This is a genomic window from Nonomuraea sp. NPDC050556, from assembly GCF_044457355.1.
GTDB lineage: Bacteria > Actinomycetota > Actinomycetes > Streptosporangiales > Streptosporangiaceae > Nonomuraea.
In genome coordinates, this window is record NZ_JBITGU010000002.1 from 1,477,348 (window position 1) to 1,533,153 (window position 55,806).

Below are 55,806 nucleotides of genomic sequence, written 5' to 3' on the forward strand. Positions count from 1 at the left end.
CCTGCGCGGGATCAGCATGGTCAGCTCCCTTCAGCACCCGGCTGCGCAGCCGGGCCGGTCTCGGGGGCAGCCTGCGCGGCCGCCTCAGTACGGGGTGCGCGGTCGCCACGGCCGCCGCCACCGGCTCCACCGCCGCGACGAGCGCCGCCACCGGCACCGCCACCACGGCGAGGACGGTCGCCACCGCCGCCGCCACCGCGACGGTCGTCACGCTCGCGACGCTGGCCGGCACGAGCACCGGCGGCAGCCGCCTCGCGCTCGGCGCGGCTCGTCGGAGCCTCACCCTTGTAGATCCAGACCTTCACGCCGATGCGGCCGAAGGTCGTGCGGGCCTCGTAGAGGCCGTAGTCGATGTCCGCACGAAGGGTGTGCAGCGGCACACGGCCCTCGCGGTAGAACTCCGACCGGGACATCTCAGCGCCGCCGAGACGACCGGAGCACTGGACACGGATGCCCTTGGCGCCGGACTTCATGGCGGACTGCATCGCCTTGCGCATGGCGCGTCGGAACGACACGCGGCTCGACAGCTGCTCGGCCACACCCTGAGCGACGAGCTGAGCGTCGATCTCCGGGTTCTTGACCTCGAGGATGTTGAGCTGGACCTGCTTCTTGGTCAGCTTCTCCAGGTCGCCGCGGATGCGGTCGGCCTCGGCGCCGCGGCGGCCGATGACGATGCCGGGACGCGCGGTGTGGATGTCGACCTGGACGCGATCGGTGGTGCGCTCGATCTCGACCTTGGAGATGCCGGCCCGCTCCATGCCCTTCTTGAGCATGCGGCGGATGGCGACATCCTCGGCGACATACGACTTGTACAGCTTGTCGGCGTACCACCGGCTCTTGAAGTCGGTCGTGATGCCGAGGCGGAACCCGTGCGGGTTAACCTTCTGGCCCACTATCGGGTCCTTCCCTTCGGCTCGCGGGACTCCACGATCACGGTGATGTGGCTCGTCCGCTTGTTGATCCGATAGGCGCGACCCTGTGCACGCGGACGGAACCGCTTCAGCGTCGGGCCCTCGTCGACCCACGCGCGGCTCACGACGAGCGTCTCGGGGTCGAGCTTGAAGTTGTGCTCAGCGTTCGCAACCGCGCTCGAGAGCACCTTGTAGATCGGCTCGCTCGCTGCCTGGGCGGCGAACTGCAGAACGGCCTGCGCCTCCGAAGCGGGCAGCCCGCGAATAAGGTCCACCACGCGGCGGGCCTTCTGGGGCGTGACGCGGACGAACCGCGCCTGAGCCCTGGCTTCCATCGCTTACTCCTCTTACTTCTGAAGGCGCACTATCGCCGGCTGCGCCGGTCGTCCTTGACGTGGCTACGGAACGTCCGCGTCGGGGCGAACTCTCCGAGCTTGTGACCGATCATCGAGTCGGTGATGAACACCGGGACGTGCTTGCGGCCGTCGTGCACGGCGATCGTGTGACCGATCATGTCCGGCACGATCATGGAGCGCCGCGACCACGTCTTGATGACGTTCTTGGTGCCCTTTTCATTCTGGACTTCCACCTTCTTGGCGAGGTGTCCGTCCACGAAGGGGCCCTTCTTAAGGCTACGTGGCATTTCGGCTGCTCCTACCGCTTCTTCCTCTTGCTGCGACGTCGGATGATCAGACGGTCGCTGGCCTTGTTCGGCTGGCGGGTGCGGCCCTCAGGCTTGCCCTTGGGGTTGACCGGGTGGCGACCACCGGAGGTCTTGCCCTCACCACCACCGTGCGGGTGGTCGACCGGGTTCATGGCGACACCACGGACGGTCGGGCGCTTGCCCTTCCACCGCATACGGCCGGCCTTGCCCCAGTTGATGTTGGCCTGCTCGGCGTTGCCGACCTGGCCCACACTGGCGCGGCAGCGGACGTCGACCATGCGCATTTCGCCGGAAGGCATACGCAGCGTGGCGTACTGGCCCTCCTTGGCGAGCAGCTGGATCTGCGCACCCGCAGACCGGCCGAGCTTGGCGCCACCACCGGGACGGAGCTCCACCGCGTGGATGAAGGTACCGGTCGGGATGTTGCGCAGCGGCAGGCAGTTGCCGGGCTTGATGTCGGCCCCGGGACCGTTCTCGATGCGGTCACCCTGCTTGATGCCGGTCGGCGCGAGGATGTAGCGCTTCTCGCCGTCGGCGTAGTGCAGCAGAGCGATGTTGGCGGTGCGGTTCGGGTCGTACTCGATGTGAGCGACCTTCGCCGGAACGCCGTCCTTGTCATGCCTACGGAAGTCAATGATCCGGTAGGCGCGCTTGTGACCGCCGCCCTGGTGGCGTGCGGTAACCCGGCCGTGTACGTTGCGGCCGCCCTTGCTGTGAAGGGGCGCAAGCAGCGACTTTTCGGGCGTGCTGCGCGTGATCTCGGCAAAGTCCGAGACACTCGAGCCGCGACGACCCGGGGTCGTTGGCTTGTACTTACGGATGCCCATCTTTTTCGTTCATCCTTTGTCGGTTACATGGGTGAACCCGCCGCACTTTCGTGCGGCGGTTCCGCCCTTTCGAGCTATGTACGGCGAGCGTCAGCCGATCTGACCGAAAATGTCGATCCTGTCGCCCTCGACCAAGCTCACGATCGCGCGCTTGGTGTCAGGACGCTTGCCGAAGCCGGCCCGGGTGCGCTTGCGCTTGCCCTGCCGGTTGATGGTGTTCACGCTGGTGACCTTGACCCCGAAGATCTGCTCAACAGCGATCTTGACCTGGGTCTTGTTGGCGGTCTTCTTCACCAGGAACGTGTACTTGTTGTTCTCGTCGATCAGGCCGTAGCTCTTCTCGGAGACGACCGGCTTGACGATGATGTCGCGCGGGTCGGCGATCTTCTCCATCAGGCGTCTTCCTTCCCGCTCTTGCTCAGCCGCGCCACGACCTGGTCGTAGGCGCCCTGAGTGAAGACGACATCGTCGTGGACGAGGACGTCATAGGTGTTCAGCTGACCGGCGTCCAGCAGGTGGACCTCGGGAGCGTTACGCAGGCTCAGCCAGGTGACCATGTCGTTCTCGTCGACGACGAGGAGGACACGGGGAGCCTGGGTGATCTTACGCAGCGCCTCGAGCGCGGTCTTGGTCTTCGGCGTCTCGCCGTCGATCAGGCCGCTGACCACGTGCACGCGGCCGCCGGAAGCCCGGTCGGACAGGGCCCCGCGCAGGGCGGCGACCTTCATCTTCTTGGGCGTCTTCTGGGCGTAGTCACGCGGCTGCGGGCCGTGGACGACGCCACCGCCGGTGAACTGCGGGGCGCGGGTCGAACCCTGACGGGCGCGGCCGGTGCCCTTCTGGCGGTAAGGCTTCTTGCCACCACCGCGGACTTCGCCGCGGGTCTTGGTCTTGTGGGTGCCCTGCCGGCGAGCGGCGAGCTGGGCCACGACGACCTGGTGGATCAGCGGGATGTTGACCTTGGAACCGAAGATGTCCTCCGGCAGGTCTACGGAGCCGGTCTTGGCGCCGCTGGCGTCGAGGACGTCAATGGTGCTCACTTGGCAGCCCCCTTCTTGGCAGCGGTGCGAACGAGAACCAGGCTGCCGTTGGCGCCGGGGATAGCACCCTTGATCAGGATGAGACCCTTCTCGGCGTCCACGGCGTGAACCTTGAGGCTCTGGACGGTGGTGCGGACGTTACCCATCCGGCCAGCCATGCGCAGACCCTTGAAAACGCGGCCCGGGGTGGCGCAGCCACCGATGGAACCCGGCGAGCGGTGCTTGCGCTGCGTACCGTGCGAGGCACCTAGACCCTTGAAGCCGTGACGCTTCATGACACCAGCGAAACCCTTGCCCTTGGACTTGCCAGTCACGTCTACGTACTGGCCGGCCTCGAAGGTGTCAGCCAGGAGCTCCTGGCCGAGGGTGTAGTCGCTCGCGTCGTCGGTGCGGATCTCCGCGAAGTAGCGGCGCGGGGTGATGTCGTGCTTACGCAGGTAGTCGCCGAGCGGCTTGTTGACCTTCCTGGGGTCGACCTGCCCGAAGCCGAGCTGGATAGCGGCGTAGCCGTCCTTGTCAGCGGTGCGGACGCGGGTCACCACGCACGGACCGGCCTCGACCACGGTGACCGGGACCATCCGGTTGTCCGCGTCGAAGACCTGGGTCATGCCGAGCTTCTTGCCCAGGACGCCCTTTGTCGTCTTAGCCATGTCAGTGCGTTCCCTCAGAGCTTGATCGAGATGTCGACGCCGGCAGGGAGGTCGAGTCGCATGAGCGAGTCGACGGTCTTCGGCGTCGGGTCGATGATGTCAATCAGCCGCTTGTGCGTGCGCATCTCAAAGTGCTCGCGGCTGTCCTTGTACTTGTGCGGCGAGCGGATGACGCAGTACACGTTCTTCTCGGTCGGCAGCGGCACCGGGCCCGCGACCTTCGCGCCAGTCCGCGTCACCGTCTCGACGATCTTCTTGGCCGAGCTGTCGATGACCTCGTGGTCATAGGCCTTGAGCCGGATGCGGATCTTCTGTCCCGCCATAATGGCCTCGGTGTCCTTCGCTGTCGTCTGAAAAAGTAGCGTGCGGCAGGTTGCCGCTGGTAGAAACCCCACGTAGCAGACGCTGATGATCTGCGGTTTCATTCCGTGATCCGGCAGTTACTTCGGTCACGCAGCTCCTTCGTCGCTGCGCGACCAAGGACCTGTGCTTGTTGGTGACTTCGACAAGCTCAGTCACTGCCTACCGAACCAACTGCTAGATCACGGTTTTCGTGGAGCCGGGTGGAGCAGGTGCGGCGGCCGGATCGCTCCGGCCGCCGCGGGGTACTACTTGAGGATCTTGACGACCCGGCCGGCGCCGACGGTGCGGCCACCCTCACGGATCGCGAACTTCAGACCGTCTTCCATGGCGATGGGCTGGATGAGCTCGACGCGCATCTCAGTGTTGTCGCCGGGCATGACCATCTCGGTGCCCTCGGGGAGGTTCACCACGCCGGTCACGTCAGTCGTACGGAAGTAGAACTGAGGACGGTAGTTGTTGAAGAACGGCGTGTGACGGCCGCCCTCGTCCTTGCTCAGGATGTAGACCTGGGCCTCGAACTCGGTGTGCGGGGTGGTCGTGCCCGGCTTGATGATGCACTGGCCGCGCTCGACGTCCTCGCGCTTGATGCCACGGAGGAGCAGACCGACGTTGTCGCCCGCCTGGCCCTCGTCGAGCAGCTTGCGGAACATCTCGACACCGGTGACCGTGGTCGTGGTCTTGGTGTCCTTGATGCCGATGATGTCGACGGTCTCGTTGACCTTGACGATGCCACGCTCGATACGGCCGGTGACGACCGTGCCGCGACCGGTGATCGAGAAGACGTCCTCGATGGGCATGAGGAACGGCTTGTCGGTCTCGCGCTCGGGCTGCGGGACGTTCTCGTCGACAGCGGTCATCAGCTCGATGATGCTGTCGCCCCACTTCTCGTCGCCCTCGAGGGCCTTGAGAGCGGAGACGCGCACGACGGGCAGGTCGTCGCCGGGGAACTCCTGAGCCGAGAGCAGCTCACGGACCTCGAGCTCGACGAGCTCCAGGATCTCCTCGTCGTCGACCATGTCGGCCTTGTTGAGGGCCACGACGATGTAGGGGACGCCGACCTGGCGGGCCAGGAGGACGTGCTCCTTCGTCTGCGGCATCGGGCCGTCGGTGGCGGCGACCACGAGGATCGCACCGTCCATCTGAGCGGCACCGGTGATCATGTTCTTCACGTAGTCCGCGTGACCCGGGCAGTCGACGTGGGCGTAGTGACGCTTCTCCGTCTGGTACTCAACGTGCGCGATGGAGATCGTGATGCCACGAGCCTTCTCCTCGGGCGCCTTGTCGATCTTGTCGAACGGCGTCGCGTCGTTCAGCTCGGGGAAACGGTCGTGAAGCACCTTGGTGATCGCCGCGGTCAGAGTGGTCTTGCCGTGGTCGATGTGCCCAATGGTGCCGATGTTAACGTGCGGCTTGTTCCGCTCGAACTTGGCCTTAGCCACTGGTTCTCTCCTTAGAGAATCTGACTGACTTACTTCACACTCGGGCCCGGGGAAATACCCGGCCCCTGGGCGGCAGAGCCCCGATCACTCGGGACCCTGCCAGAGGGACTCCGGGGCTGCTATTCGCCCCGGGCCCCTTGGCTGCGGGGCGACGATCTCCGCCACCCTCAGCCCAAGGGACCTGGGCTATTCGCCCCGGGCCTTCGCGACGATCTCCTTGGCGATGCCCGGGGGCACCTCCGCGTAGGAGTCGAACTGCATGCTGTAGCTCGCGCGCCCCTGCGTCTTGCTACGAAGGTCGCCCACGTAGCCGAACATCTCAGACAGCGGCACCAGAGCCGTGATGACGCGGGCGCCTGCGCGCTCGTCCATCGCCTGGATCTGTCCGCGGCGACCGTTGAGGTCGCCGATGACGTCACCCATGTAGTCCTCGGGCGTGGTGACCTCAACGGCCATCATGGGCTCGAGAATTACGGCGTCCGCCTTGCGCGCGGCCTCCTTGAAGGCCATCGAGCCGGCGATCTTGAAGGCCATTTCCGAGGAGTCGACGTCGTGCGCGGCACCGTCGGTCAGCGTCACCTTCACGCCGACCATCGGGTAGCCGGCGAGCACGCCGAACTCTGCGGCCTCCTGGGCACCGGCGTCGACCGAGGGGATGTACTCCCTGGGGACGCGGCCACCGGAGACCTTGTTCTCGAACTCGTAGCCGTCGTTGCCCTCGCCCAGCGGCTCCAGGTTGATGATGACCCGCGCGAACTGACCTGAACCACCGGTCTGCTTCTTGTGGGTGTAGTCAACCTTCTCCACCTTGCGGCGGATGGTCTCGCGGTAGGCGACCTGCGGACGGCCGACGTTGGCCTCGACCTTGAACTCGCGACGCATGCGGTCGACGAGGATCTCGAGGTGGAGCTCGCCCATGCCGTGGATGACGGTCTGGCCGGTCTCCTCGTCACGGCGGACCTGGAAGGACGGGTCCTCCTCGGCCAGCCGCTGGATCGCGGTCGACAGCTTCTCCTGGTCACCCTTGGTCTTGGGCTCGATCGCGACGCTGATGACCGGCGCCGGGAACGTCATCGACTCGAGGATGACCTGGTGGGCCGGGTCGCTCAGCGTGTCACCCGTCGTGGTGTCCTTCAGACCCATGACGGCGACGATCTGACCAGCGTGCGCGGACGGGCGCTCCTCGCGCTTGTTCGCGTGCATCTGGTAGATCTTGCCGATCCGCTCCTTCTTGCCCTTCACCGAGTTCACGACTGCGGTGCCGGTCTCGAGCGTGCCCGAGTAGATGCGGATGTAGGTGAGACGGCCCAGGTGCTGGTCGCTCATGATCTTGAAGGCCAGCGCGGAGAACGGCTCAGCGGTGTCCGCGTGGCGCTCGATGATCTCCTCGGACTTGCTGCCGACGCCGTGGGCCTGGTAGGCCGCGATGTCGACGGGAGCCGGGAGGTAAGCAACGATCGCGTCGAGCAGGGGCTGAACGCCCTTGTTCTTGAACGCGGTGCCGGTGAGGACCGGGTTGATGGCGCTGCTCAGCGTCGCGCGGCGAATGGCCGCGACCAGCTGCTCCTCGGTGGGCTCGACGCCCTCGAGGAAGAGCTCCATCAGCTCGTCGTCGTTCTCCGAGACCGTCTCGACCAGCTTGTCGCGCCACTCGCGAGCAGCCTCGGTGTACTCGGCCGGGATGTCGACGGTGTCGTACATCTCGCCCTTGGCAGCCTCTTCGCTCCAGATGAGGCCCTTCATCTTCACCAGGTCGATGACGCCCTTGAAACCGGCCTCAACGCCCCAGGGAAGCTGGATGACAGCCGGGGTGGCACCCAGGCGGCTGATCATCATGTCGACGCAGCGGTGGAACTCGGCGCCGACGCGGTCCATCTTGTTCACGAAGCAGATGCGCGGCACGCCGTAGCGGTCAGCCTGACGCCAGACCGTCTCCGACTGGGGCTCAACGCCGGCGACACCGTCGAACACGGCGACGGCACCGTCGAGGACGCGGAGCGAACGCTCCACCTCGATGGTGAAGTCGACGTGACCCGGGGTGTCGATGATGTTGATGGTGTGGCCGAGCCACTCACAGGTCGTCGCGGCAGACGTGATCGTGATGCCGCGCTCCTGCTCCTGCTCCATCCAGTCCATCGTGGCAGCGCCCTCGTGGACTTCACCGATCTTGTAGTTGATGCCGGTGTAGAACAGGATGCGCTCGGTCGTGGTGGTCTTGCCCGCGTCGATGTGGGCCATGATCCCGATGTTGCGGATCTTGGCCAGGTCAAGAGCGGTCGTGGTGGCCACTTCTCTCGCGTCCTCGTCGTCTCGTCGAACCCGCTGTTACCAGCGGTAGTGGGCGAAGGCCTTGTTGGACTCGGCCATCTTGTGGGTGTCCTCGCGCTTCTTGACGCTCGCCCCGAGGCCGTTGCTGGCGTCGAGGAGCTCGTTCATGAGGCGCTCGGTCATGGTCTTCTCGCGGCGGGCGCGGGAGTACTGCACCAGCCAGCGCAGGGCCAGGGTGGTGCTGCGCGCGGCGCGCACCTCGACCGGGACCTGGTAGGTCGCGCCACCGACGCGACGGCTGCGAACCTCGAGGGTCGGCTTGACGTTGTCAAGCGCGCGCTTCAGGGTGACAACCGGGTCGTTGCCCGTCTTGTCCTTGCAGCCCTCGAGGGCGCCGTAGACGATCGACTGCGCGATGGAGCGCTTGCCGTCCAGGAGCACCTTGTTGATCAGGGCGGTGACCAGCGGCGAGTTGTGAACCGGGTCAGCCATGAGCTGACGACGGCCAGGAGAACCCTTACGAGGCATTGTTAGCTCTTCTCCCTCTTCGCGCCGTAACGGCTGCGGGCCTGCTTGCGGTTGCGGACACCCTGGGTGTCCAGCGAGCCGCGGATGATCTTGTAGCGAACACCCGGCAGGTCCTTCACACGACCGCCACGCACGAGCACGATGGAGTGCTCCTGCAGGTTGTGGCCCACACCGGGGATGTAAGCCGTGACCTCGATGCCGTTGGTGAGCCGAACACGGGCCACCTTGCGCAGTGCCGAGTTGGGCTTCTTGGGGGTCGTGGTGTAGACGCGCTGGCAAACGCCGCGACGCTGCGGACTCCCCTTCAGGGCAGGAGTCTTGGTCTTGGAGACCTTGTCCTGCCGGCCCTTGCGGACCAACTGCTGAATAGTGGGCACTGCCACTCCGTTTCGTGCTTTGGCCGGTAATACGTCATGTCCGAAACGAGCCCGGCCTGAATGACCTTTGCGTCTCGGTAGTGCTTTTCGCAGGTGCTGCCGGTGTCATGACCTGCTGTTTTCTCTCCCGCTCCGACCCACGCGGTCGGGCGTGTCGCGCTCTGTTCGAGCTACACGCCCTGCGCAGACGTACGCTGGGGGAGTTCACGCCGCGCTTCTACCAAACTCTTGTATGAGCGCACGCATGAGAGCCCATGAACCCACGGGCACGAAGGGCAAGACTACCTAGCCCAGCGCAGCACGTCAAAACGGCTACGTATCCCCGGCCGCTGTTGTTGCGACCGTAACGTTCGTGTCGTGGTCACGCGGCCGGTTCTCCCCCGACCGCTATCAGACCCTCGCCTAGTTTACCCGCATCCCCGAGTTCTCTGGCCGATCTCTGCGAATTGCTTGTACCACGCTCTTTCCTCGGTACGGCGAAGCCACGGCATAGACCACCCACCGCCCCGCCCTGAGCCCCCTCCAAGGCCCCCGAGAGAGCTCCAGGTGCCGGTCACACCGATGTGGCGGCGGGATCCACGTCCGACTGCGTGCCATGACGCACGGACGCCCACCCACGTCGGCGGGTGGCCATCCCCCGGCCTGCCGTACATCCCCCAAGGACAGCAACCAGCGCGGCGGGAAAGCGAAAACGCCCGGCCCCACAGGGGGCCGGGCGTTCTGCTTCAGATCATCTACCGGTTGTACTGACCGAAGTCGTACTCCTCCAGCGGGACAGCCTCGCCCGAGCCGGTGCCGAAGGTGTAGTCGGCGGCAGAGCCGTCGTATCCACCCACGGTGTACATGGCGGCCTTGGCCTCCTCGGTCGGCTCCACCCGGATGTTGCGGTACTGCGGCATACCAGTACCAGCCGGGATGAGCTTACCGATGATGACGTTCTCCTTCAGACCCAGCAGCGAGTCGGACTTGGCGTGGATCGCCGCGTCCGTCAGCACCCTGGTCGTCTCCTGGAAGGACGCGGCCGACAGCCACGACTCGGTCGCGAGCGACGCCTTCGTGATGCCCATGAGGACCGGACGGCCGGCGGCGGGCGAGCCACCCTCGGCCACGGTCTCGCGGTTCATCTGCTCGAAGCGCGGACGCTCCACGAGCTCACCGGGCAGCAGGTCCGTCTCACCGGACTCGAGCACGTTGACGCGCTTGAGCATCTGCCGAACGATGATCTCGATGTGCTTGTCGTGGATCGACACACCCTGCGAGCGGTACACCTGCTGGACCTCGGCGACCAGGTGCAGCTGGACCGCACGCGGGCCGAGGATGCGGAGCACCTCGTTGGGGTTGACCGCACCGGCGATCAGCTGCTGGCCGACCGTGACGCGCTGGCCGTCCGAGACGAGCAGGCGCGAACGCATCGACACCGGGTAGGCGATCTCTTCCGAGCCGTCGTCCGGAGTGATGACGATCTTCCTGGTCTTGTCGGTCTCGTCGATGCGAGCCCGGCCCTCGGCCTCGGAGATCGGGGCGACACCCTTGGGGATGCGCGCCTCGAAGAGCTCCTGGACACGGGGCAGACCGTGGGTGATGTCCGCACCGGCCACACCACCGGTGTGGAAGGTACGCATCGTCAGCTGGGTGCCGGGCTCACCGATCGACTGGGCGGCGATGATGCCGACCGCCTCGCCGACGTCCACGAGCTTGCCGGTGGCCAGCGAGCGGCCGTAGCAGGTCGCGCAGACCCCGATCTTGGCCTCGCACACCAGCGCGGAGCGGGTGCGCACCGTCTCGATCCCGGCGTTGACCAGGTCGGTGACGTGGATGTCGTTGATGTCGACGCCGGCGGTCGCGATGACCTTGCCGTCGACCTCGACGTCCTCGGCCAGGATGCGGCCGTGCACGTTGGACTCGGCGTTCTCCGCCTTGACCAGGTTGCCGTTGCCGTCACGCTCGCCGACGTGCAGCGGGACCGCCCGGTCCGTGCCACAGTCGATCTCGCGGACGATGACGTCCTGGGCGACGTCCACCAGACGACGGGTCAGGTAACCCGAGTCGGCGGTACGCAGGGCGGTGTCGGCCAGACCCTTTCGCTGACCGTGGGTGGAGATGAAGTACTCCAGCACCGACAGGCCCTCGCGGAACGAGGCCTTGATCGGACGCGGGATCGTCTCACCCTTGGTGTTGGACACCAGACCACGGATACCGGCGATCTGCCGCACCTGCATCTTGTTACCACGGGCACCGGAGTTGACCATCATCCACACGGGGTTGGTGGCCGGGAACGCGTTGACCATGTCGGTCTCGACGTCCGCGGTGGCGTGGGTCCAGATCTCGATGAGCTCCTGACGGCGCTCCTCGTCGGTGATCAGACCGCGCTCGTACTCGCGCTGGACCTTGTCGGCCCTGCGCTCGTAGTTCTCCATGATCTCGGCCTTGTTCGGCGGAGCCACGACGTCCTCGATGGAGATCGTGACACCCGACCGGGTGGCCCAGCGGAAACCGGCGTCCTTGAGCGCGTCGAGCGCGTTGGCCACTTCGACCTTGGGATAGGTCTCGGCCAGCTCGTTCACGATCGCGGACAGCTGCTTCTTGCCGATCTGGAAGTTCGCGAACGGGTAGCTCGCCGGCAGCGTCTGGTTGAACAGGCACCGCCCGAAGGTCGTCTCCAGACGGATCGGGTCACCCTGCTCCCAGCCCTCCGGCGCGGTCCAGTCGCGCGGGGGAAGGACGTCGGTGAGCCTGATCTGGATCTTGGCCTGGATCTCCAGCTCGCGCCGGTCGAAGGCCATCTGCGCCTCGGAGACCGAGCCGAAGACCCGGCCCTCGCCGACGGCGCCTTCCTTGTGCGTGGTCAGCCAGTAGAGGCCGATGACCATGTCCTGGGTGGGCATCGTCACGGGCTTGCCGTCGGCCGGCTTGAGGATGTTGTTGGTCGAGAGCATCAGGATGCGAGCCTCGGCCTGGGCCTCAGCCGACAGCGGCAGGTGCACGGCCATCTGGTCGCCGTCGAAGTCGGCGTTGAACGCCGTGCAGACGAGCGGGTGGATCTGGATGGCCTTGCCCTCGACCAGCTGCGGCTCGAACGCCTGGATGCCCAGACGGTGCAGCGTGGGCGCGCGGTTGAGCAGCACGGGGTGCTCGGTGATGACCTCTTCGAGGACATCCCAGACCACCGGGCGGGCACGCTCGACCATGCGCTTGGCCGACTTGATGTTCTGCGCGTGGTTGAGGTCGACCAGGCGCTTCATCACGAACGGCTTGAAGAGCTCCAGGGCCATCTGCTTGGGCAGACCGCACTGGTGCAGCTTCAGCTGCGGGCCGACGACGATGACCGAACGGCCGGAGTAGTCGACTCGCTTGCCCAGCAGGTTCTGACGGAAACGACCCTGCTTGCCCTTCAGCATGTCGCTGAGGGACTTCAGCGGCCTGTTGCCAGGACCGGTGACCGGGCGACCGCGGCGGCCGTTGTCGAACAGCGCGTCGACGGCCTCCTGGAGCATCCGCTTCTCGTTGTTCACGATGATCTCGGGCGCGCCGAGGTCAAGGAGACGCTTGAGACGGTTGTTCCGGTTGATCACGCGGCGGTAGAGGTCGTTCAGGTCCGAGGTCGCGAACCGGCCACCGTCGAGCTGCACCATCGGGCGCAGGTCCGGCGGGATGACCGGGATGCAGTCGAGGACCATGCCGCGCGGCGAGTTGGTCGTGTTCAGGAACGCGGAGACGACCTTGAGCCGCTTGAGCGCGCGGGCCTTCTTCTGGCCCTTGCCCGAGCGGATCGTCTCGCGCAGGTTCTCGGCCTCGGCGTCGAGGTCGAAGCTGATCAGGCGCTCCTGGATCGCCTGCGCGCCCATGCCGCCCTTGAAGTAGCGGCCGAAGCGGTCGCGCATCTCGCGGTAGAGCATCTCGTCGCCCTCGAGGTCCTGGACCTTGAGGTTCTTGAAACGGCTCCACACCTCGTCGAGCCGGTCCAGCTCGCGCTGGGCCCGGTCGCGAAGCTGGCGCATCTCACGCTCGGCGCCCTCACGAACCTTGCGGCGCTGGTCGCCCTTGGCGCCGGCGGCCTCGAGCTCGGCGAGGTCGCCTTCGAGCTTCTTCTGCCTGGCCTCGACGTCGGCGTCACGACGCTGCTCGATGTGCTGACGCTCCACCGAGATCTTCGCCTCGAGCGAGGGAAGGTCGCGGTCGCGCATCTCGGCATCGACGTGCGTGATCATGTAGGCGGCGAAGTAGATGACCTTCTCGAGGTCCTTCGGCGCCAGGTCGAGCAGGTAGCCCAGACGCGAGGGCACACCCTTGAAGTACCAGATGTGCGTGACGGGCGCGGCCAGCTCGATGTGGCCCATCCGCTCACGACGCACCTTGGCGCGAGTCACCTCGACGCCACAGCGCTCACAGATGATGCCCTTGAAGCGAACGCGCTTGTACTTACCGCAGTAGCACTCCCAGTCGCGGGTGGGACCGAAGATCTTCTCGCAGAAGAGCCCGTCCTTTTCCGGCTTGAGTGTGCGGTAGTTGATCGTCTCCGGCTTCTTGACCTCGCCATGTGACCACTGGCGGATGTCATCGGCCGTTGCCAGCCCGATCCGAAGCTCGTCGAAGAAGTTGACGTCCAGCATCTGCTATCTCCCCCTCAGACTTCTTCCACGCTGCTCGGCTCACGCCGGGACAGATCGATTCCGAGCTCCTCGGCGGCCCTGAAGACGTCCTCGTCAGTGTCGCGCATCTCGATGGACATGCCGTCGCTGGAGAGCACCTCGACGTTCAGGCACAGCGACTGCATTTCCTTGATGAGGACCTTGAAGGACTCAGGGATACCGGGCTCGGGGATGTTCTCGCCCTTGACGATGGCCTCGTAGACCTTCACGCGGCCGAGCACGTCGTCGGACTTGATCGTCAGAAGCTCCTGCAGGGCGTAGGCGGCACCGTACGCTTCGAGCGCCCACACCTCCATCTCGCCGAACCGCTGGCCGCCGAACTGGGCCTTACCGCCCAGGGGCTGCTGCGTGATCATCGAGTAAGGACCGGTCGACCGCGCGTGGATCTTGTCGTCGACCAGGTGCAAAAGCTTGAGGATGTAGATGTAACCGACCGAGATGGGGTAGGGGAACGGCTCACCGGAACGGCCGTCGAACAGCCGCGCCTTGCCGGACTCCTGCACCATGCGGTCGCCGTCGCGGTTCTGCAGGGTGTTGCCCAGCAGGCCCACGATCTCGTTCTCGTGCGCGCCGTCGAAGACCGGGGTGGCCAGGTTGGTGCGCGGCTCGATCGTGCCGAAGCCCTTGTCGCGCAACCTCTCCGCCCACTCCTCCTGGACGCCGGTGATGTCCCAGCCACGGGCGGCGATCCACCCGAGGTGGGTCTCCAGCACCTGGCCGACGTTCATTCGGCCGGGCACGCCCAGCGGGTTGAGGACGATGTCGACCGGCGTGCCGTCCTCGAGGAACGGCATGTCCTCGACCGGGAGGATCTTGGAGATGACGCCCTTGTTGCCGTGACGGCCGGCGAGCTTGTCACCATCGGTGATCTTACGCTTCTGGGCCACGTAGACGCGGACCAGCTCGTTGACACCGGGGGGAAGCTCGTCGCCCTCTTCGCGGCTGAAGACGCGGACGCCGATGACCTTGCCGGACTCGCCGTGCGGCACCTTCAGCGAGGTGTCGCGGACCTCACGGGCCTTCTCTCCGAAGATCGCGCGCAGCAGCCGCTCCTCGGGGGTCAGCTCGGTCTCGCCCTTGGGCGTGACCTTGCCGACGAGGATGTCGCCGGGTACGACCTCGGCGCCGATGCGGATGATGCCCCGCTCGTCGAGGTCGGCGAGGACCTCTTCCGAGACGTTGGGGATGTCGCGGGTGATCTCCTCTGGGCCCAGCTTGGTGTCGCGGGCGTCGACCTCGTGCTCCTCGATGTGGATCGAGGAGAGGACGTCGTCCTGCACCAGACGCTGGGAGAGGATGATCGCGTCTTCGTAGTTGTGGCCCTCCCACGGCATGAACGCCACGAGGAGGTTCTTGCCCAGGGCCATCTCGCCCTGGTCGGTGCACGGGCCGTCGGCGATGACCTGGTTGACCTCGACGCGGTCGCCCTCGGCCACGATCGGCTTCTGGTTGAAGCTCGTGCCCTGGTTGGAGCGCTTGAACTTGGCCACCCGGTAGGTGGTGCGGGTGCCGTCGTCGTTCATGACGGTGACGTAGTCGGCGGAGACCTCCTCGACCACACCCGCCTTCTCGGCGCTGATGACGTCGCCGGCGTCGGTCGCGGCACGGTATTCCATGCCCGTTCCGACCAGCGGCGCCTCGCTCTTCAGCAGCGGCACGGACTGCCTCTGCATGTTGGAGCCCATGAGCGCGCGGTTGGCGTCGTCGTGCTCGAGGAAGGGGATCATCGCGGTGGCGACCGACACCATCTGGCGCGGCGACACGTCGATGTAGTCGACCTCCTCCGCGCGAGCGAGTTCGGTCTCACCACCCTTGGTGCGCACGAGGACCCGGGACTCGGCGAAGGTGCCGTCCGGGTTGAGGATCGTGTTGGCCTGCGCCTTGACGAACCGGTCTTCCTCGTCGGCCGTCAGGTAGTCGACCTGCTCGGTCACCCGGCCGTCGACGACCTTGCGGTAGGGCGTCTCGACGAAGCCGAAGGCGTTGATCCGGCCGTAGGAGGCCAGCGAGCCGATCAGACCGATGTTCGGGCCTTCAGGGGTCTCGATCGGGCACATGCGTCCGTAGTGGGACGGGTGCACGTCTCGAACCTCGAAGCCGGCCCGCTCACGGGACAGACCACCGGGGCCCAGCGCGGACAGGCGACGCTTGTGCGTCAGGCCGGCGAGCGGGTTGGTCTGGTCCATGAACTGCGACAGCTGCGAGGTGCCGAAGAACTCCTTGATCGACGCCACGACCGGGCGGATGTTGATCAGGGTCTGCGGCGTGATCGCCTCGACGTCCTGCGTGGTCATCCGCTCGCGGACGACGCGCTCCATGCGGGCCAGGCCCAGGCGGACCTGGTTCTGGATGAGCTCGCCCACGCTGCGCAGACGGCGGTTGCCGAAGTGGTCGATGTCGTCGGTCTCGACGATGACCTCACGGTCGTTGGCGCCCGGCATCGACTCCTCGCCCGCGTGGAGGCGGACGATGTACTCGATGGTGGAGACGATGTCGTCTTCCGTCAGGGTGCCCTGCGTGATGTCGCTGTCGAGCCCGAGCTTCTTGTTGATCTTGTAGCGGCCGACCTTGGCGAGGTCGTAGCGCTTGGGGTTGAAGTACAGGTTCTCCAGCAGCGTCTGCGCGGACTCCTTGGTCGGCGGCTCGCCCGGGCGCAGCTTGCGGTAGATGTCGAGCAGGGCGTCGTCCTGGCCGGCCGTGTGGTCCTTCTCCAGGGTGGCGCGCATCGACTCGTACTGGCCGAACCGCTCGAGGATCTGTTCGTTGGTCCATCCCAGTGCCTTGAGAAGCACGGTGACGGCCTGCTTGCGCTTGCGGTCGATGCGCACACCGACGCTGTCGCGCTTGTCGATCTCGAACTCGAGCCAGGCTCCGCGCGAGGGGATGACGCGGCAGCCGTACAGGTCCTTGTCGGAGGTCTTGTCGACGCTGCGGTCGAAGTAGACGCCAGGGGACCGCACCAGCTGCGAGACAACCACTCGCTCGGTGCCGTTGATGATGAAGGTGCCCTTCGGCGTCATGAGCGGGAAGTCGCCCATGAACACCGTCTGGCTCTTGATCTCACCGGTGGTGTTATTGATGAACTCCGCCGTCACGAACATCGGGGCGGAGAAGGTCATGTCCTTGTCTTTGCACTCATCTACTGAGTACTTGGGCGGCTCGAAGCGGTGGTCGCGGAACGACAAGGACATGGTTCCGGAGAAGTCCTCGATGGGACTGATCTCCTCGAAGATCTCTTCGAGACCCGACTGGGTCGGGACGTCCTTGCGACCGGCCTGCTGAGCCGCCTCTACCCGGCCCTTCCACTTCTCGTTCCCCAGCAACCAGTCGAACGACTCGGTTTGCAGGGCGAGAAGGTCGGGAACTTCGAGGGGTTCCTGGATACGCGAAAACGAAACGCGACGTGGACCGGCGGGTACGGCGGAGGCGTTGCGCGAGGCTGCCAACAGATGTCCTTCCGAGGGCTCGCGGCGGACTGACTACACGCACGCCAGACAACCTCACACCGTGAGCAAAGGATGCGGGTCGTCAAAGGGCAGCGCAAAGGGGCAGTGTAGCCGAACGGCACACGCCTGTCCACTCCACTCTCGCTGCATGCTCCACGTTGGCTGCAGCATCGCCCGTCAGCGCGCAAACGTCAAGCCCGTGAGCCGGACTTTTCGCCGACTCAAGGCCCGGACGCTGGGATTTCTCCCTTACGTGATCGGGCGCCTACCGCCAGGCCCAAGACGATACCCGCGATCGTGGGCGGCTAACGCTCCGTCACGCCGGGGGACGAACCCAGGCCGACAGCCGGTGTAGCTGTGACTGAGTTACCCGCCGCGAAGGCCTCGCCAAACCTGAATTTTGATAACAATTGAAGGACGCGGCGCGCCCGGCACTCAGGCCTTGCCGATCAGCGTGGACAGGTCGGCCACCAGCCACTGCCCGTCCTTCTTGATCATGACGAATCTTGCCCGGCTCTGGCTGATCTGCTGCTGCGGTTCTGACTTGCCGGGGATCTCCTTGACCGTGCCCATATTCACGAAGAGGAGAACCTCGACCCGGTCTGTGGCGGCCCGCTCGACCGCGGCGCCCGCGACGGCCGCCTGCTGGACCATGTGCTGGGCCTTGGCCTTGGTCACCAAGGTCGCCGAAAGGTCCTTGTAGTGCCGGGTGAGCTCGCCCGTGGTGTGCTCACCGGCGCGCGCCAGATCCTGCTCGATGGTCCGGTAGTTGTACGACAGCAGGTCGGGTGCGACGGCCTTGGCCGCCGCCATGGCCTCCACGCCGGCCGCCTGGCTGTCGCGCAGGGACCTGAGGTTGAGGAACATCACCGTGGTGGCCGCGACCAGGCCGACGGCGACGGCGAGCAGGGTGATCAGTACGGCCCTCACACCACCTGCACCGCCTTGGACACCAGCCACGTCCCGCCGACCTTGCTGAGGTCCATGGACCACCGGTAGAAGCGCTTCTGGGCCGGGGTGTTCGCGCCGTCCCACCGGATGTCCACGTCGGCCACCACCAGCACCTTGGCCGTGCCGTTCGCCAGCGAGACCAGCCCGGCAGAGCGCAGCACGCCGTTCTGGACGACCTTGTTGGCCAGGGTGGTGTCCTTGAGCTTGACGGCGTTGGCCGCGTACTCGGCGCGCGCCGGGCCCGTCGAGGTGGCCAGGATGCGGGCGACGTCGGCGTCGACGCTCTTGTAGTTGAGCGAGAGCAGGTCGACGGCGTGCGTGCCGGCCGCGTCGAGCGCCGCCTGCCGGTCGTCGGCCAGGGCCTGCTCGTCACGAAGCTGGACGAACGTCCACGCGGCGACCGCGGCCAGCGCCACCACCAGGGGGATCAGGATCCAAGTGGCCCGAGCAGCAATGCCTGCCACGTCGCCTCCCCCCTCACCTGGTCGATCGCCGGATCATAACCTGCCAGCCAGGGGTCGAGCCCCGCAATCGTGGGCGTTGCCAGCGGAAGGGGCGCGTTGCGCGAACCGCGCACATCGGTGGCGCTGTCCTTGGGTTCCTTGCAGTAACTGCCGAGCCTGGCGGGCTTCACGGTGGTGTCCTGGGGGTAGCGTCGGCGGGTGTCGTAGCCGCGCCTGCAGACGCGCGGCACGTTGAGGTTGAGGTCGAGCCCGAAGTGCAGGCCCCTGTCGTCGATCACGGTGAACGCGCCCGCGACCCCGGCCGGGTAGCCGATGAGGAGCTGGCGCAGCGCGGGCACCCTGGCCGACAGCGTCTGCCCGCCGACGACCAGGTTGGTCAGCAGCGGGCGCAGGTTGGGCGCCACGCCGTCCACGAGCCGCTCGGTGGCCAGCGCGGCGGGTCTGACGCCGTCGACCGTCCTGACCAGGTCTGGGCGTCCCTGGCGCAGCGAGGCGGTGAAGGAGGCCAGGTCCCTGGCGAAGGCCCGCACGCCGGAGGTGCGCTGGGTGTCGAGCACCGTCTCGCCGTTCCGCAGGAGCGACACCGTCTCCGGCAGCACGTCGTCGGCGGCGCCGACCAGCTCGTCCGTGGCGTCGAGCAGCCTGTTCAGGTGCGGGCCCGAGCCGCGCAGGGCGTGGTCGAGCTCGTCCACCACCGTCTCGACGTCCTTCGGATCGAGCGAGGCCAGCAGCCGGTCGGCGTCGCCGAGCAGCTGGGCGGTGCTGACCGGCAGCCTGGTCTGCCCGCGCGCGATCACGTCGCCCTCTCTCAGGTACGGCTGGGCCGTGTCTGAAGGGCGGAGGTCGAGGTATTGCTCCCCCACGCCCGAGCGGTTGGCCACGACGGCCGTGAGGCCCGCTGAGGGGACCTGGGTGCCGTTCTGGAGCCGCAGGACCGCTCTGGCGCCTTCCGGGGCCACGGAGAGGCGCTCGACGCGGCCGATCTGGACCCCGAGGTAGGTGACCTCGGCGTGCTCGAAGAGGCCGCTCGCGTCGGCCAGGTCGACGCTGACCCGGTACGGCTGCTCGAACAGGTCGGCCCCGATCCGCGCGTAGCGAACGAGCGTGTAGGTGGTCGCGAGCAGCGTCACGAGGGCGAAGACCGCCAGCTTGAGCTTCACGGCACCAGGTCCAGGGTCACGTCGGCGTTGCCGTAGTCGCCCTTGAGCAGCCCGGTGACGGACCCGGGGAAGGGGAAGGTCAGCGCGGTCGGCAGCCCCTTGGCGATGCTCCGCTTGGCCTTGTCGAGATTGGCCAGGAGGGTGCGCAGGCGCCGGAGGTTGGCCAGGGTGTCGCCTTGGCTGCGGTTGATGACCCTTGTGGTGGTACGGCCGAGCCGGTCGAGGCTCACCAGCATCCGGGTCAGATCCTGTCTCTGGCGCCTTAGTTGTGTTACCGCTGGGCCTATCTCTGTGGCGACTCTGGCGAGGGTACGGCGCTGCCCGGCGAGGGTGCCGGTGAGCCGGTCGAGGTTGTCGATGAGGCGCACGATCTCGCCCTTCGACCCGTCCAGCCCGCCCGCGAACGTGTCGAGCCGGCGCAGCAGTCCTTTGAGACGGTTCGTCCGCCCGTCGAGGACGGCGCCCAGCTCGCTGTTGATCGTCGCCAGCTGGTCCAGCCCACCGCCGTTGACCAGCGTGGACGCGGCGGCCAGCACCTGCTCCACCTCCGCCGTCCGCGTGGTCCTGGCCAGCGGGATCCGGTCGCCGAGCCGCCCCTGCCCGGAAGGGTCGAACCGGACGAACTTCTCCCCCAGCAGGCTCGTCTGCGCGATGGCCGCGCCGGTGTCGCCCGGCAGCTCGACGTCGCCGCGCACCGTGCACACCACCTCCGCCCGGCTCGCCGCGTTCAGCTCGATCGAGGTGACCTTGCCGACCGTCACGTCGTTGACCTTGCACAGTGACTGCGGCACCAGGTCGAGCGCGTCGGCGAACTCGATCACCACGTCGCGCGGCCGGTCGCCGAGGTCCGCGCCGCCCGGCAGCGGCAGCGACTGCACCCCCTGGAAACCACAGCCTGGTACGGCCAGCAGTAACGCGGCCGCGAGCACCCTTCTCACCGCGACAGCCCTCCGAGCGTCAGGTCGGGCGGCTGCACGGAAGCGGGCAGCGGCACCAGGTTCTGGATGATGGAGTCGAACCAGCGGCCGTTGCCGATCGCGTCGGTGAACTGCCTGGCGAACGGGGCGAGCAACTGCAGCGAGCGGTCGAGGCTCCGCTCGTTGCGGCGCAGGACGCCGACGAAGCCCCTGATCTCGCGCAGCGCCGGTTCGAGCTTCGTCCTGTTGTCCGCGATCAGACCGTCGACCTGCTGCGACAGCAGGACGGTGCGGACCAGCAGGCTGTGGATGACGGCGCGCCTGGCGATGATCTCCTTGAGGAGCAGGTCGCCGTCCTTGACGAGGTCGCGCAGTTGCTCGTTCCTGCCGCGGATGAGGCCGGTGACCCGTTCCGCGTGCCGTACGAGGTCGTGGGGCTTGTCGTCGCGGGACGCGACGGTCCGCGAGAGGCGGCCCAGTCCGCTCAGCGACGACCTGATCTCGTCGGAGGAGCCGTCGAGGGTCTGCGTGATCGTCTTCATGGCGGCTTTGAGCGCCTCCGGGTCGATCTCGGCCGCGCTCTGCGAAAGGTCCCCGATGGCCGGCACGATCTCGTACGGCACGCTGGTGCGCTCGCGCGGGATCTGCGCCCTCAGGACGCCAGACCCATGGGGCTCCAGCATGACCGCGTGCGCGCCGAGCAGCGTCCGGACGCGGATGTGCGCCCGGGTCAGCTCGCCGAGCCGCAGGTCGTCGTCGAGGAGCATGTCCACGCGCACGTGGTCGCCCTCCAGGTCGACGCGGGACACCTCGCCGACCTTCACCCCGGCGACCATGACCTCCTCGTGCTCGCGCAGCCCGGCGGACTCGGCGAACGCGGCCGAGTAGGTGGTGCCCGTCGAGATCCCGCCGACCGTGAACGCGGCCACGACCAGGGCCAGCGCGCTCGCGATGCCGCCGACGGCCAGCGGGACGGGGTTCCTGTGCCTGAAGGGGGTCAGTGGCATCGGGCGCTCTCGTTGACGATCTTCGGGCCGGTTTCGACCTGCAGCGAGCACAGGTAGAAGTTGAACCACGAGCCGTAGGAGACGGCCCTGGTGAGCTGGTTGAGCCTCAGCGGCACGTCCTTGATCGCTTCGTCGATGCCCGCGCGCTCGGCGTTGAGCCCGGCGAAGAAGCTCTCGGCGTAGGCGAGGTCGGCCTTGACGTCGGGGCGCGCCTCCGTCAGGAAGCCCCCGGTCACGCCGGCGAGCTCGTCCAGCGAGGTCAGCGCGTCGCCGATGGCCTTCCTGTCGCCGGACAGGCCGCCGACGAGGTCGTGCAGGTCGTCGATGAGCCTGCCGTACTCCCTGTCGCGCCCGGCGATCTCGCCCAGGACGGCGGTGAGGTTGTCGACGACCCCGCCGATCACGGCGTCGCGGTCGGCCAGCGTGCCGGTGAGCGCGGCGATGTGGCCGAGCAGGCTCTCGACCGTGCCGCCCTCGCCCTGGAGGACCTGGACGATCTGCCAGCTCAGCTTGTTGACGTCGGCCGGCTTGATCGCCTTCAGCAGCGGGCGGAAGCCGTTGAAGAGCGCGGTGACGTCCAGGGCGGGCCTGGTCGTGGTGATGGGCTCGTCCGGCCGGAGCGTGCCCGGCTCTCCTGGCCCGGTGGCGAGGGTGAGGTAGCGGTCGCCGAGCAGGTTGCGCCAGCGGATCGAGGCGATCACGCTCTTCGGCAGGTGGGTGCGCTCGCGCACGGTGAACGCCACCTCGGCGCGCTCGCCGTTCAGCGTGACGTCCTCGACCCTGCCGACGCGCACCCCGGCGATGCGCACGTCGTCACCGGCGGCCAGGCCGGTCGCGTCGGAGAAGAGGGCGCGGTAGACGGTCGTGGCGGTGAACTCGGCGCCGGAGATCGTCACCGCGAGCACGGCCACGCACAGGCTGGTGACGAGGGCGAAGAGGGCCAGCTTGACCGCCGCCTTGGCCGTGGTCATTTCAGCATCAGCCTGGCCAGGTCGTTCGTGCCGTCGTCGAACCTGATCTGCGGGAACGGCACGGGCGGGTGGTCGGGCAGGCCGTAACAGCGCGGGCCTCTCGCGTCCTTGTACTCCGGGTTGTCGACGCCCGGCTTGTACGGCGGCTGCGGCTTGACGAGCTCGATCACCGTCTTCAACCGGCCGCCGCCGAAGGCCTTGTCGAGGCGGGGCTGGAGGCGTTCGAGGCCCTGGAAGACGCAGGCGATGCTGGGCGAGTAGCGGGCGGCGACGTCGAGCGCCGGACCTGCCACATGTTGGAGTCCCACAATGCCCGTCTCGTTCTCCCTGAGCAGTTCTTCCGTCTTGTCCGCGGCTCTGGGGACGTCTCTGGTGATGCGGTCGATCTCCTGCTGGCGGCTGGTGATCGTGGTCGCGAGGTCTGCCGAGTTGGCGAGGGTACGCAGCAGGTCAGGGGCGGCGTCGCCGTACACGTCCGCGACGTCGGCCAGCTTGGAGATGTCGCGCTTTATGGTCGGAAGGTACGGCTCCAGCCGGGCCAGATAGGCGTCCGCCCTGTCCAGGGTCGTGCCGAGCCGTTCGCCCTTGCCGTCCAGCGCGGTCGCCAGGGCGTTGAGCGAGGCGTTCAGCTTCTCCGGCTGGACGCTGCGCAGGAGCGGCAGCAGCCGGTCGAGCACCCCGGTCAGCTCGACTGTCCCTTTCTCCGCGGTGATCGTGTCGCCGCTCCTGAGGCGGGCGGTGGGGTGCTCCGGCGGGACCAGGTCGACGAACTTCTCGCCGAACAACGTCTTCGGCAGCAGCCTCGCTTTCACGCCCCGGTCGACCGGCTGGCCCGGGTCGAGCGCCAGGACGATCTCCGCTCCCCCGGCCGTCGCGCGCACCGACTCGACCTCGCCGACGATCACCCCGTGCACCTTCACGTCGGCGCGCGGCCCCAGTTGCAACCCCGCGCTCGGTACGGCGAGCCGTACCCGGTCCGCGCTGGTGAAGACCTTGTTGTAGGCGCCGACCGTCACGGCGACGAACGCCGTCATGATCACGACCAGGGCGATGCCGTACCTCATCCGGCCAGCCTCACCGTGGTCGTGGTGCCCCAGATGGCCAGCCCGAGCAGGACGTTCGCGATGTTGACCGTCACCAGCACCGCCCGCACGGCCCGCCCCACCGCCACACCGACCCCGGCAGGGCCGCCCGACGCGTGGAAGCCGTAATAGCAGTGGATGAGGATCACCAGCACCGAGAAGACCATGACCTTCCCGAACGACCACAACACGTCGTAGGGCACGAGGAACAGGTCGAAGTAGTGCCGGTAGGTGCCGGCCGACTGGCCGAAGAAGACGGTGGTGATCAGCTCGGTGGCGATGTAGGACGCCAGCAGCCCCAGCACATACAGCGGGACGACAGCCGCGAACCCGGCGATCAGCCGCGTCGTCACCAGGAACGGCACCGACCGGATCGCCATCACCTCCAGCGCGTCGATCTCGTCGCTGATCCGCATCGCGCCGAGCTGCGCGGTGAACCCCGAGCCGACGGTCGCCGACAGCCCGATCGCAGCCACGATCGGGGCGATCTCGCGGGTGTTGACGTAGCTGGACAGGAAGCCGGTGAACGCCGACGTGCCGATCTGGTCGAGCGCGGTGTAGCCCTGCAGGCCGACCTCGGTGCCGGTGAAGAACGTCATGAACGCGACGATCGCCATCGTGCCGCCCACGACCGCCAGCCCGCCGGTGCCGAGGCTGACCTCGGCGAGCAGCCTCGCGATCTCCTTGGGATAGCGCACCGCTCCGGGGATCGCCCTGATCGCCCGCGCGTAGAACTCGCCCTGGCTGTTCAGCGACATCACTGCACGACCTGGTTGTAGACGGTGCTGATGAGGAAGTTCTCGGCGAACAGCACCATGGCCGAGAAGACCACGGTCTGGTTGACCGCCTCCCCCACGCCCTTCGGCCCGCCGCCCGCGCCGAGGCCCTTGAAGGAGGCGATCAGCCCCGCCGTACAGCCGAAGACCGCTGCCTTGATCTCGGCCACCCACAGGTCGGACGGCTGCGCCAGCGCGTTGAACGACTGCAGGTACGAGCCTGGCGAGCCGCCCTGGGCGACCACGTTGAACAGGTAGCTGGCGATCAGCCCGACGACGGTGACCAGGCCGTTGAGGAAGGGCGCGACGAACGCGCACGCGGCCACCCTGGGCACGACCAGCCGGTGCAGCGGGTCGATGCCGAGCACCTCCAGGGCGTCGATCTCCTCCCTGATCTTGCGGGCGCCCAGGTCGGCGCAGATCGCACTGCCCGCCGCGCCCGCGATCATCAGGGCGGTCACGACGGGGCTGGCCTCACGGACGATCCCGAGTACGGCTGTCGCTCCGGTGAACGACTGCGCGCCGAACTGGCGGATGAGGTTGCCCGCCTGGAGGGCCAGGACGGCGCCGAACGGGATGGCGACGAGGGCCGTGGGCAGCGCGCTGACGCTGACGATGAACCAGGCCTGCTGGACGAACTCCCGCCAGTGGAAGGGCCTCCTGGGTGCGGCTCTCATCGTGTCGAGGGACATGGCAACGAAGCGCCCCGTTTCCTCGATCACGATATGTCCTTACACGACTGCGGAGAGTAGTCACTTGAGGCATGCGTTAGGAAATATCCGACTTTCATGTGACTACCTGACGCCGTTGAGGTGGGCGTTGATCAGGCGGGGGTACTCCTCCAGCCAGTTACGGCCACGCTCGTCCACGAACGAACCCGCCGGCGGGATCACCCCGTTGGCCGCCAGCCACTCGCCCGGGGGGCGCTGGCTGCGCCTGATCCTGTTGCCGCCCGGCATCAGCTGGGGCGGGATCGGCGGCAGCATGCCGGGGTCGTGGCCCTGCTGCGCCTCGGCCTCCAGCTCGGAGACGTCCTTCTCCTCCGACATGCCGATCGGGCCGTGCTTGCGCGCGTTGAGGAACTGGCGGACGACGGGCTCGTCGCTCGACAGCAACATCTCGCGTGGGCCGAACATGACCAGCTCTCTCCTGAAGAGCAACCCGATGTCGTCGGGCACCGTACGGGCCGTGTTGATGTCGTGGGTGACGATCAGGAAGGTGGCCTCGAACTCGGTGTTGAGGTCGATGAAGAGCTGGTTGAGGTAGGCGGTGCGCACCGGGTCGAGGCCGGAGTCCGGCTCGTCGACGAGGATGATCTCGGGGTCGAGCACCAGGGCTCTGGCCAGGCCGGCGCGCTTGCGCATGCCTCCGGAGATCTCGCCGGGCAGCTTGCCCTCGGCGCCGAGGAGCCCGACGAGCTCCATCTTCTCCATGACGATCTGGCGGACCTGGGACTCGGACTTCTTGGTGTGCTCTCTGAGCGGGAAGGCGATGTTGTCGAACAGCGTGAGCGAGCCGAACAGCGCGCCGTCCTGGAAGAGGACCCCGAAGAGGCGGCGGAGCTCGTAGAGCTTGTTCTCGCTGCAGTTGGCGAGATCGTAGCCGTCGATCCAGATGTGCCCCCTGTCGGGCCTCAGGAGCCCGACGAGGGTCTTGAGGAAGACCGACTTGCCGGTGCCCGAGGGGCCGAGCAGCACGGAGATCTCGCCCGCCGGGAGGGTGAGGGAGACGTTCTCCCAGATGACCTGCCTGCCGAATGACTTGGTCAATCCATCGACGACAACCTCGACGCCCACAAGTCACCTTCCATAAGCAGGGGGTAACGTGACCGGCACTTTACCCGCAAGTGCCGGCACAGTTGTGACCATCCCGCGAATTGGACTCCATTCCAATAGCCCCAGCCAATTGTTACCCGCCAGTTACCCACCCCTCTCGGGGTGGGGGAAGTAGAGGGGCCGGACCGCAGGGACGCTTCACCTGTGTTCCGGGCATAAGAAAACCCGGCCCACAAGGGGCCGGGTGGTCACCGGCCTGGCGGTCGCGTGTACGCGCCGACAGATGGAGAGAGCTGGCACTGACCCAGGTCACCTGGGGTTAGCTGATACCACCAGTGCCGCCCCACCCCGTCTGCTGCCTGACCACGCAGGGCATCCGCAAGGTAGTCGCCGCTCGGATTCACCAGGCCCACTGCCGGACCCCTTCGATAGGGAAGCGCAGGTCGCTGTCCTTGGAGACGGCCCGCTCGGTCGCGTACAGCGAGCGGTGCGTACTTCACGCGAGACACGTAGTAGCCGAACTCAACGTGCTTCCGCTGGCGCGAAGGCATTGATGTAGACGCTTAGATGCGGGCGGAGCAGTAGCCGACCCGTTCCACATGCGCCTGCTGCCAGTCGATTCTTCTGACGACGAGACTCGTGGCCAGCTTGCGGATATCAAGCCATCGCCATCCTGGCGTCCCACGGCCACACAGACCTCTTGCACCGTAGTAGAGGGCATAGCCGTCCACGTAGATCCCGACCCGCATGCGGGCGATCGGGCTCCGGCGTCACTCATGAGTGAGCGCCGATACCACCTCTGATGCGCACGCTTCCCTTCGGCACAGTCGGCACCACGTGCGGGCGGGAACTGCCTGAGGTCGTCAGCCACAGCAGGACCGAGGGCGGGTGGGTGGGCGGGCGGTGGGCGGGGGGTGGCGGGGCGGTGGAGGTGGAAGGTGACGTCCCGGAATACAGAAAAGAGCGGCTCACCCGGCACCTGGGTGAAGCCGCTCTTCTCGTGAAAAGCTGTGAAACTACTTGACCGAGACGGTGGCGCCGGCGCCCTCGAGGGCGGCCTTGGCCTTCTCAGCCTGCTCCTTGTTGACCTTGCCGTCGAAGACCGGCTTCGGAGCGCCGTCGACCAGGTCCTTGGCCTCCTTCAGGCCGAGGGAGGTCAGCGCGCGGATCTCCTTGATGACCTGGATCTTCTTGTCACCAGCGGCCTCGAGGATGACGTCGAACTCGTCCTGCTCCGCAGCCTCTTCGACCGGGGCGGCACCGGCGGGGCCGGCAGCGGCGACGGCGACCGGGGCGGCGGCCTTGACGTCGAAGGTCTCCTCGAAGAGCTTCACGAACTCGGAGAGCTCGAGAAGGGTCATCTCCTTGAACGACTCGAGCAGCTCGTCGGTGCTGAGCTTCGCCATGATTGTTTCCTCCGTATGGATCTAACTAAAAAGTGGGTGCAATCCCCGGTCTTACTCGCCCGACTCTTCGCGCTTGGCGCGCAGAGCCTCGGCCAGCTGAGCCATGTTGGTGGGCAGCGCGTTGAACATGGCGGCAGCAGCGGACTGCTTCGCCTTCATCGCACCGGCCAGCTTCGCGAGGAGGACCTCGCGGGACTCGAGGTCAGCGAGCTTGGTGATCTCAGCGGCATCGAGGGTCTTGCCCTCCATGAAGCCGCCCTTGATCACCAGGAGGGGATTGGCCTTGGCGAAGTCACGCAGACCCTTGGCAGCCTCGACCACGTCGCCCGTAACGAAGGCGACGGCCGTCGGGCCGACCAGCAGGCTGTCCAGACCCGTCACGCCGGCCTCAGTGGCGGCGATCTTGGTCAGGGTGTTCTTCGCCACGGCGAACTTCGCGTTGCCACCGAGCGCAATACGCAGCTGCTTGAGCTGTGCGACGGTGAGACCGCGGTATTCGGTCAGAACGGCTGCAGCGCTGCCTTCGAACTCGCTCTTGAGCTCGGCAACTGCTGTCGCCTTATCCGCCCTCGCCATGGGCCTCCTTCCAGGTGTGCCGCCGGCGAAGGTCCGGAGAAATGCAAACAGCCCCGAGCGCAGGCGCATCGGGGCTCACACACACGGCAGAACCATGCGGGGGAACTCACATCACACCTACGCGGGCCGTCCACATGACGTGGATCCTTCGGTAACCAGGCCTTGAGGCACCTGGAAACGACCGGCGGTCTTTGGCAGAAGTAAGAGTACGTGCTGGTTGTCAAGAAACCAAATCGGCGCGCACCCGAGAGTGCGCGCCGACGAGGACGGCGGCTACTGACCGTTCTTGGGGAACTCGCCCACCTGGTCGGCGGGCGGGACCTCGACGTTGACCGGCTCGTTGAAGCCCTTGAAGAACAGCGTCGCGTTGAGCGTCGCGCCCTCCTTGGAACCGTTCAGCGTGAGCTTGCGCGGCAGGTTGTCGGCCGCGACCCAGATGTCGAACTTGACGTCCTTGAGCTCAGCCAGGTTCGCCTTGGCCTGTTCCTGCTGGTCGGACGGCAGCGTGGCCACCGCCAGCTCCACCGGGAAGGTGCCGCTGTAGTGGGTGGTGTCGTCGCCGTTGACGCTCTCGGTGCCGACAGACTTCACGTCCTTGGACGCGGTGACCATCTTGGTGACGCTGGCGAGGTCGAACTGCCTCACCTGGTCGAGAGACTTCTGTACCTCACCCGCGGCGCCCACCTCGTTCAGCGGGAACTTCAGCCACGGCTTGGTGGCGCCCACGAGCTGCTTGAGCGCTTCCACCTTCACGTAGACGGTGTCGCCCTGGAGGATGGCCTTCACGCCGCCGGGCAGGTTCTGCCCGCCGAAGTCGACGGTGTCGAGGGTGACGTCGATGGCGAGCTCGGGCTGGCTCTGGTAGCGCATCTTGCCCTGGACCTTGCCGGCGCCCCGCTGCGGGTCGGTGACGTCGACGTTGGCGTCAACGGTGTAGCTGGTGACCGCGGCCGTCTTCTGCGCGGCCTGCTGGAGGACCTCCGCAGCGGCCAGGTTCATCTGGAGGGGCTGGGCAGAGGTGCCACAACCGGCGACCGCGAGCATGGCTACGAGCCCGGTGGCGGCTGCGGCGAGAGTTATCCGGCGCTTCAGCATGCTTTCGACCCTACGTGTCAGATTCACGATCTGCCGACTTCCCGCCACGATCCCCGGGAAACCCCAGGGACATCCCCTAGTCCTTACGGTCATTTCTGGGTACGGCGGAGCCGTGGAAAGCCCACTCGCCGACGTGCGTGACCGACCTTCCAGGGACACGGCCGGCGACCTCACACCTTCCCACCGCAACACCGCCCCACCCACCCCGAGCACGGAAAGACCCACCCTCCCCGCGAGCACGACGCGGGGCAGCAGAGGGGCGAGGGCCCCGGCAGGGGGCGAGGGCCCGGAACAGGAGCCAGGACGCAGAGGGCTGGACCGGGAGCGGGAGGCTGGCGGACGGCGGACGGCGGACGGCGGGCCGCAGACGGCGGACGGCGGGCCGCGGACGGGCGGACGGGCGGACGGGCGGACGGGCGGCGGGCGGCGGGCGGCGGGCGGGCCCATGGGGGTTGCAGGGGGCGGGAAGGGCTCGGCGTGGTTGCGTTGCGGCGGCCGGCCATGTCCGCTCGGTGAGCGTCACCCTCCCGACGGGCCCAGCCACGTGCGGCGGGTGGCGCGTCCCCTGGCCCCGCCGTACCCCCCAAAAAAGCAGAAACGCCCCCATCCAAAAAGGACGGGGGCGTTGCCGGGGAAACTACGCGTCGAGCTCTGCGGTGAGAGCGCGCGTCAGGTTGGGGTCGACGGGGACGCCGGGGCCCATGGTGGTGGAGAAGGTGACCTTCTTCAGGTACCGGCCCTTGGCGGCCGACGGCTTGAGACGCAGCACCTCGTCCAGCGCGGCGGCGTAGTTCTCGATGAGCTGGCGCTCGTCGAACGTCGTCTTGCCGATGATGAAGTGCAGGTTGGCCTGCCGGTCCGTACGGAACTCGATCTTGCCGCCCTTGATCTCCGTCACGGCCTTCGCGACGTCGGGCGTCACGGTGCCGGTCTTCGGGTTGGGCATGAGGCCACGGGGACCGAGCACGCGGCCCAGCCGGCCGACCTTGCCCATCAGGTCAGGGGTGGCGACAACGGCGTCGAACTCGTTCAGGCGGTTGCCCTTGGAGATCTCGTCGATGAGCTCGTCGGCGCCGACGATGTCAGCGCCTGCCTCGCGGGCCGCCTCGGCACGGTCACCGGTCGCGAAGACCAGGACCCGGGCGGTCTTACCGGTGCCGTGCGGGAGGTTGACCGTGCCGCGCACGATCTGGTCGGCCTTGCGAGGGTCGACACCCAGCCGCAGCGCCACCTCAACGGTGGCGTCGAACTTGGTGGTGGAGGTCGTCTTGGCCAGCTTGGCCGCCTCGACCGGCGTGTAGAGCTTGTCGCGGTCGATCTTCGCCGCGGCGTCCTTGTGCGCCTTGCTGCGCTTCACTTCTGTCTCCTCGAATGGAGTCTGTGGTGCGGGCCAGCGCGTGGCCCTTCCACGGTTGATCAGGAAAGGTCTTACTCGGCGACGGTGATGCCCATCGACCGGGCGGTGCCGGCGATGATCTTCTCAGCGGCCTCGATGTCGTTGGCGTTGAGGTCGGGCATCTTCTGCTCGGCGATGGCGCGGAGCTGGTCCTTGCTCAGCTTGCCGACCTTGTCCTTGTGCGGGACCGCAGAGCCCTTGTCGATGCCGAGCGCCTTCAGGATGAGCTTGGGCGCGGGCGGCGTCTTGGTGACGAAGGTGAAGCTACGGTCTTCGAAGATGGTGATCTCGACGGGGATGATGTTGCCCCGCTGAGCCTCCGTCGCAGCGTTGTACTGCTTGACGAAGTCCATGATGTTGACGCCGTGCGGACCGAGGGCGGTACCGACGGGCGGGGCCGGGGTGGCCTGGCCAGCGGGAAGCTGAACCTTGACCAGCGCGGCAATTTTCTTCTTCGGAGGCATTTGTCCTACTCCGGGTCCGGATAGATGATTCTGTCCGACGGATAAAGCCGGACATGTCGGATGGCCGTCCTTCGCGAGGAACGGCCACCGAACGACTCAGTGTATGTCAGATCTTGGAGACCTGGTTAAACGACAGCTCAACCGGGGTCTCGCGACCGAAGATCGACACGAGCACCTTGAGCTTCTGCGACTCGGGGCTGATCTCGCTGACCGACGCGGGCAGGGTCGCGAACGGCCCGTCCATGACCGTGACGGACTCGCCGATCTCGAACTCGACCGTGGGACCGGAAGACGACTTGGCGGTGGCCTTCTTGGCCTCCTCCGTCGGCTCCGGCGCGAGCAGCTTGGCCACCTCGTCGAGGCTCAGCGGCGACGGCTTGTTGGACAGGCCCACGAAGCCGGTGACGCCGGGCGTGTTACGCACGGCGGCCCAGGACTCGTCGGTCAGGTCCATGCGCACCAGGACATAGCCGGGCAGCACGCGCTCCTTGACCGGGACCTTCTTGCCGCTCTTGAACTCCTGGACGGTGTGCGTGGGCACCTCGACCTGGAAGATGAAGTCCTCCATGTTGAGCGACACGTTGCGGCTCTCGATGTTGGACTTCACCCGGTTCTCGTAGCCGGCGTAGGAGTGGATGACGTACCACTCGCCCAGCTGACCGCGCAGCGAAGCCTTGAACTCCTCGACGGGATCGACGTCGGGCAGGATGTCACCGTCTTCGTCGACCTCGGCGACAGGGGCCTCTTCAGAAGCCTCCTCGGAGACTTCTTCGTCGGCCTCCTCGAGGGACTCCTCGTCAGCCTCTTCCGGCTCGGCGTCCCACTCGTCGCGGGGCTCGTCTGCCGGCAATGAAGACTCGGACACGGTGACTTTTCCTCTTTCGTCGGAAGTTCGTCGAATCGAATGGGCGACTCCGTCAGGCAGGTCAGCCGAAGATTCGCAGGACGCCCTCACCGAAGAGGGTGTCGAGCCCGTACACGATCGCCACCATGATCACAACGAATACCAGAACGACCGTTGTATAGGTGATGAGATCCTTGCGTGTCGGCCAAATGACCTTACGCAGCTCATTGACGACCTGCCGGTAGAAAAGGGCGGGAGAAGTCCTGCTCTTCTTCTCGCCGCTAGGCTTGCCTGCGGTCTCGCCGCGCGTGTCGATCGCCACAGTCCTCACCTGCATCTGTCGTATCCAACGCAATCTGCGGCGCGCTAACACGCCCTACCTGCGCGGACCGCACTCGCAGGGCACGAGGGACTCGAACCCCCAACCGCCGGTTTTGGAGACCGGTGCGCTACCAATTGCGCTAGTGCCCTATGTCGTCAACCAGACTACCCCGGATGACTCACTGCCCGGACCGATCCGCGCATCGACATGCTGCGTCTCGACCAGGCGAAAGTGTACGGGGGAATGACCGCTACGTCGAACCAGTACCTGATCGCCCTGGTCACAGGCGTTGTGGAACCATGGAGGCATGCCCCGTATCTCCGCACGAATCTCCGCGATCTCTGAGTCAGCGACCCTCGCCGTGGACGCCAAGGCCAAGGCCATGAAGGCCGAAGGCCGCCCGGTCATCGGTTTCGGCGCGGGCGAGCCAGACTTCCCGACGCCCGGCTACATCGTCGAGGCGGCGGTCGAGGCGGCGCGCACCCCTCGTTTCCACAAGTACACCCCGGCCGGCGGCCTTCCCGAGCTCAGGCAAGCGATCGCCGACAAGACGCTGCGCGATTCGGGCGTGCGCGTCGAGGCCGCCCAGGTGCTGGTCACCAACGGCGGCAAGCAGGCGGTCTACGAGGCGTTCGCGACCCTGCTCGACCCGGGCGACGAGGTTCTCGTGGTCGCCCCCTACTGGACGACCTACCCCGAGGCGATCAAGCTCGCCGGCGGCGTGCAGGTCGACGTCGTGACCGACGAGACCACCGGCTACCTCGCGAGCGTCGAGCAGCTGGAGGCCGCGCGCACCGAGCGCACCAAGGTCCTGCTGTTCGTCTCGCCGTCCAACCCGACCGGCGCGGTCTACACGCGCGCCGAGGTCGAGGCCATCGGCGCGTGGGCGACCGAGCACAGCCTGTGGGTCGTCACCGACGAGATCTACGAGCATCTCGTGTACGGCGAGGCCGAGTTCACCAGCATCGCCCACTACGTCCCGGCCGAGCACGTGGTCATCCTGAACGGCGTGGCCAAGACCTACGCGATGACCGGCTGGCGGGTGGGCTGGCTGATCGGCCCCAAGGACGTGGTGAAGGCGGCGACGAACCTGCAGTCGCACGCCACCTCCAACGTCTCCAACGTCGCCCAGATCGCCGCGCTCGCCGCCGTGCAGGGCGACCTGGAGGCGGTGGCCGAGATGCGCAAGGCGTTCGACCGGCGGCGCCAGACGATGGTTCGCCTGCTGAACGAGATCCCGGGCGTGTTGTGCCCCGAGCCGCTGGGCGCGTTCTACGTGTATCCGTCGGTGAAGGCGCTGCTGGGCAAGGAGATCCGCGGCAGGCGGCCGCAGACGTCGGCCGAGCTGGCCGAGCTGGTGCTGGAGGAGGCCGAGGTGGCGGTGGTCCCGGGCGAGGCGTTCGGCACGCCCGGATATTTCCGCCTTTCCTACGCGCTGGGGGATGACGACCTCGCCGAGGGCGTCGGCCGCCTGGCCAAGCTCCTCGCCGAGGCCCGCTAGCGCCACGGCGGTTCGGTCCTGGCCACGATCTGTCCGAGCTCGCCGGGCAGATCGTGGCCGACGCACACCTGCAGGCTGGTGCCTATGTGCGCTTCAGCCGGTCGTCGAAGGGTTGACCACCTTGATGTTCTCGACGAGCTGCGGCAGTTCCTTGGCCGGTGCGCCGACGAAGACCGCGGTGCCGGGGCGGTCGAGCCACATCAGGTAGTGCAATGACTTGCTGGTCCATCGCAGCGCCGGCCGTCCGTTGTGCATGTCGAGATGCGCGGTACGGACCAGCGTGGCGAAGTGCTCGGCTGACGTCACCCCGCAGACCACGCCGATCTGCGCGCCGTCCCAGGCCAGACCCCGGACGCGGACCTTGTCCGGCTTGTTGAGGAGCTTCAGGCCGGCGAACCTGCGCGGCGCCCCGGCTGGCGGCGAGCTGATCGTGACGCTGTCCTTGCCGCAGAACAGGGCGGGTGCCGAGGCGGCCGGTGTGGGAGGCGCTTCCTTGGCGGCGCCGCCGCATCCGGCCACGACGAGCACGACGAACAACCACCACAAACGCCGCATAGCCACCCGGTCAGTCTCCTACAGGTGACCTCACGGATGCGGCGACCGGCAGGAGTTCCTTGCGCAACGATTCGCTGACCCTGATCCATGCGCCCGTTCCGACCCGTTCCAGCCACACGATGGCCAGCCCGCCTGAGGGGTCCCTGCCGACCGTCGCCGGCTTGCCCCGGACGGTGGTGTTCCTGGCGTCGAGCAGCGTGACGTGCTGCCGGTAGGTGTCCCAGCCCGCCGCGATCGCTCCGTGCTCGACCTTCGCCTCGACGAACCCCTCGGCGGAGGAGAACCTGGCCCACCCCGCCCCGCCACCGCTCCTGGCCAGTCCGGTCGGCAGGTAGGTGAGCCAGAAGTTGTCCGCGACCACCGCGATCGTCGGGGTGAAGGCCGCGGACACGGGTGGTGGCAGGGGCGCGATGGTGACCCGGGTCGTGGCCACGCGGCCGAAGCCCGAGGAGAAGATCTGGTAGATCAGGAAGGCGGACACGACGAGCGCGGTGAAGGCCAGCCCGGCCCGCCAGACCTGACCGTCAGGGGTCATACATCCTTACGTGCCCTGATCACTTGACGGTCGAAACGCCCTTCGCGATGCGCTTCAGCTCGGCGACGGCCGCTTCCTTGCCGAGCTTGGCCTCCAGGGTGGGGCTCATCATGATCTGCACGAGCAAGCCGTCGCGCGGCGACCTCTCGATGGTCGCCGTCCCGCCCTCCCCCTCGGCCAGGGGTTGGCTGGCCTCGCCCAGCCAGGCCAGGAACATCCGCTCGCCGTCCACCTCGACGGCGTGCTCGTCGTCGTCGGCCAGGCGCTTGAGCACGGGAGCCGCCGCCTCGCCCTCGTAGACGACCACCTGGATGGAGAAGTAGCCGGGCTTGGCGTCCGGCTCGTCGAAGGTGGTGGTGTAGCTGGTCTTGCCGAAGCCGTCCTTGCCCGACCATTTGCCCCAGACCAGCCCGTCGGGCAGGTATCCCAGGTGGATGCCGCCGAACGTGCGGCCGTCGCCGAGGTCGCCCAGGTCCTGCGGCAGGGCGGAGGCCACGGTCACGACGACCTTCGTCGCCGGGGCCACCTCGGTCCCGGCAGCGGGCGTCTGCGAGTCGACGGTGCCCTCACCGTCGCTCTCGACAGCCAGGCCGAGCCGCTCCAAAGCCGCTGTGGCCTGCTTGACGTCCATACCTTCCACGTCGGGTACGGTCACCGACACCACGGCGCGGTCGGTCCCCGACGCCACGGGCTCCCCCGACGTCAGCGCGATCGGCACGGTCACCGCCACCGCCGCGGTGACGAGCGCGACGCCCGCCGTACGGAATCTGATCGTGTGCGCGCGGCTGGACCTTCGTACGGCTCTGCCCAGCGTGGGCGGGGCCTGCACGCCCGAGACGTGCTCGGCCATCGCCTCGCGGAGCGCTTCCTCTGCGTTCATCTGATCACTCCTTCGGAAATGTGCTCACGGATCCTGGCGAGCCCCCGCGCCGCCTGACTCTTGACCGTCCCCGCCGAGCAGCCGAGCAGCCGAGCGGTGTCGGCCTCCGACTGGTCCTCCCAGTAGCGCAGGACGAGGACGGCGCGCATCCTGGCCGGGAGCCTGCGCAGCTCCTCGATGAGGGTGTCGCGCAGGTCGAGGTCGGGGCCGTCCGCCGCGGTGTCCGGTGGCCTGGCGAAGGTGATCTCCTGGACCACCCGCCTGCGCCTGGCCCTGCTGATCGCCGCGTTGACGACGACCTTCCGCGCGTACGCCTCGGGGTTGTCGTGCCTGATGCGCGCCCAGTGCCGGTAGACCTTCTCCAGCGCGTGCTGGACGAGGTCCTCCGCGTCGTGCTGGGAGGCGCCGCACACCAGGATGGCCGTACGCAGCAGCGACGTGGCCCGCGCGGCCAGGAACTCGTCGAAGGCCGCCTCGTCTTCTTCGGTCACACCCCTCCAAACGCACCGACCGGCCACGAGGTTGAGTGGCACCATTGGAAAATGTCACGTCCGCTCGCCTCGCTGCCCAAAGCCCACCTGCACCTGCACTTCACCGGCTCGATGCGCCACACGACCCTCATCGAGCTGGCCAGGGCGCAGGGGCTGCACCTTCCCGACGCGCTGGAAGAGGACTGGCCGCCCCAGCTGCGCGCGACGGACGAGCGGGGCTGGTTCCGTTTCCAGCGGTTGTACGACATCGCCAGGTCCGTGCTGCGCCGTCCCGAGGACATCTACCGGCTGGTCAGGGAGGCCGCTGAGGACGAGGCGGCCGAGGGGTCGCGCTGGCTGGAGATCCAGGTGGACCCGTCCGGGTTCGCGCCGCGGTTCGGCGGGCTGACGGCGACGCTTGAACTCATGCTCGACGCGGTCGACCAGGCGTCGAAGGCGACGGGCGTCGGTATGGCCACGGTCGTGGCCGCCAACAGGACCAGGCACCCGCTCGACGCGCGCGTGCTGGCCAGGCTGGCGACGCAGTACGCCGACAGGGGCGTGGTCGGGTTCGGGCTGTCCAACGACGAGCGGCGCGGGGAGGCGCGCGACTTCGAGCACGCCTTCCGCATCGCCCGGCGGGCGGGGCTGTTGTCCGTACCGCATGGGGGTGAGCTGCTCGGGCCACGCAGCGTCGCCCAGTGCGTCGACGACCTGGGCGCCGACCGGGTCGGGCACGGCGTGCGGGCGGCCGAGGACGAGCGGCTGATGCAGCGGCTGGCCGACCGGCAGATCTGCTGCGAGGTGTGCCCGACGTCGAACGTGGGTCTCGGCGTGGCCGAGCGGGCCGCGGACGTGCCGGTGCGCCGGCTGTTCGACGCGGGGGTGCCGATCGCGCTGGGGGCCGACGACCCGCTGCTGTTCGGCGCGCGGCTGCTGCCGCAGTACCAGCTGGCCAGGGAGGTGTACGGCTTCCGCGACGCGGAGCTCGCCGAGCTGGCCAGGCAGTCGGTCAGGTCGTCCGCCGCTCCTGAGTCGACGAAGAAGGAGCTGCTCAGGGGCGTCGACGAGTGGCTAGCGGGCTGAGGCGGCGATCCGCACCGCGGCCCGCATGTCCTTGACGCCTTCGAGCCGCATTCCGGTGCCGCCGTCCTGCCAGAACAGCGTCATCCCTGCCAGGCGCAGGGGAACCGTCCTGCCGTCGCCGGGCAGGTAGGAGAGGCCGTGTTTGGCGGGGATCCACCAGGCCTGCGCTGTGTTGACCGTCGTCTCCTCGGGCCACGGCGGGCCGAGCTCCTTGCGGAAGACGATGCTGAGCATGCCGTCGTACTCGTCGAGCCGGACGCCGCCCGGGTAGAACAGCGACACCACGCGGCCGCCGTCGCTCACCGTGACCTTGGCGGGTTCGCCGAGCTCGGCCGGCACCTTGACGGTGAACTTGGCCTGCTTCCTCGCCTCCGCCAGGCCCGTGCTCCGCTCGCCGGGGATGGGCTGCTGCGTCGCGGGCGGCTTGGTGTGCTCGCCGAAGCTCAGCTCGATCCCGGCATAACGCAGGATCTGCCGTACGGCCGCGCGTCCCTGCGGCGTCGCGGCGGTCAGCGCGATGACGACCACGACGACGGCCGTGACGACCTTCCACTTCTTGAGGCGCTGCCGTACCGGGGTCTCCAGCCTTGCCCGTACGGCTGCCGCCATGTCGTCGGGCGGCGGGGGCACGTCGAGCGCCTCGCCGAGGGCGAGGAGTTCGGCCTCGAGGTCGTCGTCTTCACGCGAGGTCACGGCCCACCTCCTCCCTCAGCCTGGCCAGGCCGCGGTGGGTGCGCGACTTGACGCTGCCGATCGGCCAGTCGAGCACCTGTGCGGTCTCCGCTTCCGACAGTTGTAGGAAGTACCGGCAGATGACGGCCTCGCGTTCCCGATCGGGCAGCTTACGCACCGCTTCGAGCAGTCTCGCCCTGCGGTCCGTGGCGACAGCCGTACCCTCGGGGTCGTCCGGCGCGGTGAGTTCCGCGGTCGCGCCGAGCTTCAGGGCCAGCTCCGACCTGCGCCCCCGCGACCGGGTCAGGTTGTGGGTCTCGTTGGCGACGATGCGCAACAACCACGGGCGGAACGGCGAATCGCGCCGGAAGCTCGACAGATGGCGATAGGCCTTGACGAACGCCTCCTGGACGACGTCCTCAGCCTCGCTGCCCGCGCCGAGCATCGTGGCCGTGCGGTGGGCGAGCGCGGTGTAGCGCGCGACGAGCGCCTCGTAGGCGGTCAGGTCGCCGGACAGGCTTCGGGAGATCGCCTCTTCGTCGTCCATGGGCGTGACAGATTCTATGCACCTCGGCGCTCGATCACCCAGGCCGCGATCTGCGCGCGTGAGGCGAACCCCAGCTTGGCCAGGATGTGGCCCACGTGCGCGTCAGCCGTGCGCTTGGAGACGACGAGTTTCTCGGCGATCTCCTTGTTGGACAGTCCCTCCGCCACCAGCTCGGCGACCTGCCACTCGCGGCGGCTGACCGGAGACTGCCTGCTCGCCGCCGTGCCACCGGTCGCGCGCGCCACGATCTCGCCGACCGTGAGCCGCTGCCCCCTGGCGTGCGCGGCGGTGTAGGCCCTGCGGCCGAGCGCGTCGGTCGCTCGCTTCGCGCAGATGTCGTGCGAGGCGTTGAAGTAGGTGGAGTCGAACAGCTGCGGCCCGACCGAGCGCCAGATCCTGGCGGCCGCGCCCTGCAGCATGGCCGCGTTCTCGTGCTCGCCGTCCTCGGCGACCATCAGCGCGACCAGCTCCACCGCGAGGACCATGCCGATGAGGTCGTTGAACAGGTGGCTCACCCGCAGCGACTCGCGCACCAGGGCGGTCGCCGCCTCCCGGTCGCCGGTCGACCAGGCGGCGTAGGCCTCGACGTAGTCGACGTAGGACAGCACCCAGACCTCGCCGGCCTCGGTGCATTCCGCCCGCACCTCCGCGCACAGCCGTACGCAGGCGCTCGGGTCGCCGCTGAACGTGAGCGCCATCCCCAGCTCGACCTTCGCCATGAGCACGTGGCAGTCGACCAGGCCGAGCCGCTCGTAGCGCTCCAGCGCGTCGCGGAACAGCGGCACCGCCCTGTCGTGCTTGTCGCCCAGGAACGACACGCACCCCAGGCGGTGTACGGCTCGCGCCGCCGCCTCCGCGTCGCCGTACCTGTGGCACTCGCGCAGCAGCTCCGTCGCGCGGTCCGGCTCGCCCAGCAGGACGCAGACGTATCCGGCCACCCAGAGCGCCTTCATCCTGGCCGGGGACCAGCCGGTGCCCGCGTTGATCGCGCGCATCAGCCAGTGGTGTCCCTCGTTGAGCTGGCCGCAGCCGACCCAGAAGAACCACAGCGTGGCGGCCAGTTCGAGGCGCTCGACGGGGTCGCACTGCTCGAAGGCGACGCGAAGGTTGTCCAGCTCTGCTCTGGTGCGTACGGAGATGGTCTCTTGCTGTTTGCCCAGCCAGGCCGCCTCGTTGGCGCGGGCCAGGTGCAGGTAGAAGTCCTTGTGTCTGGAGCGCAGGGCCCTGTTGTTCTCGCCCAGCCGTTCCAGCCATTCGGCGCCGTACTCGCGGACGGTGTCGAGCAGGCGGTATTTCACGCCGTCGCCGGTGTCCTCCCTGATCACGATCGACTTGTCGACCAGGGCTCTGACGTGGTCGAGGATGTCGTCGGCCGGAAGGTGCTCGTCGGAGCACACCGCTTCTGCGCCTTCGAGGGTGAAGCAGCCGCGGAACACTGCGAGCCTGGCCCAGAGCAGCCGCTCGGGCGGGGTGCACAGCTCGTGGCTCCAGCCGATGGCGGCCCTGAGCGTCTGGTGGCGGGTCAGGCTGGAGCGCAGGCCGCGGTCGAGCAGGCGGAAGCGGTCGTCGAGGCGGCGCATGACCTCCTCGATGGCGAGCGCGCGTAACTGCACGGCGGCCAGTTCGATCGCGAGCGGGATCAGGTCGAGCCGCTCGACGAGCCGTTCGACCAGCTTGGCGTCGTCGCCCGCCGCCGCTGGATCGCCGGTGGCGGCCTCGGCGCGGGCCAGGAACAGCTCGACCGCGTCTGGCGTGGACATCGGCTGGACGGTGACCAGGTATTCGCCGTCGATCTCCAGCGCCTGCCGTCCCGCGACCATGACCCGCAGGCCGGACGACGCCTTGAGCAGCGCCTCGACCAGCCCGGCGCAGGCGTCGACCACGTGCTCGACACCGTCGAGGACGAGCAGCAGGCGCTTGCCCTCCAGGTGAGCGATCAGGACCTCTTCCGGGCTCCTGGTGGTCTGGTCGGCCACGTGCAGGGCGTCGACCACGGCGCGGCTGAGCAGGTCGGGATCTTCGAGGCCCGACAGTTCCACGAGGTGTACGCCGTCAGGGAACGCTCTGCGCACGAGAGTGGCCACGCGTACGGCCAGCCTGGTCTTACCCACGCCGCCGACGCCCGTCAACGTGACGAGCCTGGCCTTGCCGAGCAGGCTCTTGATCTCTTTCAACTCGGCGGTTCGGCCGACGAACGTGGTCAGTTCTGTGGGGAGCATAAGTGAACGCATGGTAACCCTAGGAATGCGCTCCGGAGCGGCATTTGATGAGATCCCCTCATGACGTGAACGTCATTATGGTGAGGGCACTAGACTCGCGGTTTCTAGGTTCCCACACGTTAAGGAAAGGTCCTATGTCCGGGTATGACCGTGTAGTGCAACCGGCGGCCGGTGACGAGGCCCTGGAGAACCACCTTGGTGGGGACGAGGCCAAGAACTATCGGCAGTACGAGTTCGACATGGTCGCTCCGCACGTGGGCCGTTCCATGTTGGAGATCGGCTCGGGGCTCGGTCACTTCGCCGAGCAGTTCCTGCCGCGGCTCGACCGGCTCGTGGTGAGCGACTTCGACCCTTACTGCGTCTCGCAGCTGGAGAAGCGGTTCGAGGGGCGCGACGACATCGACGTGCTGCAGTTCGGCCTGCCGACGGACATTCCGTTGGAGGACAAGGTCGACACGGTCGTGATGATGAACGTCCTGGAGCACATCGAGGAAGATGCCGAGGCGTTGCGGTCGCTGGCGCGGGTGACGCTGCCTGGGGGGCGGATCATCATCTGGGTTCCGGGCTACATGCAGCTTTACGGGGACTTCGACAAGAAGGTCGGGCACGTGCAGCGGTACACGCCGAAGACGCTGCGTTCTACGGTGGCCAAGGCTGGGCTGGACATCGAGGTCCTGAAGCCGATCAACTTCCTTGGCGGGATCGCGTGGTGGGCGGCGGTACGGCGGGGCGGGGTGGGTTACCCGGACCCGAAGCTGGTCAAGATCTACGACCGCACGGTGGTGCCTGCTACGCGCCTGATCGAACGCTTCATCACCCCGCCTTTCGGCCAGACCGTCTTCTGCGTCGCCCGAGTACCTTCGTAGGATTTTTAGGATTTGGGGCTTAGGTCTCTTTTGAGGGCTTGGGCCTCGCGGGCATGGGCCTTCGCTTGGTGGCGCTTCGCGCGAATTGGCTCCGGGCTCCCCTTATTGGGGGGCCGAGCCCCCCAAGACCCCCAGCCGAGGGCAAGCCCCCGGACCCCCACCCACCCGTGCGCGCTTCCCAGGTTGGGCCTCTTCGGCCCACCCGCTGCGCTGGGCGAGGGATGCAGAGTGGCTGCATATTGCACTTACCGGCTGACCACAGCCCCAAAGGAGCCCATTTGTGCGCTCCCCGGAGTGAGCGTAGGGATTCCCCACCCGCTGTATGACGCGAGAGATTCTGGGCGCTTGGAGGGCGAGCGCTGGATGCCCCTAGCGAGTCATCACACGATCGGGGCAGGTGGCGACGGACTCAAGCGAACACGTCATCACGAGAGTTCGCATATGCGGCGTTCCTCAACCAGCCGTCCAGCACGGCGACGTTGGTACACGAGCGGACGCGGTCACGATCGGCCTCGGAAAGCTCTACTTCGCGACCGTCGAGGGCCCTGAGAATCACCTCAACCTTGGCCGCCACCTCGCCCAGGCTTTCGGCCATGCCCAGGGCAACCAGATGCAGAGCATACGCACCCTGATGCATCCACAAGTGCCCGGCCATCGATTTCTCGGCCGACTTCGCCTCCGCTAGGCGGGCGAACAGGGCATCGCGCGACCTCGCGACTGGGGCCCTGCGCATCCATTCGTCGAGCACCTCGATGTCCATGCACGAACGGATACGGTCACGGTCGGCCTCGGAGAGCCGCATCCGGCGAACGTCCAGAACCCTCAAGATCGCCTTGATCTTGCCCTCAATCTCGCCCTTGGCCGAGCCCTCGAACCTTCCTCGGGCGATCAGTTTCTCGGCGTAGAGAATCTGGTATGCGTACGGGCCTGGGTTCTCCTGCAGCTCGGTGGTCTCACGCGCCCTCTTCGCCGACTCAGGCGAACAGGTCATCGGCAGACTCCACGACTATGGCCCGGCGTACCCACTCGTCGAGGACCGCGAGGTCCGTACACGAACGGATGCGGTCGCGGTCGCCCTCGGAGAGCAGCACCCGGCGAGCGTCAAGGACCATCAAGATCGCCTCCGCCTCGCCTTCGGCCCTGCCTTCGGCGCGCAGCTTCTGGGCGTAGTCGCTCTGGTACAGGTATGACTTTGCGGCCATCATCCGCTTCATCTCCTCCTGCGCGTCGCCGTCAAGCGCCACGATGACACAATCAGCGTACTCTTGAGCCATCTCTCGATCGATGCTGTCCAGGGCCTTCGCCAGCACTGCCAGGATCGTCTTGATCTGCGGGTGTTTGCCGTGTGTGATCGCTGACACGGCGGCCAGGCCTATGTTGCCCACTGCCTCGGCTACGTCGGTGATCACTGGTGTGTTGTCTGGTCCGATCACCAACGGAGTAAGAACCAGCCCGGGATGGCCTGTCTCGATCGGTTTCCGGGCCCATCTCGCGGTTGTCTGGTCTGGGCAGATGACGACCAGGCAGACGCCACAGTGGTCGCGGGCCCTCAGGTTGGCGATGTAGGCCAGCCATGACTCATGCTTCCGAACGTCCTTTTTCAGCTGAACCTCGATGACCACTCCCAGCTTGGCGTCGCGGGGCCCATAGAGGAGTGCGGCGTCGGCGCGGTACTCGGTCGGTATGCACTCGGACAGGCCGCAGGAGATCAGACTGGCGCCGCGCGATGGGTTCAGGGGTAGGTCGAAGAGCTCTTGCAGCATCTGGGCGGTATGGCCCAGGTCGAGGGTTGTGATCTTGGTTAGACCTTCATGGCGGGGGGTGACCATGGCTCGGAACATTACACAGTGCGAGCGAATCATGACCGAGAGTTCGAACAAATTGGGTAACCGATGAGCGGTCGGGAGGTGGGGCCTACCCTCCACCGGGGGGCGATCAGGCTGGGGTTGGGTGGGTGGTTACTGACTGGGAGTGGTAGCCGCCTGCTGCTACGGCTGCTGCGATATGAGGGTGGACAGGCCGGGGGGCTGTTGGCAGGAGGGTGGTCAGGTCGGTGGTCCTTGCTTCCAGGAGGCCGGCCTTCAGGTTGGAGAACAGGGAGATGGTGTGGGTGATCTGGTACGGCTCCAGGCCGCTTACCGACAAGGCTTCCCGGGTGTCGGACAGCGACACCGACTGGTACGTGATCTCCTGGTTGAGAGTCTCGGTGAGGATCTTGGCGATTTCTGGGCCGCCGATCGCTGTGACGCCTTCCAGTTCGTACGTCTTGCCCGCGTGGCGGCTTCGCGCTCCGGACGTCAGGTCCTGGTGGGTTTCTGTGGCTACTCGCACTGCCACGTCTGCCAGGTCTTCCCTGGCCACCACTGACACGCGTCCCGTGCCGAAGGGGGCGGCGAACACGCCTGTGGTTGCCGCCGACGCGGCGCCTGCGGTCGCCAGGCCCACGGGGACCTCGGTGTAGAGGCCGTTGCGGAGGATGGTCACGTCGTACGGCCCGGCGGCCAGGCGGGCTTCGGTCCAGCGGTGTGGGAGGGCGATCGTCATCAGGTCGCCGGATCCGGCAAGACTGGTGTAGATCACGTGCCGGACGCCTGCGGCTTCGGCGGCGTCGGCCACCGCGCCGTGCCGGGCGATCACCACGTCGTCCTCGGCGTACCCGGCTGAGACGAAGACCAGCACGTCCACGCCTGCGAAACCCTCGGCCAGAGTGGCGGGGTCGTCGAAGTCGATCCTCCGCGCTGTGCCGATGTCGGCGGAGCGGGTGCCTGGTGTCACTTCCAGGCCGTCGATCCGGGAGAGGCCCTTCAGGATCAGGCTGCCTAGTTGGCCGGAAACGCCGGTTACGAGAATCATCAGGGGGTTCCTTGCGTTGCTCTGGTGGGAAACAGGTCCCAGCATTCGCCCCTGATGGGGGAGCGCGTAAGGAGGCACTCTCGTGTCAGTCACGAACACGGCCGTAAGTTCCCAGCTCAGCAGCGTTTGTGCTGATGAGGAGGACTGTGGGATCCGGGATGTGCTCGATCGGCTGGGCGATCGGTGGACGGTGCTCGTCGTCGTGCAGCTCGCCAAGGGGGTGCATCGGTTTCGGGAGCTGGAGCGGGCGATTCCGGGGATCTCGCAGCGGATGCTGACGTTGACCACCAAGCGGCTCTGCCGGGACGGGCTGGTCGAGCGGACCGCTTATCCGACCGTTCCGCCGCAGGTGGACTATCGGCTCACGGCTATGGGGGTCAGCCTGGCGGAGACCATCCGGGGGTTGGCCGACTGGTCTCGCGATCACAAGGCCGCCATCGCCGTCGCCCGGACCCGATGGGACCTCGACCACGACGTTCCCGATGCAGAACAACAGATCTGACGAGCGCGAGCGGCGTTGCGGCGGGTCAGCGTCACGCTGGTCGGCCGTGTCCCTGGACGGAGCCCAGCCACGGTCGGCGACTGGGCGTCCCCCGGCCTTGCCGTACAAGATCGTCTTGCTTGTGGGGAGACCCGTAGGGGCGTAGCGTCGGCGGGAGGTCGTGATGAGCGATTACGCCAAGGCACGAGAGCTCGGCGAGGAAGCCCGAGAGAAGGAATGGTCCCGCCCGAGCTTCGCAAAACAGCTCTTCCTCGGAGACTTCAGGTTAGACCTGGTCCACCCCGTCCCCCCGCTCCCCGACGAGGCCACCAAGCGCGGCGAGGAGTACATCAGGGCACTCAGGCGGTACCTGGACGGACACGTCGATCCCGCCCTCATCGAGCGTGAGGCGCAGATCCCCGACGACGTCATCAAGGGCATGGCCGAGCTGGGCTCGTTCGGGATCACGATCGGCGAGGACTACGGCGGGCTCGGGCTCCCCTACCTCTACTACTGCCGCGCCCTCATGCTCGTCGGCTCCTACTGCCCCGCCCTGGCGACCCTGCTGTCGGCGCACCAGTCGATCGGGGTGCCGCAGCCGCTCAAGCAGTTCGGTACGGAGGAGCAGAAACGGGAGTTCCTCCCCCGCTGCGCGAAGGGTGAAATTTCGGCGTTCCTGTTGACCGAGCCGGACGTGGGGTCGGATCCGGCCCGCCTGGCGACGACCGCCGTCAGGGACGGCGACGACTACGTGCTCGACGGCGTCAAGCTGTGGACCACCAACGGCGTCATCGCCGACCTGCTCGTCGTCATGGCGCGCACCGGCAGGAAGATCAGCGCGTTCGTCGTCGAGGCCGACTCCCCCGGCATCACCGTCAAACGCCGCAACTCCTTCATGGGACTCAGGGGCATCGAGAACGGTGTGACCGAGTTCTCCCAGGTCAGAGTGCCCGCCAGGAACCTCATCGGGAAGGAGGGCGACGGGCTCAAGATCGCCCTGACCACCCTCAACACCGGACGGCTCAGCCTGCCCGCAACCTGCGCCGGCAGCGCCAAGTGGGCCGTCAAGATCGCCCGCGAGTGGGGCAACGCGCGCGTGCAGTGGGGGCGCAAGGTCGGCGAGCACGAGGAGGTGGCCAGGAAGATCGCCTTCATCGCCGCCACCGCCTACGCGCTGGAGGCGGTCTGCGACCTGACCGCGCGCATGGCCGACGACCAGCGCAACGACATCAGAATCGAGGCCGCGCTGGCCAAGCTTTACGCGTCGGAGATGGCGTGGCTGGCGGCGGACGAACTGGTCCAGATCAGGGGCGGGCGCGGCTACGAGACGGCCGAGTCGCTGGCCGCGCGCGGCGAGCGCGGGGTGCCGGCCGAGCAGGTGCTCAGGGATCTGCGCATCAACCGCATCTTCGAGGGCTCGTCGGAGATCATGCGGCTGCTCATCACCCGCGAGGCGGTGGACGCCCATCTCAGCGCGGCCGGTGAGCTGATAAATCCGGAAAAATCGTCGAAGAAGGAGCGGGCTCTCGCGCTCAAGCGGGCCAGCGGCTTCTACGCCAAGTGGCTGCCCTCGCTGGTCGCCGGGACCGGCAACCTGCCGACCTCGTTCGGCGACTTCGGCCCGCTGGCGCAGCACCTGCGGTTCGTGGAGCGGACCAGTCGCAAGCTCGCCAGGTCCACCTTCTACGGGATGTCCCGCTGGCAGGGCGGGCTGGAGCACAAGCAGGCCTTCCTCGGCAGGATCGTCGACGTCGGCGCCGAGCTGTTCGCCATGACGGCGGCGTGCGTCAAGGCCGAGGAGGACGCGCGCGACCTGGGGCGCAAGCCGTACGAGCTGGCCGACACCTTCTGCCAGCAGGCAAGACTTCGGGTCGAGGCGCTGTTCGCCAGGCTCTGGGACAACAGCGACAGCCAGGACGTACGGCTGGCGCGGTATGTCATGGAAGGTCGCTACACCTTCCTCGAAGAGGGCATTCTCGACCCGTCGATCGAAGGGCCGTGGATCGGCACACCCGATGGCGGGGAAAACGTGCGCAGACACGTCCGTACCACCTGAAATCGCATACTGAGCAAACGAGTTCACTAGGGGGTTCAAGCGCACATAACTCTGCGTGGTCTAGACCGGTTAGTCCGTTTACTTTGCCTTGATGTTTTCAAACCGATATCCGCCGGTATAGACCGGTGCCTGAACACCGGCTTACGCTGACGCAAACGCGTTGAGCAGCGGCTCGCGCACCCCAATCCCCTTGGACGGGGTCCGGTGGCTGGTACGGACCAGCGTCACCCGTCCGACGAGAAGGCGGTATCTACGGTGAACATCAAGCTTGTGGGCGGCGCCGCTCTCGGCCTGGCCACCATGTTGGTCCTGTCCAGCTGCGGCTCGGGTTCCGGCACCGGCACCACCGGTGACGGCGCGACAAAGGCCGCCGACGGCGGCAAGGTCACGATCAAGCTGGTGGCCGCCGACTACGGCGACGGCCCCGGCAAGCCCAACTCCGGCCAGACCTTCTGGGACGGCGTCATCAAGGAGTTCGAGGCCGCCAACCCGAACATCCACGTCGAAGCCCAGGTCATCAACTGGAACGACATCGACAAGCAAGTCGCCACCATGGTCCAGAACGGCCAGGTGCCCGACATCCTGCAGACCGGTGACTACTCCGGCTTCGTGAAGGACGGCCTGCTCTACAAGTCCGACGAGATCCTCTCCCCGGAGACCTCGAAGGACATGCTGGCCAAGTTCGCCGAGTTCGGCAAGGTCGACGGCACCGCCTACGGCATCCCGTTCGTCTCCTCGGCCCGCGCCCTGTTCTACAACAAGGACCTGTTCGCCAAGGCCGGCATCGCCGAGCCGCCGAAGACCTGGGACGAGCTCAAGGCAGCGGCAGAGAAGCTGAAGGCCGCCGGCGTCACCCAGCCGTTCGGCCTCCCGCTGGGCCAGGAGGAGGCGCAGGGCGAGTCGTTCCTGTGGTTCCTCGGCAACGGCGGCGGCTACAAGGACGCCTCGGGCAAGTGGGCGATCAACTCCCCGCAGAACGTCGAGACCTTCAAGTACATCAAGGGCCTCGTGGACGCGGGCCTGACCACGCCGAACCCGGGCACCAAGGACCGCAAGACGGTCTGGGAGGACTTCGGCGCCGGCAAGGTCGGCATGGTCAACGGTGGACCCATGTCCATCCCGATCTTCGACGCCGCCGGCCTGAAGAACTACGGCGTCGTGCCGATCGCCGGCAAGACCGGCCCGCTCGACACCACGCTCGGCGTCATGGACTGGATCATGGCGTTCAACAAGAACGGCCACGCCGCCGAGATCAAGAAGTTCATGGACTTCTTCTACACCGGTGACGCGGCGAAGAAGATCGTGGACACCTACAAGCTGCTGCCCGTGACCAACGGCGGCATCGCGAAGCTGTCCGGCGACGAGAAGCTCAAGCCGTTCCTCGACGCGCTTCCCAACGCCAGCTTCTACCCCTTCCAGGACCCGAAGTGGGCCGAGGTGAACCCGGCCATCAAGCAGACCATCGGCGGCGCCGTCAAGGACGACCCGGCGAAGGTTCTCGGCGAGCTCCAGAAGGTCGCCGAGGGCAGCTGACCCATCCGGGGGCCGGATCGCGATCCGGCCCCCTCCTGGAAGGTTCTTCATGAAAAGGTTGCGCGCCCTAGAACCCCTGGCCTGGGTGGGCCCGGCGGTGGTGCTGATCGCCGTGGTCGTGATCTGGCCGGTCGTCGAGATGGTCAAGTCGTCGTTCCTCAAGATCAGCCGGTTCGGCGTGGTCCAGGGGCCGAACGGCACGGCGAACTACGAGAAGCTCTTCAACGAGAAGGACTTCGGCGACATCATGTTCCTGAGCGTGATCTGGGTGGTGGCCGTCGTGTCGCTCACCGTGGTGATCTCGCTGGCGCTGGCCCAGCTGTTCAACCAGCGCTTTCCCGGACGCAAGGTCGCCCGATGGGCGCTCATCGCGCCGTGGGCCGCCTCGGTGCTCATGACCGCGATCATCTTCAAGTGGATGCTCGACCCCGAGGTCGGCGTCATCAACATGATCAGGCTCAAGCTCGGCCTGATCGACGCCATGGGCGGCGCCTCCGCCGACCAGCTGGGTGACGCCTCTACGGCGATGCCGTGGCTGGTCTTCGTCGCGGTCTTCGTGTCCGTGCCGTTCACGACGTACGCGCTGCTGGCGGGCCTCGCCACCATCCCGGCCGACGTCTACGAGGCGGCCAAGATGGACGGCGCGACGAAGCTGCGCACGTACTGGTCGATCACGCTGCCGCTGCTGCGCCCCGCGCTGACCGTGGCCGCGCTGATCAACCTCATGAACGTCTTCAACAGCTTCCCGATCATCTGGGCGATGACGCACGGGCAGCCCGGCTATTCGACGGCAACGTCGACCATCTTCATGTACATCCTCAAGGGCTCCAACATCGGTGAGTCCGCTGCGATGTCGGTGGTGAACTTCGGCATGGTCATCGTGCTGACCGCCATCTTCCTCAGGGTGTCCAGGTGGAACAAGGAGGTGGCGTGATGGCCGTCAGGACCGCTCCCCCGGCCGCGCGCCACTCGCACGCCAGGGCCAGGTCGCTCGCGCCGCGCAGGATGCCGTCGATCAAGACGATCCTGGTCGCGGGCACCGCCTACGTGGTCGCGTTCATCTTCCTGTTCCCCTACCTGATCATGCTGATGACGTCGCTGCGGTCGCAGGACTCCCTGCGTGACGCGACGTTCTGGCCGAAGGAGTTCGTGTGGGAGAACCTCACGAACTTCTGGTCCAGCGGCCTGGCGGGCAACCTGTGGGTGACGCTCAAGGTCGCCGGCGGGTCGACGCTCCTGGTGCTGCTGGTGGCGCTCCCCGCGGCCTATTACACGGCCCGGCACAACTTCAAGGGGCGCACGGCGTTCCTGATCCTCGTGCTGATCACCCAGATGTTCCAGCCGACCGCGATGGTCGTCGGCATCTACCGGGAGTTCTTCCAGTTCGGTCTGGTGGACTCGATCTGGTCGCTGATCCTGGTCAACGGCGGGTTCAACCTGGCGTTCGCGGTGTGGATCCTCAACGCCTACTTCTCCTCGATCCCGCGTGAGCTGGAGGAGGCGGCGTTCATCGACGGCAACGGGCGGTTCGGCGCGCTGTTCCGCATCACGCTGCCGCTGGCCATGCCGGGCGTCATCACGGCGCTGATCTTCACCTTCATCGCGGCGTGGAACGAGTTCGTGGTCGCGCTGACCCTGACCACGACGCCGGAGAACCAGCCGCTGCCCGTCGCGCTCAACTCGTTCATCGGGCAGTACCAGGTGGACTGGCAGAACCTCTTCGCCGGATCGGTCATCGCGACGATCCCGGTGATCATCCTGTTCGCGCTGATCGAGCGCAAGGTGGTGGGCGGTCTCACCGCCGGATCCATCAAGTAGGACCATTCCCCCGCTCCCGCCGCCCGTATTCCTCCACCGCCGGGCGGCGGGAGCACCCTTTTCACCCTGCGGATAGTTTTCACTACACAGGGTGAGTCCTAGGCTGAGTCCCAGCTGCCCCAGGTGTCCCTCCGGCCACGGAGACCCCCCAATCCCTGGGCGCAGGAGAGGAATCGGCATGCCGTATTCACGTCTGGGCGGGATCCAGACAATCTCCGGCAACACCACCGTCTACTACGAGTACTGGTACAACAGCGGGTCGTACAACTGCCACCCCTACCTGGGCCCCACCGTCGTCACGCCAGAGATCTACAACGACTACCCCGACTGCTACCACCACCTCGTCAGCAACAACCACGGCGTCATCACGAAGCGGACCTGCCAGGATCCCAACACCTTCACCGACATCGACCTCTACTACACGGTCACCATCGCCAACGAGAGCAGCGGCTCCTGCCGGTTCTTCTTCACCGTGGGGAGGTTCTGATGGCGGAACGCCTGGTGGTCATCCTGGACGCCGACGACAAGGTGCTCGCCACCCAGCGGGTCGAGCAGGTCCCGGCCCACGCCATGCCTGAGGGGGGCTGCCGCCTGGTGGCGGGTCCCGGCCAGCGCATGCGTGAGGTCGAGCTGGACCTGAGCATGCCCACCGCCCGCGACGCCGACGTGGACGCCTTCCACGCCTCCGTCGAGGCCGCGCTGCGCGCTCTCGACACCTAGGCAGACCCCCAGCCCGGGGTACGGCGCGCCCTACCCCGGGCTGGGGTGCGCGCGTGCCTGTGGAAGCCCGTCCCACCAGCGCAAACTGCTGGTATGTCCACGCACCCCGCCGTTCCCAACACGGTCACCGCCGCCGCCACCCTCTGGTTCACCGCCGTCGCCGCAGGCGCCTTCGAGGCCTCGATCGCGGTCAGTCACGCCCTCACGAACGGCGCCGCGTTCTCCGACATCGCCGCAGGGCTCGGCTTCCGTCTCGCGGTGTTCGCGGGCGCGATCTTCGTTGCCGTACGGCTGCGCCAGGGCCACAACTGGGCGCGCGTCACGCTGGCGCTCACGCTCGGCGTCTTCGGGACGCTCTCGCTGGTCATGGAGCCCATCCAGTGGCTGCTCGCCGGGAACTCCGTACCCGAATTCCTGGCGGGAGCCGACGCTTTCACGCTCGCCATGACCGTCAGCCGGATCATCCACATCAACGCCGTGCTCGGCGCGGTCGCGCTGATGTTCAGCCCGCCGTCCAACGCCTTCTTTAATCGGTTGCGTGCCCTGACGCCCGCCGCCTAAGGTCTTGGACATGCGCCTTTACCTGTAATGAGCTTCAGCAACCTGCCCGGCGGTGACCACTTCCCGCCATGTCCGTGCAGACGCGGCAGCTGAGCTTGCCCGACCGGCCCCGGCCGCGTCGTGAATTACGTAGAGGAGCTGTTTTGTTTATTCGTGCCAGTAACAAAAAGAAGAAGCGCGGCGACCTTCCCGGTCAGCCGGCGCTTCCGCAGCAGATGCCCAAGCGACCGACGCGGCCCGTAGCACCGCCGCGCCGCATTCCGTCCAAGGGCCGCTAGACACTCCTAGGGATGGGAGTAGTGCGGGGCGCCGCCGACTTGTCACCGGCAGGCGCCCCCCACCTTTTCTAGAGCCGCTCGATGATGGTGACGTTCGCCTGGCCGCCGCCCTCGCACATCGTCTGCAGGCCGTACCTGCCGCCGGTGCGCTCGAGCTCGTGCAGGAGCTTCGTCATCAGGATCGCGCCCGTGCCGCCCAGCGGGTGGCCCAGGGCGATCGCGCCGCCGTTGGGGTTGACCTTGGCGGGGTCGGCGCCCAGGTCCCTGGTCCACGCCATCGGCACCGGGGCGAACGCCTCGTTGATCTCGGTGACGTCGATGTCGTCGATCGACAGCCCTGCCTTCTTCAGCGCCTTCTGAGTGGCCGGGATCGGCGCGGTCAGCATGTAGACCGGGTCGTCGCCGGTCAGGGCGAGCTGGACGATCCGGGCGCGCGGGGTCAGCCCGTGGTCCTTGACCGCCTGGGCCGAGGCGATGAGGAGCGCGCCAGAGCCGTCGGAGATCTGCGAGCTGGTGGCCGCGGTGATGTGGCCGCCCTCGCGCAGGACTTTGAGCCCGGCCAGCTTCTCCAGCGTCGAGTCAGGCCGCGGGCCCTCGTCGGTGTCGACCCCGTTGATCGGGACGATCTGGTCCTTGAAGTGGCCGTTCGCGATGGCCTTGGCGGCGCGCTGGTGGCTCTCGTAGGCGTACTGGTCGAGCTCCTCGCGCTTGAGCCCCCACTTCTCGCACATCAGCTCCGCGCCGCGGAACTGGGAGATCTCCTGCTTGCCGTACCTCTCCACCCACATCTCGCCGAAGGGGAACGGCATGCCCTTCTCCAGCGCGGCGGTGATCGACGAGCCCATCGGCACGATGCTCATCGACTCGACGCCGGCGGCCACGACCAGGTCCTGGGTGCCGGACATGACGCCCTGGGCCGCGAAGTGGATCGACTGCTGCGAGGAGCCGCACTGCCGGTCGATGGTGACTCCGGCCGTGGTCTCCGGCAGGCCCGCGCTCAGCCACGCGTTGCGCGCGATGTCCATGCTCTGCGGGCCGAACTGCATGACGCAGCCCATGATGACGTCCTCGACCGCGACGGGGTCGACGCCCGTGCGTTCGATCAGCGCCTTCAACGTGTGAGCGGCCAGGTCGGTGGGGTGAACCGTGGAGAGCCCACCCTTCTTCTTACCGACCGGGGTGCGGACCGCCCCGACGATGTACGCCTCTGCCACAGTGCCTCCCAGTGAAACCGAGCAATATTCGGTTAGCCTACAACAGAACATAGCTCCATTACGCGGGCGGCAGAAGGTCCTCGGGGGCGTCGATTCTGAAGCGCCACTGATCCACGGCCACGCCCTGGAAGGCGTCCGCGATGGCCAGCGCCAGGGCGCCGCGCTCCAGCAGCAGGTCGTCCTCCCCGTCGAGGCTGAGGATGTCCACGCAGGTCAGCTCCGCTGCGTACGGCATCAGGGTGAGGGCCATGGGCGAGGTGTCCTTGCGCGGGACCAGGACGACTTTGAGCGTCTCTCCGGTGAAGGTCTCCACGCCGTACTCGCCCTCTTCGTGAGCAACCTCACCCAGGAGCGGCTTCAGCTCGTCGGCTGCCGGCCGTACCGGAAGGATGACGATCGGCCCGCGCGCGACCTCGGCCGGGTCGGTCACCTCGCCGCGGCAGACCGACAGGCCGCCCAGCCTGTACGCGACGCCCTCGGCCAGGAAACGGTCGAAGTAGTCGAGCGGCAGCGGGCCCTCCGCCTGCACCCGGCAGGCCCATACGTGCTCCAACTCGCCGCCCACCAGGTCGGGCTCGGCCTCGACGGCCGCGTGGATCCTGGCGTCGGCCGCCACGACGTCCGCGCCGTCGAGCTTGGCGTCCGGGTCGGCCAGCTTGAGGATCTCCAGGAGCTTCGACTGGTCGGGCTTGGCGGGCAACGCCGCCGTGGGGCCAGTTCGCAGTCGCCGCTTCGCCATCCAGCCCATGACGCGCTCCTTTATGAACGATACGAGCTCGTCATCGTCGCGTAGACGATGATGTTGTCCGTGTAGTGCCCGGTGTTCCTGTTGTACGTGCCACCGCAGGTGATCAGGTGCAGCTGAGCGTTGGCCTGGTCGCCGTACACGCGCTGCGTGGGGAAGGCGGTCTTGCCCGCCTGCTCGACGCCGCCGACGGTGAACACGGCCGTCGTGCCGTCGCGCCGCTTGACCTCGATGACGTCGCCGTTGCGGATCTCGCCGACGCGGCTGAAGACGGCGCTGCGGTTCGTCGTGTCCTTGTGTCCGAGCATCACCGCCGGCCCGCCCTCGCCCGCGGTCGGTCCGTGCCTGTACCAGCCGACCAGGTTCGTGTTGTTGATCGGCGGGGTCTCGATCGCGCCCTGCTTGTCGACGCCCACGGAGACGATGGGGGCGTTGATGCCGAGCCGCTTGATGATCAGCCGGATGGGGTTGGACGGCAGCATCGGCGGCGCGGGCACGACAGCGGGCAGCGGCGGCGGGACCGTGGGAGCGGCCTGGAACAACGCCTGCTGGGGCGGCCCGGTGGGCTTCCCGTCGGGCTGTGCGGCCAGCGACAGCTCATCCCGCCCGCCCAGGCCGTACTCCTCGGGGGAGGCGACCATGAACAGCATCCCTGCCACGACGGTCACGACACCTGCGACCGCGGCGAGGATGAGGACCGACCGCAGCATGCGGCTGCCCTGGTCGGAGGGGTACTGTCCGGTCATCGCTGGGCTGTACGGCGGCGCAGGAACAACCCGCCGGCGCCGGCGGCCATGATCAGCAGCGAGCCCACGAGGATGAACGTCCGGCCGTCAGGACCCATGTCCCCACCTCCACCGGTCTCCGCCCCCGCCTTGGGCGTCTTGGTCACTTTGCCGCTGGGCTTGGGCTGAACGGGCGTCTTCGTCACGACCACGGTACGCGTGGTGGTGGGCTTGGGCGTGGTGGGCGTGACGGTGGGGGTGGAGGTGGAGTTGGCGGCGCTCACGGTGAAGGTATAGGTCTTGAGCTCGCTGGCGTTGTCGACTTCGCACTTGATCGCCGGAGTGGTGCCCGTGCTTGCGGTCGAGCCGAAATTGATGGTGCCCGGCTTCACCGTCACCGTTCCAGCGGCGGACGCGGTGGCCTTCATCGACACTGATGTGGTGGGCAGCGGGATGATCTGCCCTGCGGTGATCGTGCCCGTCGCGCCTTCACCCGTCGCCGAGGTGAGGCCGGTGATCCCGGTGAGGGTTGCGTACGGGAAGATCTTCGCGGCCAGGGTTCCGGTGGAGGGGGCCTTGAGTTCCTCACCCGCCACGTAGGTGCCCGTCCAGCCGATGGAGAACGCCTCACCGACCTTTGCGCTGGTGGGCATGGTCAGCGTGGTGTTGATCGTGACGTATTGCTGGGTCGCGGTATCCGAGCCGGTGACGCACACATACTCGACCGCGGTCACCGTCCCCGTGCCACCGCCCGTGCCGATGGTGACGTCCACGGTCTCGGTGGAGGTCGTCGTGCACGTGGTCACCAGCGACGGGTTACTCAGCAGGCCCAGCTTCAGCTCACCTGGCTTCAGCGTCACCTTGCCCGTCTGCCCCGTCGTTACCGCCACCTTGTACTTCGCGTCACCCGCAGGCGCCGAGGTGGCCTGAGCCGCGACTGCCGCACCGGTCTTCACGCCCGTGTCCGAGACAGTCCCGCCCGTCACCGTCAGCGTCCCGGTCACCTGGACAGAAGTCGCAGCTGTCGGGATGGAGGTCTGCGCGATGGTCAGCGTCGGGATATTGAACGTTGCGTCGAAGGTGCTGCCTGACGTCGACGGAGTCGTGTCGGGCGCGGTGATAC

At 67.2% G+C, this 55,806-nt stretch carries 57 protein-coding genes and 1 tRNA gene (2 of these 58 cut by a window edge); 11 read left to right on the forward strand and 47 right to left on the reverse strand.

Annotated features, from left to right (window positions below; all coding sequences use genetic code 11):
- The 33 genes from rplP to ACIBG8_RS25160 all read right to left on the reverse strand — a co-directional run.
- A protein-coding gene (gene rplP, locus ACIBG8_RS25000; RefSeq protein ID WP_192779599.1) for a 50S ribosomal protein L16 crosses the window boundary here: on the reverse strand, positions 1–18 show its 5' portion. It extends 402 nt beyond the left edge of the window; 18 of the gene's 420 nt are visible here — the first part of the coding sequence; it begins with the start codon at positions 16–18; the stop codon falls past the left edge of the window.
- Positions 19–20: 2 nt separating this feature from the next.
- Positions 21–893 carry a 30S ribosomal protein S3 gene (gene rpsC / locus ACIBG8_RS25005; RefSeq protein WP_397345337.1) on the reverse strand — a complete coding sequence of 291 codons (873 nt, stop codon included), beginning with the start codon at positions 891–893 and terminating at the stop codon, positions 21–23.
- Positions 893–1,246 (reverse strand): 50S ribosomal protein L22, encoded by a 354-nt coding sequence (gene rplV, locus ACIBG8_RS25010; protein WP_397345338.1) that lies wholly within the window; start codon positions 1,244–1,246, stop codon positions 893–895. Before rplV ends, rpsC begins: the two co-directional genes overlap by 1 nt.
- 29 nt (positions 1,247–1,275) lie before the next feature.
- Positions 1,276–1,554 carry a 30S ribosomal protein S19 gene (gene rpsS, locus ACIBG8_RS25015; protein WP_397345339.1) on the reverse strand — a complete coding sequence of 93 codons (279 nt, stop codon included), beginning with the start codon at positions 1,552–1,554 and terminating at the stop codon, positions 1,276–1,278.
- Between the two features lie 11 nt (positions 1,555–1,565).
- Entirely contained in the window at positions 1,566–2,402 is an 837-nt protein-coding gene (gene rplB / locus ACIBG8_RS25020) for a 50S ribosomal protein L2 (RefSeq protein ID WP_397345340.1), read from the reverse strand.
- Positions 2,403–2,492: 90 nt separating this feature from the next.
- A complete protein-coding gene (gene rplW, locus ACIBG8_RS25025; protein ID WP_397345341.1) occupies positions 2,493–2,795 on the reverse strand; it encodes a 50S ribosomal protein L23 in 303 nt (100 codons plus the stop codon).
- Positions 2,795–3,442 (reverse strand): 50S ribosomal protein L4, encoded by a 648-nt coding sequence (gene rplD, locus ACIBG8_RS25030; protein ID WP_397345342.1) that lies wholly within the window; start codon positions 3,440–3,442, stop codon positions 2,795–2,797. Before rplD ends, rplW begins: the two co-directional genes overlap by 1 nt.
- Entirely contained in the window at positions 3,439–4,092 is a 654-nt protein-coding gene (gene rplC, locus ACIBG8_RS25035) for a 50S ribosomal protein L3 (protein ID WP_397345343.1), read from the reverse strand. Before rplC ends, rplD begins: the two co-directional genes overlap by 4 nt.
- Positions 4,093–4,106: 14 nt before the next feature.
- Positions 4,107–4,415: a 30S ribosomal protein S10 gene (rpsJ, locus tag ACIBG8_RS25040; protein ID WP_012887830.1), complete on the reverse strand. Its 309-nt coding sequence runs from the start codon at positions 4,413–4,415 to the stop codon at positions 4,107–4,109.
- A gap of 285 nt (positions 4,416–4,700) precedes the next feature.
- Positions 4,701–5,894: an elongation factor Tu gene (gene tuf / locus ACIBG8_RS25045; protein ID WP_397345344.1), complete on the reverse strand. Its 1,194-nt coding sequence runs from the start codon at positions 5,892–5,894 to the stop codon at positions 4,701–4,703.
- 186 nt (positions 5,895–6,080) lie between these two features.
- Positions 6,081–8,132 carry an elongation factor G gene (gene fusA / locus ACIBG8_RS25050; RefSeq protein WP_397346182.1) on the reverse strand — a complete coding sequence of 684 codons (2,052 nt, stop codon included), beginning with the start codon at positions 8,130–8,132 and terminating at the stop codon, positions 6,081–6,083.
- A gap of 87 nt (positions 8,133–8,219) precedes the next feature.
- Complete coding sequence (gene rpsG, locus ACIBG8_RS25055) at positions 8,220–8,690, reverse strand: 30S ribosomal protein S7 (RefSeq protein WP_137245693.1); 471 nt, start codon at positions 8,688–8,690, stop codon at positions 8,220–8,222.
- Positions 8,691–8,692: 2 nt separating this feature from the next.
- Positions 8,693–9,067 (reverse strand): 30S ribosomal protein S12, encoded by a 375-nt coding sequence (gene rpsL / locus ACIBG8_RS25060; protein WP_049572713.1) that lies wholly within the window; start codon positions 9,065–9,067, stop codon positions 8,693–8,695.
- A 734-nt stretch (positions 9,068–9,801) separates the two neighbouring features.
- On the reverse strand, positions 9,802–13,677 hold the full coding sequence (locus tag ACIBG8_RS25065) for a DNA-directed RNA polymerase subunit beta' (RefSeq protein WP_397345345.1): 3,876 nt from the start codon (positions 13,675–13,677) through the stop codon (positions 9,802–9,804).
- A gap of 14 nt (positions 13,678–13,691) precedes the next feature.
- On the reverse strand, positions 13,692–17,162 hold the full coding sequence (rpoB, locus tag ACIBG8_RS25070; protein ID WP_397345346.1) for a DNA-directed RNA polymerase subunit beta: 3,471 nt from the start codon (positions 17,160–17,162) through the stop codon (positions 13,692–13,694).
- Positions 17,163–17,597: 435 nt separating this feature from the next.
- Positions 17,598–18,092 (reverse strand): hypothetical protein, encoded by a 495-nt coding sequence (locus tag ACIBG8_RS25075; protein ID WP_397345348.1) that lies wholly within the window; start codon positions 18,090–18,092, stop codon positions 17,598–17,600.
- A complete protein-coding gene (locus tag ACIBG8_RS25080) occupies positions 18,089–18,577 on the reverse strand; it encodes a hypothetical protein (RefSeq protein WP_397345349.1) in 489 nt (162 codons plus the stop codon). The genes ACIBG8_RS25075 and ACIBG8_RS25080 overlap by 4 nt, the downstream gene beginning before the upstream one ends.
- A complete protein-coding gene (locus tag ACIBG8_RS25085) occupies positions 18,541–19,737 on the reverse strand; it encodes an MCE family protein (protein WP_397345350.1) in 1,197 nt (398 codons plus the stop codon). The genes ACIBG8_RS25080 and ACIBG8_RS25085 overlap by 37 nt, the downstream gene beginning before the upstream one ends.
- Positions 19,734–20,675 (reverse strand): MCE family protein, encoded by a 942-nt coding sequence (locus ACIBG8_RS25090; protein ID WP_397345351.1) that lies wholly within the window; start codon positions 20,673–20,675, stop codon positions 19,734–19,736. The genes ACIBG8_RS25085 and ACIBG8_RS25090 overlap by 4 nt, the downstream gene beginning before the upstream one ends.
- On the reverse strand, positions 20,672–21,661 hold the full coding sequence (locus ACIBG8_RS25095; RefSeq protein ID WP_397345352.1) for an MCE family protein: 990 nt from the start codon (positions 21,659–21,661) through the stop codon (positions 20,672–20,674). Before ACIBG8_RS25095 ends, ACIBG8_RS25090 begins: the two co-directional genes overlap by 4 nt.
- Positions 21,652–22,632: an MCE family protein gene (locus ACIBG8_RS25100; protein WP_397345353.1), complete on the reverse strand. Its 981-nt coding sequence runs from the start codon at positions 22,630–22,632 to the stop codon at positions 21,652–21,654. Before ACIBG8_RS25100 ends, ACIBG8_RS25095 begins: the two co-directional genes overlap by 10 nt.
- Positions 22,629–23,696 (reverse strand): MCE family protein, encoded by a 1,068-nt coding sequence (locus tag ACIBG8_RS25105; protein WP_397345354.1) that lies wholly within the window; start codon positions 23,694–23,696, stop codon positions 22,629–22,631. The genes ACIBG8_RS25100 and ACIBG8_RS25105 overlap by 4 nt, the downstream gene beginning before the upstream one ends.
- Entirely contained in the window at positions 23,693–24,472 is a 780-nt protein-coding gene (locus ACIBG8_RS25110) for an MlaE family ABC transporter permease (RefSeq protein WP_397345355.1), read from the reverse strand. Before ACIBG8_RS25110 ends, ACIBG8_RS25105 begins: the two co-directional genes overlap by 4 nt.
- Positions 24,472–25,182, reverse strand: a complete 711-nt coding sequence (locus ACIBG8_RS25115) for an MlaE family ABC transporter permease (protein ID WP_397346183.1) — start codon at positions 25,180–25,182, stop codon at positions 24,472–24,474. Before ACIBG8_RS25115 ends, ACIBG8_RS25110 begins: the two co-directional genes overlap by 1 nt.
- A gap of 102 nt (positions 25,183–25,284) precedes the next feature.
- Complete coding sequence (locus ACIBG8_RS25120) at positions 25,285–26,286, reverse strand: ABC transporter ATP-binding protein (protein WP_397345356.1); 1,002 nt, start codon at positions 26,284–26,286, stop codon at positions 25,285–25,287.
- 995 nt (positions 26,287–27,281) lie between these two features.
- Positions 27,282–27,671 carry a 50S ribosomal protein L7/L12 gene (gene rplL / locus ACIBG8_RS25125; RefSeq protein ID WP_397345357.1) on the reverse strand — a complete coding sequence of 130 codons (390 nt, stop codon included), beginning with the start codon at positions 27,669–27,671 and terminating at the stop codon, positions 27,282–27,284.
- A 51-nt stretch (positions 27,672–27,722) separates the two neighbouring features.
- Positions 27,723–28,247, reverse strand: a complete 525-nt coding sequence (gene rplJ / locus ACIBG8_RS25130) for a 50S ribosomal protein L10 (protein WP_397345358.1) — start codon at positions 28,245–28,247, stop codon at positions 27,723–27,725.
- A 273-nt stretch (positions 28,248–28,520) separates the two neighbouring features.
- Positions 28,521–29,342 carry a DUF1396 domain-containing protein gene (locus ACIBG8_RS25135; protein ID WP_397345359.1) on the reverse strand — a complete coding sequence of 274 codons (822 nt, stop codon included), beginning with the start codon at positions 29,340–29,342 and terminating at the stop codon, positions 28,521–28,523.
- Positions 29,343–29,979: 637 nt separating this feature from the next.
- The gene (gene rplA / locus ACIBG8_RS25140) at positions 29,980–30,699 is read right to left on the reverse strand and encodes a 50S ribosomal protein L1 (RefSeq protein ID WP_397345360.1); all 720 of its coding nucleotides are present in this window, start codon (positions 30,697–30,699) and stop codon (positions 29,980–29,982) included.
- Between the two features lie 71 nt (positions 30,700–30,770).
- Positions 30,771–31,202: a 50S ribosomal protein L11 gene (gene rplK, locus ACIBG8_RS25145; RefSeq protein WP_397345361.1), complete on the reverse strand. Its 432-nt coding sequence runs from the start codon at positions 31,200–31,202 to the stop codon at positions 30,771–30,773.
- Between the two features lie 106 nt (positions 31,203–31,308).
- Positions 31,309–32,067 carry a transcription termination/antitermination protein NusG gene (gene nusG, locus ACIBG8_RS25150; protein WP_397345362.1) on the reverse strand — a complete coding sequence of 253 codons (759 nt, stop codon included), beginning with the start codon at positions 32,065–32,067 and terminating at the stop codon, positions 31,309–31,311.
- A 61-nt stretch (positions 32,068–32,128) separates the two neighbouring features.
- Complete coding sequence (secE, locus tag ACIBG8_RS25155; RefSeq protein ID WP_397345363.1) at positions 32,129–32,368, reverse strand: preprotein translocase subunit SecE; 240 nt, start codon at positions 32,366–32,368, stop codon at positions 32,129–32,131.
- A 76-nt stretch (positions 32,369–32,444) separates the two neighbouring features.
- A tRNA-Trp gene (locus ACIBG8_RS25160) sits at positions 32,445–32,517 on the reverse strand.
- Between the two features lie 158 nt (positions 32,518–32,675).
- Between ACIBG8_RS25160 and ACIBG8_RS25165 the strand changes: the two genes are divergently transcribed.
- Complete coding sequence (locus ACIBG8_RS25165) at positions 32,676–33,869, forward strand: pyridoxal phosphate-dependent aminotransferase (RefSeq protein ID WP_397345364.1); 1,194 nt, start codon at positions 32,676–32,678, stop codon at positions 33,867–33,869.
- A gap of 93 nt (positions 33,870–33,962) precedes the next feature.
- Here the strand turns inward: ACIBG8_RS25165 and ACIBG8_RS25170 are convergent, their stop codons facing one another.
- From ACIBG8_RS25170 to ACIBG8_RS25185, 4 genes are read right to left on the reverse strand one after another with little or no spacing between them, the layout of a single operon-like run.
- On the reverse strand, positions 33,963–34,430 hold the full coding sequence (locus tag ACIBG8_RS25170; protein ID WP_397345365.1) for a hypothetical protein: 468 nt from the start codon (positions 34,428–34,430) through the stop codon (positions 33,963–33,965).
- Between the two features lie 4 nt (positions 34,431–34,434).
- Positions 34,435–34,959: a hypothetical protein gene (locus tag ACIBG8_RS25175; RefSeq protein ID WP_397345366.1), complete on the reverse strand. Its 525-nt coding sequence runs from the start codon at positions 34,957–34,959 to the stop codon at positions 34,435–34,437.
- Positions 34,960–34,978: 19 nt separating this feature from the next.
- Positions 34,979–35,839, reverse strand: a complete 861-nt coding sequence (locus tag ACIBG8_RS25180; protein WP_397345367.1) for a PASTA domain-containing protein — start codon at positions 35,837–35,839, stop codon at positions 34,979–34,981.
- Positions 35,836–36,330 carry a SigE family RNA polymerase sigma factor gene (locus tag ACIBG8_RS25185; RefSeq protein ID WP_397345368.1) on the reverse strand — a complete coding sequence of 165 codons (495 nt, stop codon included), beginning with the start codon at positions 36,328–36,330 and terminating at the stop codon, positions 35,836–35,838. The genes ACIBG8_RS25180 and ACIBG8_RS25185 overlap by 4 nt, the downstream gene beginning before the upstream one ends.
- 51 nt (positions 36,331–36,381) lie before the next feature.
- On the opposite strand from ACIBG8_RS25185, the gene ACIBG8_RS25190 reads away from it, so the two are divergent.
- Positions 36,382–37,395: an adenosine deaminase gene (locus tag ACIBG8_RS25190; protein ID WP_397345369.1), complete on the forward strand. Its 1,014-nt coding sequence runs from the start codon at positions 36,382–36,384 to the stop codon at positions 37,393–37,395.
- Here ACIBG8_RS25190 and ACIBG8_RS25195 read toward each other — a convergent pair.
- Genes ACIBG8_RS25195 through ACIBG8_RS25205 form a run of 3 tightly spaced genes read right to left on the reverse strand, consistent with a single transcriptional unit; the run spans position 37,384 to position 40,833 of the window.
- Complete coding sequence (locus ACIBG8_RS25195; RefSeq protein WP_397345370.1) at positions 37,384–38,088, reverse strand: hypothetical protein; 705 nt, start codon at positions 38,086–38,088, stop codon at positions 37,384–37,386. The two genes, ACIBG8_RS25190 and ACIBG8_RS25195, sit on opposite strands and share 12 nt — an antisense overlap.
- A complete protein-coding gene (locus tag ACIBG8_RS25200) occupies positions 38,075–38,614 on the reverse strand; it encodes an RNA polymerase sigma factor (protein WP_397345371.1) in 540 nt (179 codons plus the stop codon). The genes ACIBG8_RS25195 and ACIBG8_RS25200 overlap by 14 nt, the downstream gene beginning before the upstream one ends.
- A gap of 14 nt (positions 38,615–38,628) precedes the next feature.
- Entirely contained in the window at positions 38,629–40,833 is a 2,205-nt protein-coding gene (locus ACIBG8_RS25205; RefSeq protein ID WP_397345372.1) for an ATP-binding protein, read from the reverse strand.
- A 134-nt stretch (positions 40,834–40,967) separates the two neighbouring features.
- Between ACIBG8_RS25205 and ACIBG8_RS25210 the strand changes: the two genes are divergently transcribed.
- Positions 40,968–41,699 carry a class I SAM-dependent methyltransferase gene (locus ACIBG8_RS25210; RefSeq protein WP_397345373.1) on the forward strand — a complete coding sequence of 244 codons (732 nt, stop codon included), beginning with the start codon at positions 40,968–40,970 and terminating at the stop codon, positions 41,697–41,699.
- Positions 41,700–42,108: 409 nt separating this feature from the next.
- Here the strand turns inward: ACIBG8_RS25210 and ACIBG8_RS25215 are convergent, their stop codons facing one another.
- From ACIBG8_RS25215 to ACIBG8_RS25225, 3 genes are all read right to left on the reverse strand, one after another.
- On the reverse strand, positions 42,109–42,690 hold the full coding sequence (locus ACIBG8_RS25215; RefSeq protein ID WP_397345374.1) for a hypothetical protein: 582 nt from the start codon (positions 42,688–42,690) through the stop codon (positions 42,109–42,111).
- Positions 42,674–43,528, reverse strand: a complete 855-nt coding sequence (locus tag ACIBG8_RS25220) for a hypothetical protein (RefSeq protein WP_397345375.1) — start codon at positions 43,526–43,528, stop codon at positions 42,674–42,676. The genes ACIBG8_RS25215 and ACIBG8_RS25220 overlap by 17 nt, the downstream gene beginning before the upstream one ends.
- A 106-nt stretch (positions 43,529–43,634) precedes the next feature.
- On the reverse strand, positions 43,635–44,552 hold the full coding sequence (locus ACIBG8_RS25225; RefSeq protein WP_397345376.1) for an NAD(P)H-binding protein: 918 nt from the start codon (positions 44,550–44,552) through the stop codon (positions 43,635–43,637).
- Between the two features lie 160 nt (positions 44,553–44,712).
- Between ACIBG8_RS25225 and ACIBG8_RS25230 the strand changes: the two genes are divergently transcribed.
- The 8 genes from ACIBG8_RS25230 (at position 44,713) to ACIBG8_RS25265 (ending at position 51,721) form a co-directional block, all read left to right on the forward strand.
- Positions 44,713–45,054: a winged helix-turn-helix transcriptional regulator gene (locus ACIBG8_RS25230; protein WP_397345377.1), complete on the forward strand. Its 342-nt coding sequence runs from the start codon at positions 44,713–44,715 to the stop codon at positions 45,052–45,054.
- A 163-nt stretch (positions 45,055–45,217) separates the two neighbouring features.
- Positions 45,218–47,089, forward strand: a complete 1,872-nt coding sequence (locus ACIBG8_RS25235) for an acyl-CoA dehydrogenase family protein (RefSeq protein ID WP_397345378.1) — start codon at positions 45,218–45,220, stop codon at positions 47,087–47,089.
- A gap of 255 nt (positions 47,090–47,344) precedes the next feature.
- Positions 47,345–48,622: an extracellular solute-binding protein gene (locus ACIBG8_RS25240; protein WP_397345379.1), complete on the forward strand. Its 1,278-nt coding sequence runs from the start codon at positions 47,345–47,347 to the stop codon at positions 48,620–48,622.
- A gap of 49 nt (positions 48,623–48,671) precedes the next feature.
- Positions 48,672–49,556 carry a carbohydrate ABC transporter permease gene (locus tag ACIBG8_RS25245; RefSeq protein ID WP_397345380.1) on the forward strand — a complete coding sequence of 295 codons (885 nt, stop codon included), beginning with the start codon at positions 48,672–48,674 and terminating at the stop codon, positions 49,554–49,556.
- On the forward strand, positions 49,556–50,440 hold the full coding sequence (locus ACIBG8_RS25250; protein ID WP_397346184.1) for a carbohydrate ABC transporter permease: 885 nt from the start codon (positions 49,556–49,558) through the stop codon (positions 50,438–50,440). The genes ACIBG8_RS25245 and ACIBG8_RS25250 overlap by 1 nt, the downstream gene beginning before the upstream one ends.
- 178 nt (positions 50,441–50,618) lie before the next feature.
- Positions 50,619–50,927 (forward strand): hypothetical protein, encoded by a 309-nt coding sequence (locus ACIBG8_RS25255; protein WP_397345381.1) that lies wholly within the window; start codon positions 50,619–50,621, stop codon positions 50,925–50,927.
- Positions 50,927–51,160, forward strand: a complete 234-nt coding sequence (locus tag ACIBG8_RS25260) for a hypothetical protein (RefSeq protein WP_397345382.1) — start codon at positions 50,927–50,929, stop codon at positions 51,158–51,160. The genes ACIBG8_RS25255 and ACIBG8_RS25260 overlap by 1 nt, the downstream gene beginning before the upstream one ends.
- Before the next feature lie 93 nt (positions 51,161–51,253).
- Positions 51,254–51,721 (forward strand): hypothetical protein, encoded by a 468-nt coding sequence (locus tag ACIBG8_RS25265; RefSeq protein WP_397345383.1) that lies wholly within the window; start codon positions 51,254–51,256, stop codon positions 51,719–51,721.
- A 346-nt stretch (positions 51,722–52,067) separates the two neighbouring features.
- On the opposite strand, the gene ACIBG8_RS25270 is transcribed toward ACIBG8_RS25265, so the two are convergent.
- The 4 genes in view from ACIBG8_RS25270 to ACIBG8_RS25285 are tightly spaced (at most 58 nt apart) and all read right to left on the reverse strand, a layout consistent with a single transcriptional unit that may run on beyond the window.
- Entirely contained in the window at positions 52,068–53,213 is a 1,146-nt protein-coding gene (locus ACIBG8_RS25270) for an acetyl-CoA C-acetyltransferase (RefSeq protein WP_397345384.1), read from the reverse strand.
- A gap of 58 nt (positions 53,214–53,271) precedes the next feature.
- On the reverse strand, positions 53,272–53,961 hold the full coding sequence (locus ACIBG8_RS25275; protein ID WP_397345385.1) for a hypothetical protein: 690 nt from the start codon (positions 53,959–53,961) through the stop codon (positions 53,272–53,274).
- Positions 53,962–53,972: 11 nt separating this feature from the next.
- The gene (locus tag ACIBG8_RS25280) at positions 53,973–54,704 is read right to left on the reverse strand and encodes a class F sortase (protein WP_397345386.1); all 732 of its coding nucleotides are present in this window, start codon (positions 54,702–54,704) and stop codon (positions 53,973–53,975) included.
- Positions 54,701–55,806: the 3' portion of a hypothetical protein gene (locus ACIBG8_RS25285; protein ID WP_397345387.1), read on the reverse strand. The gene runs 181 nt beyond the window's last position; only the last 1,106 of its 1,287 coding nucleotides appear in the window; the start codon falls outside the window, past its right edge; it ends in the stop codon at positions 54,701–54,703. The genes ACIBG8_RS25280 and ACIBG8_RS25285 overlap by 4 nt, the downstream gene beginning before the upstream one ends.

What these genes read in the sequence shown, in the direction of transcription:
- rplV (WP_397345338.1), bottom strand. Translation starts at nt 1,246, where the DNA reads ATGGAAGCCAGGGCTCAGGCGCGGTTCGTCCGCGTCACGCCCCAGAAG.
- rpsS (WP_397345339.1), bottom strand. Translation starts at nt 1,554, where the DNA reads ATGCCACGTAGCCTTAAGAAGGGCCCCTTCGTGGACGGACACCTCGCC.
- rplB (WP_397345340.1), bottom strand. Translation starts at nt 2,402, where the DNA reads ATGGGCATCCGTAAGTACAAGCCAACGACCCCGGGTCGTCGCGGCTCG.
- rplW (WP_397345341.1), bottom strand. Translation starts at nt 2,795, where the DNA reads ATGGAGAAGATCGCCGACCCGCGCGACATCATCGTCAAGCCGGTCGTC.
- rplC (WP_397345343.1), bottom strand. Translation starts at nt 4,092, where the DNA reads ATGGCTAAGACGACAAAGGGCGTCCTGGGCAAGAAGCTCGGCATGACC.
- rpsJ (WP_012887830.1), bottom strand. Translation starts at nt 4,415, where the DNA reads ATGGCGGGACAGAAGATCCGCATCCGGCTCAAGGCCTATGACCACGAG.
- fusA (WP_397346182.1), bottom strand. Translation starts at nt 8,132, where the DNA reads ATGGCCCACATCGACGCGGGCAAGACCACCACGACCGAGCGCATCCTG.
- rpsG (WP_137245693.1), bottom strand. Translation starts at nt 8,690, where the DNA reads ATGCCTCGTAAGGGTTCTCCTGGCCGTCGTCAGCTCATGGCTGACCCG.
- ACIBG8_RS25065 (WP_397345345.1), bottom strand. Translation starts at nt 13,677, where the DNA reads ATGCTGGACGTCAACTTCTTCGACGAGCTTCGGATCGGGCTGGCAACG.
- ACIBG8_RS25095 (WP_397345352.1), bottom strand. Translation starts at nt 21,661, where the DNA reads ATGCCACTGACCCCCTTCAGGCACAGGAACCCCGTCCCGCTGGCCGTC.
- ACIBG8_RS25100 (WP_397345353.1), bottom strand. Translation starts at nt 22,632, where the DNA reads ATGACCACGGCCAAGGCGGCGGTCAAGCTGGCCCTCTTCGCCCTCGTC.
- ACIBG8_RS25105 (WP_397345354.1), bottom strand. Translation starts at nt 23,696, where the DNA reads ATGAGGTACGGCATCGCCCTGGTCGTGATCATGACGGCGTTCGTCGCC.
- ACIBG8_RS25110 (WP_397345355.1), bottom strand. Translation starts at nt 24,472, where the DNA reads ATGTCGCTGAACAGCCAGGGCGAGTTCTACGCGCGGGCGATCAGGGCG.
- ACIBG8_RS25115 (WP_397346183.1), bottom strand. Translation starts at nt 25,182, where the DNA reads ATGTCCCTCGACACGATGAGAGCCGCACCCAGGAGGCCCTTCCACTGG.
- rplL (WP_397345357.1), bottom strand. Translation starts at nt 27,671, where the DNA reads ATGGCGAAGCTCAGCACCGACGAGCTGCTCGAGTCGTTCAAGGAGATG.
- rplJ (WP_397345358.1), bottom strand. Translation starts at nt 28,247, where the DNA reads ATGGCGAGGGCGGATAAGGCGACAGCAGTTGCCGAGCTCAAGAGCGAG.
- ACIBG8_RS25135 (WP_397345359.1), bottom strand. Translation starts at nt 29,342, where the DNA reads ATGCTGAAGCGCCGGATAACTCTCGCCGCAGCCGCCACCGGGCTCGTA.
- rplK (WP_397345361.1), bottom strand. Translation starts at nt 31,202, where the DNA reads ATGCCTCCGAAGAAGAAAATTGCCGCGCTGGTCAAGGTTCAGCTTCCC.
- ACIBG8_RS25165 (WP_397345364.1), top strand. Translation starts at nt 32,676, where the DNA reads ATGCCCCGTATCTCCGCACGAATCTCCGCGATCTCTGAGTCAGCGACC.
- ACIBG8_RS25175 (WP_397345366.1), bottom strand. Translation starts at nt 34,959, where the DNA reads ATGACCCCTGACGGTCAGGTCTGGCGGGCCGGGCTGGCCTTCACCGCG.
- ACIBG8_RS25180 (WP_397345367.1), bottom strand. Translation starts at nt 35,839, where the DNA reads ATGAACGCAGAGGAAGCGCTCCGCGAGGCGATGGCCGAGCACGTCTCG.
- ACIBG8_RS25190 (WP_397345369.1), top strand. Translation starts at nt 36,382, where the DNA reads ATGTCACGTCCGCTCGCCTCGCTGCCCAAAGCCCACCTGCACCTGCAC.
- ACIBG8_RS25200 (WP_397345371.1), bottom strand. Translation starts at nt 38,614, where the DNA reads ATGGACGACGAAGAGGCGATCTCCCGAAGCCTGTCCGGCGACCTGACC.
- ACIBG8_RS25205 (WP_397345372.1), bottom strand. Translation starts at nt 40,833, where the DNA reads ATGCTCCCCACAGAACTGACCACGTTCGTCGGCCGAACCGCCGAGTTG.
- ACIBG8_RS25210 (WP_397345373.1), top strand. Translation starts at nt 40,968, where the DNA reads ATGTCCGGGTATGACCGTGTAGTGCAACCGGCGGCCGGTGACGAGGCC.
- ACIBG8_RS25215 (WP_397345374.1), bottom strand. Translation starts at nt 42,690, where the DNA reads ATGACCTGTTCGCCTGAGTCGGCGAAGAGGGCGCGTGAGACCACCGAG.
- ACIBG8_RS25220 (WP_397345375.1), bottom strand. Translation starts at nt 43,528, where the DNA reads ATGGTCACCCCCCGCCATGAAGGTCTAACCAAGATCACAACCCTCGAC.
- ACIBG8_RS25225 (WP_397345376.1), bottom strand. Translation starts at nt 44,552, where the DNA reads ATGATTCTCGTAACCGGCGTTTCCGGCCAACTAGGCAGCCTGATCCTG.
- ACIBG8_RS25235 (WP_397345378.1), top strand. Translation starts at nt 45,218, where the DNA reads ATGAGCGATTACGCCAAGGCACGAGAGCTCGGCGAGGAAGCCCGAGAG.
- ACIBG8_RS25245 (WP_397345380.1), top strand. Translation starts at nt 48,672, where the DNA reads ATGAAAAGGTTGCGCGCCCTAGAACCCCTGGCCTGGGTGGGCCCGGCG.
- ACIBG8_RS25250 (WP_397346184.1), top strand. Translation starts at nt 49,556, where the DNA reads ATGGCCGTCAGGACCGCTCCCCCGGCCGCGCGCCACTCGCACGCCAGG.
- ACIBG8_RS25255 (WP_397345381.1), top strand. Translation starts at nt 50,619, where the DNA reads ATGCCGTATTCACGTCTGGGCGGGATCCAGACAATCTCCGGCAACACC.
- ACIBG8_RS25260 (WP_397345382.1), top strand. Translation starts at nt 50,927, where the DNA reads ATGGCGGAACGCCTGGTGGTCATCCTGGACGCCGACGACAAGGTGCTC.
- ACIBG8_RS25265 (WP_397345383.1), top strand. Translation starts at nt 51,254, where the DNA reads ATGTCCACGCACCCCGCCGTTCCCAACACGGTCACCGCCGCCGCCACC.
- ACIBG8_RS25275 (WP_397345385.1), bottom strand. Translation starts at nt 53,961, where the DNA reads ATGGGCTGGATGGCGAAGCGGCGACTGCGAACTGGCCCCACGGCGGCG.
- ACIBG8_RS25280 (WP_397345386.1), bottom strand. Translation starts at nt 54,704, where the DNA reads ATGACCGGACAGTACCCCTCCGACCAGGGCAGCCGCATGCTGCGGTCG.